The organism is Nocardioides sp. P4_G4, from assembly GCF_056401085.1.
On sequence record NZ_JBFUKA010000006.1, the window covers coordinates 1 to 57,671 of the forward strand.

51 protein-coding genes are annotated in these 57,671 nt (G+C 72.1%); 22 read left to right on the forward strand and 29 right to left on the reverse strand.

The window, feature by feature from the left end; all coding sequences use genetic code 11:
* The 7 genes from AC1DQF_RS02405 to AC1DQF_RS02435 all read left to right on the forward strand — a co-directional run.
* On the forward strand, nt 1–367 hold a 367-nt coding region (locus AC1DQF_RS02405; protein ID WP_477523613.1), incomplete at its 5' end, for a hypothetical protein.
* 53 nt (nt 368–420) lie between these two features.
* The gene (locus AC1DQF_RS02410; RefSeq protein ID WP_477523614.1) at nt 421–951 is read left to right on the forward strand and encodes a DoxX family membrane protein; all 531 of its coding nucleotides are present in this window, start codon (nt 421–423) and stop codon (nt 949–951) included.
* 20 nt (nt 952–971) lie between these two features.
* Complete coding sequence (gene aroA, locus AC1DQF_RS02415) at nt 972–2,252, forward strand: 3-phosphoshikimate 1-carboxyvinyltransferase (RefSeq protein WP_477523615.1); 1,281 nt, start codon at nt 972–974, stop codon at nt 2,250–2,252.
* Entirely contained in the window at nt 2,249–3,250 is a 1,002-nt protein-coding gene (gene rsgA, locus AC1DQF_RS02420; RefSeq protein WP_477523616.1) for a ribosome small subunit-dependent GTPase A, read from the forward strand. Before aroA ends, rsgA begins: the two co-directional genes overlap by 4 nt.
* Nucleotides 3,251–3,323: 73 nt before the next feature.
* Nucleotides 3,324–4,238 (forward strand): inositol monophosphatase family protein, encoded by a 915-nt coding sequence (locus AC1DQF_RS02425; RefSeq protein ID WP_477523617.1) that lies wholly within the window; start codon nt 3,324–3,326, stop codon nt 4,236–4,238.
* Nucleotides 4,239–4,310: 72 nt separating this feature from the next.
* Entirely contained in the window at nt 4,311–4,742 is a 432-nt protein-coding gene (locus tag AC1DQF_RS02430; protein ID WP_477523618.1) for a CBS domain-containing protein, read from the forward strand.
* Nucleotides 4,743–4,763: 21 nt separating this feature from the next.
* Entirely contained in the window at nt 4,764–5,132 is a 369-nt protein-coding gene (locus tag AC1DQF_RS02435; protein ID WP_457207441.1) for an FKBP-type peptidyl-prolyl cis-trans isomerase, read from the forward strand.
* Nucleotides 5,133–5,151: 19 nt separating this feature from the next.
* Here AC1DQF_RS02435 and AC1DQF_RS02440 read toward each other — a convergent pair whose 3' ends face one another.
* Together AC1DQF_RS02440 and AC1DQF_RS02445 are read right to left on the reverse strand one after the other, a co-directional pair.
* Nucleotides 5,152–5,421 (reverse strand): RNA-binding S4 domain-containing protein, encoded by a 270-nt coding sequence (locus AC1DQF_RS02440; RefSeq protein ID WP_477523619.1) that lies wholly within the window; start codon nt 5,419–5,421, stop codon nt 5,152–5,154.
* A gap of 4 nt (nt 5,422–5,425) precedes the next feature.
* Nucleotides 5,426–6,736: a DUF445 domain-containing protein gene (locus AC1DQF_RS02445; protein ID WP_477523620.1), complete on the reverse strand. Its 1,311-nt coding sequence runs from the start codon at nt 6,734–6,736 to the stop codon at nt 5,426–5,428.
* A 77-nt stretch (nt 6,737–6,813) separates the two neighbouring features.
* Between AC1DQF_RS02445 and AC1DQF_RS02450 the strand changes: the two genes are divergently transcribed.
* From AC1DQF_RS02450 to AC1DQF_RS02460, 3 genes are all read left to right on the forward strand, one after another.
* Nucleotides 6,814–7,209, forward strand: a complete 396-nt coding sequence (locus AC1DQF_RS02450; protein WP_477523621.1) for an FAD synthase family protein — start codon at nt 6,814–6,816, stop codon at nt 7,207–7,209.
* A gap of 111 nt (nt 7,210–7,320) precedes the next feature.
* Complete coding sequence (locus tag AC1DQF_RS02455) at nt 7,321–8,778, forward strand: MXAN_6640 family putative metalloprotease (protein ID WP_477523622.1); 1,458 nt, start codon at nt 7,321–7,323, stop codon at nt 8,776–8,778.
* A 59-nt stretch (nt 8,779–8,837) separates the two neighbouring features.
* The gene (locus AC1DQF_RS02460) at nt 8,838–10,436 is read left to right on the forward strand and encodes an MXAN_6640 family putative metalloprotease (protein ID WP_477523623.1); all 1,599 of its coding nucleotides are present in this window, start codon (nt 8,838–8,840) and stop codon (nt 10,434–10,436) included.
* 33 nt (nt 10,437–10,469) lie between these two features.
* On the opposite strand, the gene AC1DQF_RS02465 is transcribed toward AC1DQF_RS02460, so the two are convergent.
* A complete protein-coding gene (locus AC1DQF_RS02465) occupies nt 10,470–11,066 on the reverse strand; it encodes a TetR/AcrR family transcriptional regulator (protein WP_477523624.1) in 597 nt (198 codons plus the stop codon).
* A 28-nt stretch (nt 11,067–11,094) separates the two neighbouring features.
* Here AC1DQF_RS02465 and AC1DQF_RS02470 point away from each other — a divergent pair, with 28 nt between their 5' ends.
* Genes AC1DQF_RS02470 through AC1DQF_RS02490 form a run of 5 tightly spaced genes read left to right on the forward strand, consistent with a single transcriptional unit; the run spans nt 11,095 to nt 15,587 of the window.
* Nucleotides 11,095–12,345 (forward strand): acyl-CoA dehydrogenase family protein, encoded by a 1,251-nt coding sequence (locus tag AC1DQF_RS02470; RefSeq protein ID WP_477523625.1) that lies wholly within the window; start codon nt 11,095–11,097, stop codon nt 12,343–12,345.
* Nucleotides 12,342–13,103, forward strand: coding sequence for an SDR family NAD(P)-dependent oxidoreductase (locus AC1DQF_RS02475; protein ID WP_477523626.1), 762 nt, complete (start codon nt 12,342–12,344; stop codon nt 13,101–13,103). The genes AC1DQF_RS02470 and AC1DQF_RS02475 overlap by 4 nt, the downstream gene beginning before the upstream one ends.
* On the forward strand, nt 13,096–14,169 hold the full coding sequence (locus tag AC1DQF_RS02480; RefSeq protein ID WP_477523627.1) for a phosphotransferase family protein: 1,074 nt from the start codon (nt 13,096–13,098) through the stop codon (nt 14,167–14,169). Before AC1DQF_RS02475 ends, AC1DQF_RS02480 begins: the two co-directional genes overlap by 8 nt.
* A 7-nt stretch (nt 14,170–14,176) precedes the next feature.
* Nucleotides 14,177–14,833 carry a histidine phosphatase family protein gene (locus tag AC1DQF_RS02485; RefSeq protein WP_477523628.1) on the forward strand — a complete coding sequence of 219 codons (657 nt, stop codon included), beginning with the start codon at nt 14,177–14,179 and terminating at the stop codon, nt 14,831–14,833.
* A gap of 7 nt (nt 14,834–14,840) precedes the next feature.
* A complete protein-coding gene (locus AC1DQF_RS02490) occupies nt 14,841–15,587 on the forward strand; it encodes an SDR family oxidoreductase (protein ID WP_477523629.1) in 747 nt (248 codons plus the stop codon).
* Nucleotides 15,588–15,614: 27 nt separating this feature from the next.
* Here the strand turns inward: AC1DQF_RS02490 and AC1DQF_RS02495 are convergent, their stop codons facing one another.
* The 5 genes from AC1DQF_RS02495 to AC1DQF_RS02515 form a co-directional block, all read right to left on the reverse strand.
* A complete protein-coding gene (locus AC1DQF_RS02495; protein ID WP_477523630.1) occupies nt 15,615–16,454 on the reverse strand; it encodes a glycosyltransferase family 2 protein in 840 nt (279 codons plus the stop codon).
* Entirely contained in the window at nt 16,451–17,467 is a 1,017-nt protein-coding gene (locus AC1DQF_RS02500) for a glycosyltransferase (RefSeq protein ID WP_477523631.1), read from the reverse strand. Before AC1DQF_RS02500 ends, AC1DQF_RS02495 begins: the two co-directional genes overlap by 4 nt.
* Nucleotides 17,464–18,543: a glycosyltransferase gene (locus AC1DQF_RS02505; RefSeq protein ID WP_477523632.1), complete on the reverse strand. Its 1,080-nt coding sequence runs from the start codon at nt 18,541–18,543 to the stop codon at nt 17,464–17,466. Before AC1DQF_RS02505 ends, AC1DQF_RS02500 begins: the two co-directional genes overlap by 4 nt.
* On the reverse strand, nt 18,540–19,646 hold the full coding sequence (locus AC1DQF_RS02510; protein WP_477523633.1) for a glycosyltransferase family protein: 1,107 nt from the start codon (nt 19,644–19,646) through the stop codon (nt 18,540–18,542). The genes AC1DQF_RS02505 and AC1DQF_RS02510 overlap by 4 nt, the downstream gene beginning before the upstream one ends.
* Nucleotides 19,647–19,723: 77 nt before the next feature.
* The gene (locus AC1DQF_RS02515) at nt 19,724–21,844 is read right to left on the reverse strand and encodes a DEAD/DEAH box helicase (protein ID WP_477523634.1); all 2,121 of its coding nucleotides are present in this window, start codon (nt 21,842–21,844) and stop codon (nt 19,724–19,726) included.
* A 310-nt stretch (nt 21,845–22,154) separates the two neighbouring features.
* On the opposite strand from AC1DQF_RS02515, the gene AC1DQF_RS02520 reads away from it, so the two are divergent.
* On the forward strand, nt 22,155–22,967 hold the full coding sequence (locus AC1DQF_RS02520; RefSeq protein WP_477523635.1) for an MBL fold metallo-hydrolase: 813 nt from the start codon (nt 22,155–22,157) through the stop codon (nt 22,965–22,967).
* Here AC1DQF_RS02520 and AC1DQF_RS02525 read toward each other — a convergent pair.
* Nucleotides 22,964–23,893 carry an alkaline phosphatase family protein gene (locus tag AC1DQF_RS02525; protein WP_477523636.1) on the reverse strand — a complete coding sequence of 310 codons (930 nt, stop codon included), beginning with the start codon at nt 23,891–23,893 and terminating at the stop codon, nt 22,964–22,966. The genes AC1DQF_RS02520 and AC1DQF_RS02525 overlap by 4 nt on opposite strands.
* A gap of 112 nt (nt 23,894–24,005) precedes the next feature.
* Nucleotides 24,006–25,031: an NADP-dependent oxidoreductase gene (locus tag AC1DQF_RS02530; protein WP_477523637.1), complete on the reverse strand. Its 1,026-nt coding sequence runs from the start codon at nt 25,029–25,031 to the stop codon at nt 24,006–24,008.
* Nucleotides 25,032–25,099: 68 nt separating this feature from the next.
* On the opposite strand from AC1DQF_RS02530, the gene AC1DQF_RS02535 reads away from it, so the two are divergent.
* Nucleotides 25,100–25,567 carry a PPOX class F420-dependent oxidoreductase gene (locus AC1DQF_RS02535; RefSeq protein ID WP_477523638.1) on the forward strand — a complete coding sequence of 156 codons (468 nt, stop codon included), beginning with the start codon at nt 25,100–25,102 and terminating at the stop codon, nt 25,565–25,567.
* 15 nt (nt 25,568–25,582) lie between these two features.
* Here the strand turns inward: AC1DQF_RS02535 and pta are convergent, their stop codons facing one another.
* Genes pta through AC1DQF_RS02550 form a run of 3 tightly spaced genes read right to left on the reverse strand, consistent with a single transcriptional unit; the run spans nt 25,583 to nt 29,465 of the window.
* On the reverse strand, nt 25,583–27,661 hold the full coding sequence (gene pta, locus AC1DQF_RS02540) for a phosphate acetyltransferase (protein WP_477523639.1): 2,079 nt from the start codon (nt 27,659–27,661) through the stop codon (nt 25,583–25,585).
* The gene (locus AC1DQF_RS02545; protein WP_477523640.1) at nt 27,658–28,854 is read right to left on the reverse strand and encodes an acetate/propionate family kinase; all 1,197 of its coding nucleotides are present in this window, start codon (nt 28,852–28,854) and stop codon (nt 27,658–27,660) included. The genes pta and AC1DQF_RS02545 overlap by 4 nt, the downstream gene beginning before the upstream one ends.
* Nucleotides 28,855–28,874: 20 nt before the next feature.
* A complete protein-coding gene (locus AC1DQF_RS02550; RefSeq protein WP_477523641.1) occupies nt 28,875–29,465 on the reverse strand; it encodes a flavin reductase family protein in 591 nt (196 codons plus the stop codon).
* A 187-nt stretch (nt 29,466–29,652) separates the two neighbouring features.
* Here AC1DQF_RS02550 and AC1DQF_RS02555 point away from each other — a divergent pair, with 187 nt between their 5' ends.
* Both AC1DQF_RS02555 and AC1DQF_RS02560 read left to right on the forward strand, forming a co-directional pair.
* Nucleotides 29,653–31,197, forward strand: a complete 1,545-nt coding sequence (locus tag AC1DQF_RS02555) for a DUF4389 domain-containing protein (RefSeq protein ID WP_477523642.1) — start codon at nt 29,653–29,655, stop codon at nt 31,195–31,197.
* A gap of 21 nt (nt 31,198–31,218) precedes the next feature.
* Nucleotides 31,219–31,440 (forward strand): PLDc N-terminal domain-containing protein, encoded by a 222-nt coding sequence (locus AC1DQF_RS02560; protein WP_477523643.1) that lies wholly within the window; start codon nt 31,219–31,221, stop codon nt 31,438–31,440.
* A gap of 15 nt (nt 31,441–31,455) precedes the next feature.
* Here the strand turns inward: AC1DQF_RS02560 and AC1DQF_RS02565 are convergent, their stop codons facing one another.
* The 5 genes from AC1DQF_RS02565 to AC1DQF_RS02585 form a co-directional block, all read right to left on the reverse strand.
* On the reverse strand, nt 31,456–32,493 hold the full coding sequence (locus tag AC1DQF_RS02565) for an LLM class flavin-dependent oxidoreductase (protein WP_477523644.1): 1,038 nt from the start codon (nt 32,491–32,493) through the stop codon (nt 31,456–31,458).
* A 37-nt stretch (nt 32,494–32,530) separates the two neighbouring features.
* Nucleotides 32,531–33,805, reverse strand: a complete 1,275-nt coding sequence (locus AC1DQF_RS02570; protein WP_477523645.1) for an MFS transporter — start codon at nt 33,803–33,805, stop codon at nt 32,531–32,533.
* Between the two features lie 88 nt (nt 33,806–33,893).
* Nucleotides 33,894–34,550 carry a DUF2306 domain-containing protein gene (locus AC1DQF_RS02575; protein WP_477523646.1) on the reverse strand — a complete coding sequence of 219 codons (657 nt, stop codon included), beginning with the start codon at nt 34,548–34,550 and terminating at the stop codon, nt 33,894–33,896.
* Nucleotides 34,547–34,792, reverse strand: coding sequence for a hypothetical protein (locus AC1DQF_RS02580; protein ID WP_477523647.1), 246 nt, complete (start codon nt 34,790–34,792; stop codon nt 34,547–34,549). The genes AC1DQF_RS02575 and AC1DQF_RS02580 overlap by 4 nt, the downstream gene beginning before the upstream one ends.
* Before the next feature lie 84 nt (nt 34,793–34,876).
* Nucleotides 34,877–37,549, reverse strand: coding sequence for a winged helix-turn-helix domain-containing protein (locus AC1DQF_RS02585; RefSeq protein ID WP_477523648.1), 2,673 nt, complete (start codon nt 37,547–37,549; stop codon nt 34,877–34,879).
* 115 nt (nt 37,550–37,664) lie between these two features.
* On the opposite strand from AC1DQF_RS02585, the gene AC1DQF_RS02590 reads away from it, so the two are divergent.
* Nucleotides 37,665–39,860, forward strand: a complete 2,196-nt coding sequence (locus AC1DQF_RS02590; protein WP_477523649.1) for an MMPL family transporter — start codon at nt 37,665–37,667, stop codon at nt 39,858–39,860.
* Nucleotides 39,861–39,869: 9 nt separating this feature from the next.
* A complete protein-coding gene (locus tag AC1DQF_RS02595; RefSeq protein ID WP_477523650.1) occupies nt 39,870–41,435 on the forward strand; it encodes a peptide chain release factor 3 in 1,566 nt (521 codons plus the stop codon).
* Nucleotides 41,436–41,440: 5 nt separating this feature from the next.
* Here the strand turns inward: AC1DQF_RS02595 and ppk2 are convergent, their stop codons facing one another.
* The 9 genes from ppk2 to AC1DQF_RS02640 form a co-directional block, all read right to left on the reverse strand.
* A complete protein-coding gene (gene ppk2, locus AC1DQF_RS02600) occupies nt 41,441–42,334 on the reverse strand; it encodes a polyphosphate kinase 2 (RefSeq protein WP_477523651.1) in 894 nt (297 codons plus the stop codon).
* Nucleotides 42,335–42,431: 97 nt separating this feature from the next.
* Nucleotides 42,432–44,432, reverse strand: a complete 2,001-nt coding sequence (locus AC1DQF_RS02605) for an MFS transporter (protein ID WP_477523652.1) — start codon at nt 44,430–44,432, stop codon at nt 42,432–42,434.
* Between the two features lie 129 nt (nt 44,433–44,561).
* Nucleotides 44,562–46,055 carry a YfcC family protein gene (locus tag AC1DQF_RS02610; RefSeq protein ID WP_477523653.1) on the reverse strand — a complete coding sequence of 498 codons (1,494 nt, stop codon included), beginning with the start codon at nt 46,053–46,055 and terminating at the stop codon, nt 44,562–44,564.
* Nucleotides 46,055–47,626 (reverse strand): Na+/H+ antiporter NhaC family protein, encoded by a 1,572-nt coding sequence (locus AC1DQF_RS02615; protein WP_477523654.1) that lies wholly within the window; start codon nt 47,624–47,626, stop codon nt 46,055–46,057. The genes AC1DQF_RS02610 and AC1DQF_RS02615 overlap by 1 nt, the downstream gene beginning before the upstream one ends.
* Nucleotides 47,627–47,635: 9 nt before the next feature.
* Nucleotides 47,636–47,791: a hypothetical protein gene (locus AC1DQF_RS02620; protein ID WP_477523655.1), complete on the reverse strand. Its 156-nt coding sequence runs from the start codon at nt 47,789–47,791 to the stop codon at nt 47,636–47,638.
* Nucleotides 47,792–47,804: 13 nt separating this feature from the next.
* Complete coding sequence (locus tag AC1DQF_RS02625; RefSeq protein ID WP_477523656.1) at nt 47,805–49,067, reverse strand: arginine deiminase; 1,263 nt, start codon at nt 49,065–49,067, stop codon at nt 47,805–47,807.
* Nucleotides 49,068–49,106: 39 nt separating this feature from the next.
* A complete protein-coding gene (gene arcC, locus AC1DQF_RS02630; protein ID WP_477523657.1) occupies nt 49,107–50,021 on the reverse strand; it encodes a carbamate kinase in 915 nt (304 codons plus the stop codon).
* 10 nt (nt 50,022–50,031) lie between these two features.
* Nucleotides 50,032–51,033 carry an ornithine carbamoyltransferase gene (gene argF / locus AC1DQF_RS02635; RefSeq protein ID WP_477523658.1) on the reverse strand — a complete coding sequence of 334 codons (1,002 nt, stop codon included), beginning with the start codon at nt 51,031–51,033 and terminating at the stop codon, nt 50,032–50,034.
* A gap of 18 nt (nt 51,034–51,051) precedes the next feature.
* Nucleotides 51,052–53,829 carry a cation-translocating P-type ATPase gene (locus AC1DQF_RS02640; RefSeq protein ID WP_477523659.1) on the reverse strand — a complete coding sequence of 926 codons (2,778 nt, stop codon included), beginning with the start codon at nt 53,827–53,829 and terminating at the stop codon, nt 51,052–51,054.
* A gap of 113 nt (nt 53,830–53,942) precedes the next feature.
* On the opposite strand from AC1DQF_RS02640, the gene AC1DQF_RS02645 reads away from it, so the two are divergent.
* Nucleotides 53,943–56,363 carry a phosphoketolase family protein gene (locus AC1DQF_RS02645; RefSeq protein WP_477523660.1) on the forward strand — a complete coding sequence of 807 codons (2,421 nt, stop codon included), beginning with the start codon at nt 53,943–53,945 and terminating at the stop codon, nt 56,361–56,363.
* A gap of 36 nt (nt 56,364–56,399) precedes the next feature.
* Here the strand turns inward: AC1DQF_RS02645 and AC1DQF_RS02650 are convergent, their stop codons facing one another.
* Nucleotides 56,400–57,035 (reverse strand): nucleoside/nucleotide kinase family protein, encoded by a 636-nt coding sequence (locus AC1DQF_RS02650; protein WP_477523661.1) that lies wholly within the window; start codon nt 57,033–57,035, stop codon nt 56,400–56,402.
* 62 nt (nt 57,036–57,097) lie between these two features.
* Nucleotides 57,098–57,553 carry a cupin domain-containing protein gene (locus AC1DQF_RS02655; RefSeq protein WP_477523662.1) on the reverse strand — a complete coding sequence of 152 codons (456 nt, stop codon included), beginning with the start codon at nt 57,551–57,553 and terminating at the stop codon, nt 57,098–57,100.
* Nucleotides 57,554–57,671 lie beyond the last annotated feature (118 nt).

The window sequence follows — 57,671 nt, forward strand, 5'->3', positions numbered from 1 at the left end:
CCCCACGACCGACCCCACGACCGACCCGGATCCGCAGCCGTCGGTGCGCGACCTGGTCATGACCGTCAGCGCTCCGGTGGGCAACGGCGCCAGCGTCGACCTCACCGCGACCGTGGTCGGCATCCCGGCCGGCGAGTCGGCCACGCTGGTCGTCACCGGTGACCCCGTGCTCGTGCAGGTGCGCGGCGCCCAGTGCAGCCCCTGGAGCGGCGGTCGGATGACCTGCACGGTGACCGACTCGAGCCCGCTCACGGTCCACGCCGTCTCCGGCGCCCGTGGCACCTCGCGGCTCACCTTCACCGCGACCAGCGACGACGGACCGGACACCACGCCCGAGGACAACACCGTCACCGTCGTCTGGGACTGACGGGCCTCCGCCGGGGTGGAGCCGGTGTCGTCCGGGTCGTGTAGGAATGACCCATGACCGTCACCAGACTGATCGCACGCCCCATGCTGGCCTCGATGTTCGTCGTGGGCGGCATCAATGCCCTCAAGAACGCCTCGTCGCTCGGCCCGGCGGCCCAGCCCATCGCCGACAAGGTCGTCCCCCTGGCGCAGAAGGCCGTCCCCCAGGCGCCGATCCCCACCGACGCCACCACGCTGGTGCGCATCAACGCCGTCGCGCAGATCACCGCCGCCGCGGCCCTGGCCACCGGCCGCGCGCCGCGGCTGGCCTCCACGGTCCTGGCCGCCTCGCTGCTGCCGACCACGCTGGCCGGACACCGCTACTGGGAGGAGTCGGACCCGGCTGCCAAGGGCAACCAGAAGGTCCACTTCTTCAAGAACGTCTCGATGATGGGCGGCCTGCTGCTCGCCGGTGTCGACACCGAGGGCAAGCCCGGCCTCGCGTGGCGCGCCCGCCGGGCCGCCGCCGACGCCAAGCGCGAGGCCCGTCGGCTGGCCAGGGACGCCCGCCACGAGGCGCGTCTCGCCAAGGCACAGCTCACCTGAGTGATCGGTAGGGTGCGCGGGTGACCGAGACCTGGCCCGCGCCCCGCCCGAGGAGCCCGGTGGCGAGCGTGGTCTCGCTGCCGGGCAGCAAGTCGCTGACCAACCGCGCCCTGGTGCTGGCCGCGCTGGCCGACGGGCCCAGCGTCGTACGACGTCCGCTGCGCTCGCGCGACACCCTCCTGATGGCCCGGGCGCTGCGGGCCATGGGCACCGGCGTCGAGGACCGGGACGACGACTGGGTCGTCACCCCGCGGGCCATGGTCGGCGACGCGGACGTCGACTGCGGGCTGGCCGGCACCGTCATGCGCTTCGTCCCGCCCGTCGCCGGACTGGCGACCGGACGCATCGCCTTCGACGGCGACCCCCACATGCGCAACCGCCCGGTGGGCGAGGTGCTCGGCGCCCTGGCCTCGCTGGGCATCCGCGTGGAGGACGAGGGGCGCGGGGCCCTGCCCTTCACCGTGGCCGGCACGGGCGCCGTCCCGGGCGGGACGGTGGTCGTCGACGCGAGCGCCTCCTCCCAGTTCATCTCCGCGCTGCTCCTCGCCGGTGCGCGCTACGAGCGGGGCGTGGACGTGCTCCACGACGGCAAGCCCGTCCCCTCGCTCCCGCACATCGAGATGACGGTCGCCATGCTGCGCGAGCGGGGTGTCGAGGTCGACGACTCCGACGCCAACCGGTGGGCGGTCGCACCGGGCCCCGTCGCCGCGGTCGACCACGCGGTCGAGCCCGACCTCTCCAACGCCGCGCCCTTCCTCGCCCTCGCCGCCACGACGGGCGGCCGGGTCACCGTCCGCGACTGGCCGGCCCGCACCACCCAGCCGGGCGACGCGCTGCGCGACGTGCTCACCCGGATGGGCTGCACCGTGGAGGACGTCACCGGCCCGGACGGCGGCCTGCGCGTCACCGGCCCGGGCACCATCGCCGGCATCGACCTCGACATGCACGACATCGGCGAGCTCACCCCCGCCGTCGCCGCCCTCTGCGCCCTCGCCGACTCCCCCTCGCACCTGCGGGGCATCGGCCACATCCGTGGTCACGAGACCGACCGGCTCGCCGCCCTGGCCACCGAGCTCACCGCGCTCGGCGCCGACGTGACCGAGCACGCGGACGGCCTCACGATCCGGCCCTCGCAGCTGCACGGGGGGACCTTCCACACCTACGCCGACCACCGGATGGCCCACGCCGGCGTCATCATCGGCTCGGCGGTGGACGGGGTGCTGGTCGAGGACATCGCGACGACGGGCAAGACCTTCCCCGACTTCCCCGGCGCCTGGTCCAGGGCGGTGGGTCAGGCGTGAGCGGTCGCTACAGCGAGCACGACCACGAGCACTACGAGCGCCCGCGGCGTCGTACCAGGCCGCGCACCAAGGACCGCCCGACGTACGACGACGCCGTCGACGGCGTGGTCGTCACCGTCGACCGGGGCCGGTTCACCCTCCTCATCGCCGGCGCCACCGTGATGGCGATGAAGTCGCGCCCCCTCGGTCGCAAGGGCGTCGTCGTGGGCGACCGGGTGCGGGTCGTCGGCGACACCTCGGGTGTCGACGGGTCGCTGGCCCGGATCGTCGAGGTCGTCGAGCGCACCACCACGCTGCGGCGGACCGCCGACGACGACGACCCGGTCGAGCGCGTCATCGTCTCCAACGCCGACCAGCTCGTGGTCGTCACCGCCCTGGCCGATCCCGAGCCCCGCCCGCGGCTGATCGACCGGGCCCTCGTCGCGGCGTACGACGCGGGCATGTCGCCGCTGCTGTGCCTGACGAAGGCGGACCTCGCCGACCCCGAGACGCTGCTGTCGACCTACCGCTCCCTGGGCGTGCCCTGGGTGGTCACCGAGCGCGGGGGCGACCTCGAGGAGGTGCGCGCCGCGCTGGGCGGGCACACCAGCGTGCTGGTCGGGCACAGCGGCGTCGGCAAGTCGACGCTGGTCAACGCGCTGGTGCCGACGGCCCACCGCGACGTCGGCATCGTCAACGCCGTGACGGGTCGCGGCCGGCACACCTCGACGTCGGCCTACATGCTCGCGCTGCCCAGCTCGAACGACGTCGACGCGGGCTGGATCATCGACACCCCCGGCATCCGCTCCTTCGGCCTCGCGCACGTGCAGCCGCAGGACCTCATCGGGGCGTTCCCCGACCTGGAGGAGATGACCGAGGACTGCCCGCGCGGGTGCACGCACGGCACCGAGGAGCCGGAGTGCGGCCTCGACGTGGCGGTCGCGGCCGGGGAGGCCGACGTGGAGCGCGTGCAGTCGTTCCGTCGCCTGCTCGCCGCCCGGTCGCACGACGACTACTGAGCCGGGCTGCGCCGCGGACGGCGCGAACACCCGGAATGGCCCCCGCGACCGGACCAGCCCATAACCTGTGGACATGCCCCTCACCGGACCCGGCCACCTCGGCGCAGGCCACGACAGCTACCTCGACGACCTCCGGTTGGCCCACGTCCTGGCGGACGACGCGGACTCCCTGACCCAGGCCCGGTTCAAGGCGCTCGACCTGCACGTGATGAGCAAGCCCGACCTCACGCCGGTCACCGACGCCGACCAGGCGGTCGAGGAGGGCATCCGTCGCACCCTGTCGCGGGTCCGCTCGCGCGACGCCGTGGTCGGCGAGGAGCAGGGCTCGACCGGGCACAGCCAGCGGCGCTGGATCGTGGACCCGATCGACGGCACCAAGAACTTCGTCCGTGGCGTCCCCGTCTGGGCGACCCTGATCGCGCTGGCCGTCGACGACGAGGTGGTGCTCGGCGTCGTGTCGGCGCCCCAGCTGCAGCGCCGCTGGTGGGCGTCTCGCGGCCAGGGCGCGTGGACCGGTCGTTCGCTGCTCAAGGCGACGCAGTGCCAGGTCTCCGACGTACGCCGCCTCGAGGACGCCTCGCTGTCCTACAGCTCCTTGTCGGGCTGGGACGAGCGGGACCGGCTCTCCGACTTCGTCTCGCTGTCGCGTCGCTGCTGGCGCACGCGCGCGTACGGCGACTTCTGGTCCTACATGCTGCTGGCCGAGGGCGCGGTGGACATCGCCGCCGAGCCCGAGCTCGAGCTCTACGACATGGCCGCCCTCGACGTGATCGTCCGCGAGGCCGGGGGGCGCTTCACGTCCCTCGACGGCACCGACGGCCCCTTCGGCGGCAACGCCCTGGCGACGAACGGGCACCTCCACGAGGCCGCTCTCGGCTTCCTGGGCTCGCTGCCCGACGACCACGACGACCCCGACTACCGGCCCTCGCGACCGGGCTCGGTGCACGAGCTGCGGAGCCGGCAGACGCCCCCCACGGTCGTCGACTGATCTCACCCTGTCGCTCGGCCCTCCGAGTGGCTAGCGTGGTGGAGCACCAACCGCGAACGCCGGAGGTGGCCCATGCACATCCACGACATCCTCACCGCCAAGCCGAGCCCGCAGGTGGTGACGATCGGGCCCGACGCCCCGGTGCGCGACCTCGTGGCCCTGCTGGCCGAGCACAACATCGGGGCGCTGATCGTCAGCTCCGACGGCTCGGCGGTCGACGGCATCGTCAGCGAGCGCGACGTCGTACGCCGCCTCGGCACCGACACCGCCGTGCTCGACCTGCCGGTGCGCGAGATCATGACCGTCGACGTGCGGACCTGCACCGGTGACGACGACGTCACCGACCTGATGCGGACGATGACCGAGCTGCGCGTCCGGCACCTCCCGGTGGTGGCCGACGGGAGCCTGACCGGCATCATCAGCATCGGGGACGTGGTGAAGCACCGCATCGGCGAGCTCGAGTTCGAGCGCGACCAGCTCGACCACTACGTCCACCAGACCTGACACCCATTGGAAGGCAGTGACATGGACAAGCCCGACGTCGACCCGCACATGGGAGACGCCCCCGCCGAGCTCGAGGTCACCGACCTCACCGAGGGTGACGGTGCCGAGGCCACGAGTGGAGCGACCGTGTCGGTCCACTACGTCGGGGTCGCGCACTCGTCCGGCGAGGAGTTCGACGCCTCCTACAACCGCGGCACCCCGCTCCAGTTCCGCCTCGGCATCGGCCAGGTCATCCAGGGCTGGGACGAGGGCGTGCAGGGCATGAAGGTCGGCGGCCGTCGTCGCATCGTCATCCCGCCGCACCTGGGCTACGGCGACCGGGGCGCCGGTGGCGTCATCAAGCCGGGCGAGACGTTGATCTTCGTGGTGGACCTGCTCGAGGTCCGCTGAGGCATCCCTCGTGCAGCGGTCACCAGGGGACGTCGATCTCGGCGTCCCCGGTGGCCACCCGGGCCGCGGCCGGGCCCAGCGTGACGACGTCACCGGGCACGAGCTGCCGGCCCCGGCGGGTCTCCACCTCGCCGTTGACGCCCACCACACCGTCGGCCAGCAGCGGCTTGGCGTCCGAGYCGCTCTCGATGAGGTTGGCGAGCTTGAGGAACTGACCCAGGCGGATCGTCTCGTCGCGGATCGGGACGTCCACCGCGTCGTGGGCGCCGGTGCCGGTGTCTTCGCTCATGGGATCAGTGAACCAGCAGCGAGACCGCGTGGATCAGCACGCCGACGAGTCCACCCACGATGGTGCCGTTGATCCGGATGAACTGGAGGTCGCGGCCCACGTGCAGCTCGATGCGCCGGGCCGCCTCCTTGCCGTCCCAGCGCTCGATCGTGTGGGTGATGACCGTGGTGAGCTCCGCCCCGTAGCGCGAGATGCCGAAGACCACGACGTCGGCGGCGGTGCGGTCCAGCCGCTCCCGCAGCGAGTCGTCGGAGCGCAGCCGCCCTGCGAACGAGTTGAGCTCCTCGAGGAGCCGCTGGCGGACGGCGCCGTCGCGGTCGTGGACCGACGTCAGCAACGCGGACCGCATCGCCTTCCACAGCGAGATGGCGGTGGTGACGACCTGCGGGTGGTCGAGCAGCCGCTCCTTGAAGCGCTCGGCCCGGTCCTGGGTCGCGTCGTCGACCAGCAGGTCGTGGCCGAGCTGGGCGAGCATCGAGTCCAGGGCCGCGCGGGCGTGGTGGTCGGGGTTCGACCGGATGTCCTCGATCCAGCGGACGGCCTCGATGTGGAGGCGGTGGGTCAGGGCCTCGTTGAGCCGCGGGGGCGCCCACCAGGGGGCGCGCTCGCTGAGCACCTCGATGAACGTGTCGGGGTTGTGGACCAGCCACCGGTGCAGCTCGTCGAGGCCGAGGTCGACCACGCCGTGGTGCAGGTCGTCGCGCACCATCTCCGAGACCAGGCTGCCCAGCAGCGGGGCGAGCGGCTCCTCGCGGAAGCGGGGCACGAAGGCGTTGGTCACCAGGTCGGCGATGTGCTCGTCGCGGATCTTCCCCAGGGCGATGGCCGCGACGTCGGCCACCTCGTCGACCACGCGGCGGGCGTTGGCCGGGTCGGAGAGCCAGTCGCCGACGCGGGCGGAGATCGTCGCGGCGTCCACGCGCTCGCGGATGATGTCCTCCTGGAGGAAGTTCTCCCCCACGAACTCCTCGAGTCCCTTGCCGAGCTCGTCCTTGCGCTTGGGGATCAGGGCGGTGTGCGGGATGGGCAGCCCCATCGGGTGCTTGAACAGCGCCGTCACGGCGAACCAGTCGGCGATGGCACCGACCATCGAGGCCTCTGCCCCGGCGTTGACGAAGCCCCAGAAGCTCTCGCGGCCCAGCGTCGCGACGTACACGACGGCGGCGAAGACCAGCAGCGACACCGCGACGGTGCGCATCCGGCGCAGCCCGCGACGGCGCGCCTCGTCAGAGCCCGGGTCGGGCGTGATCAGCGGGACCGACGGGGAGGACACCGGAGGGGACACCGGGTCCGTGGGTGGGGACTGCGCAGCCATGGGCCCGATCCTCCCCCGCGGCACCACACCGGCGCACCCCGGCGTCCACCCCGAAGGGCGACGGATAGATTGCGCCCATGTCTCGCACGGTCATCACCTTCGGCACGTTCGACGTGTTCCACGTCGGGCACCTGCGCGTGCTGGAGCGTGCCGCGGCCCTCGGCGACCGCCTCGTGGTCGGGGTGTCCGCCGACGCCCTCAACATGCGCAAGAAGGGCCGGGCGCCGGTCTTCAGCGAGCGCGAGCGGATCGAGATCGTGTCCGCGTTGCGGTTCGTCGACGAGGTCTTCGTCGAGGAGAGCCTGGAGCTCAAGCGCGACTACGTCCTCCGGCACGCGGCCGACGTGCTGGTGATGGGCGACGACTGGGCGGGCCGCTTCGACGAGCTCTGCGACGTGTGCGAGGTCGTCTACCTCCCCCGGACGCCGGCGATCTCCACGACCGCCATCATCGAGCACATCGCCGATCTCTGACCCGGCGGCGCCCGCGGGGCCGACGGCCGGCCCCGACGACCGGCTCCGAGGACAGGGGGTACGACGCCTCGGGTATGTAGCCTGTCGGGACGCCATCCCCGGAAGGACTCCGTGACCGACAACCCGGTGCGCACCCTCGCCACCCTCGCCCTCGCGGCCTGCCTCGCCCTCGGTCTCGTGACCCCGGCCGACGCCGCGCCGACCGCGCCCACCGCGTCCGGTGTCCTGAACGCCCCGACCCTCGGGGACGGCGCCCCCGACACGCTCGAGCTGCGGGACCAGTTCTTCGGCGCGGCCACGGCCGGCGCGCGCACCTCCTCCGCCCGGGCCGCCCTCCCCCGCCCCGACTGGGACCCCTCCCTGCCCCAGGGCCGGGCGTGCACCGACCTGGTCTGCCTGCACTACGTCGGGGCCTCGGGCGACGCCCCGCCGATGGCCAGCAGCACCGGTGGCACCCCGGACTGGGTGACCCTGACCCTCACCACCGCCGACGCGACGTTCGCCCGGATGACCCAGCTCGGCTGGCCGCTGCCGCCGAGCGACCGCGGCGCGGGGGGCACCCCCCAGTTCGACATCTACCTGCAGGACCTCGGCCGACGGGGCCTCTACGGCTACTGCGCCCCGGAGCAGATCGTGCCCGGCGAGCGCAACGTCGCGTCGTCGTACTGCGTGCTCGACAACGACTTCGCCGAGTTCCCGCTGCCCCCGACGCCCAGCATGCGGGTGACGGTCGCCCACGAGCTCTTCCACGCCGTGCAGTTCGGGCTCGACGCGCGCGACGACGGCTGGTTCCTCGAGGCCACCGCGACCTGGATGGAGGAGCAGGTCACCGACGACGTCAACGACAACCGTCAGTACCTGCGCCACGGCCAGCTCGGCGACCCCGGCACCCCGCTCGACACGTTCGACTCCGGCCTGGGCTCCTACGGCAACTGGATCTTCTTCCAGCGCCTCAGCCAGCACTTCGGCACCGGGGCGGTGCGCCAGGTCTGGGCGCGCGCCGACGGGCACGTGGGTCGGCGCAACGACTTCTCCGTGCGGGCCATCAAGCGGTACGTCGAGTCCCGCGGCGTCTCGTGGCCCCGGTTCTACGCCGGGTTCGTCGCCGCCAACCGCACGGCCCGCTCGTCGTACGACGAGGGGTCGGCCTACCGACCGGCCGCGCCGCAGGCCAGGGTCCGGCTCGGCCGCGGCCGCAGCACCTGGTCGCGCGAGGTCACCCTGGACCACCTCACGGGGCACGTGGTCTCGCTCCGCCCCGGGCCGGGCCTCCGGCACGGCCGCCTGCGCCTCACCGTGGACGCGGGCCGTCAGGCCACGGCCCCCGCCGCGCACGTGGTGCTCATCGGTCGCCACGGCGTCATCGCTCGCAGCCCGATCCGGCTCGACCGTCGCGGCCACGGCTCCCGGGTCGTGAAGTTCCACCGCCCGCGGGTGCGCCGCGTCGAGCTGGTGCTGGCCAACGCGTCGACCCGCTACACCTGCAACCGCGGCACCCAGTTCGCCTGCCACGGCAGGTCCGGCGATGATCGCCGGGGCTTCCGGGTCACGGCCCGGGTCCTGCGATGACCGTGCGGCCACGCTCCGCACCGACACACCGGCCCCGCGGGGCCACGAAGGGAATCCACGTGCGCTCCATCCTCGTCCTGCTGTCCTTCCTCACCAGCACGGCCACCGCGCTCGCGCTGGTGCCCGCCGCGCCGGCCGGCGCTGCGGGCGCCGGCCACGGGGCGGACCGCGGTGGGGACCGGGTGGCGGTCGCGCGTCCTCCGCTCCCGCGGACCGCGCCCGTGGCGCTCGCCCCGAAGGCCTCGCCGCGGGCCGCGCTCGACCTGGCCGGCCGGGTCCTGACCGGTGACGCCCGCACCGGCGACCCGTCGGCCACCGTCGCGCTGCGGGACCTGTGGCTGGCCCGCCCCGACCTCACCGGCGCCGACGCCATGGAGGCCGAGGCACTGCTCGCCCGCCCGACCGACGGTCCGAACGACCCCTTCGGGAACGGCTACACCGTGCCCTCGACGCAGACCTGCGGCGCCCACGTGTGCGTCCACTACGTCACCTCGACGGCCGACGCCGCGCCCAGCACCGACTGGGTCGGCCTCACCCTGGCCACCCTGGAGAACACCTACGCCCGCGAGGTCGACGACCTCGGCTACCGCGCCCCGCTGGCTGACGGCAGCGTCGGTGGCGACGACAAGCTCGACGTCTACCTGAAGGACCTCGGCACCGGCCTCTACGGCTACTGCGCGGCGGAGTACCGCAAGAAGGGCCGCACCGCGAGCGGCTTCTGCGTGCTCGACAACGACTACGCACCCGCCCAGTTCCCCTCCGGCACCTCGCCCCAGAACAACCTCACCGTCACGGCCGCGCACGAGTTCTTCCACGCCGTCCAGTACGCCTACGACTTCAGGGAGGACCCCTGGATGATGGAGTCCACGGCCACCTGGATGGAGGAGCGGGTCGCCGACGACATCGACGACAACCGCCAGTACCTCCAGTACAGCCAGCTCAAGTCGCCGTTCGTTCCGCTCGACGCGTTCAGCTCGACGTACGGCTTCCAGTACGGCAACTGGATCTTCTGGGAGTACCTCAGCCAGGCCTACTCCCAGGGCATCGTCAAGAAGGCCTGGAAGGCCGCCGGCAGCCTCAGGAAGGACGGCGGGCGCTACTCGGTCCAGGCACTGCAGTCGGTGCTGCGCCGCAAGGGCGGGCTGACCGACGTGTACGCCGACTTCGCGGCCGCCAACACGATGCCCGGCCTGGTCTACGAGGAGGGTGCGGCGTACGGCGACACCCCGCCCCTCGCCGAGGCCACCCTCACCCGGACGGCGCGCTCCTGGAAGAAGGCGGCCCGGATCGACCACCTCGCCGGCGACTCGGTGCGCCTGCACCCGGGACCCGACCTGGCCGCGAAGAAGTGGCACCTGCGGGTCCGGGTCGACGCCCCCTCCCGACGGTCCTCCCCCGCCGCGACGCTCCTGGTCCACAGGACCGACGGCACCATCACGAAGAGGCGCATCCACCTCGACGGACGCGGGAACGGCACCACCACCGTGCCCTTCAGCGCGGCGACGGTGGGCACCGTGACCGTGTCGCTGGCCAACGTCTCGACCCGGTTCGACTGTGGCCGGGAGACGACGCAGGCCTGCGCCGGCGTGGCCCGTGACGACAACCAGAAGTTCACCGTGACGACGAAGGCCGTGAAGAAGGCCACGCGCCGCCACTGAGGGCCATCACGCGCCCCGGGGGCCGCGGCGTCGTCAGGCGCCCTGGGCACACAGCGCCGTCAGGGCGCGCTCGCAGTGCGCGACCAGTGCCTCGAGGGTGTGCGCCCGGTCCTCGGGACGGCCCGCGCTCCACGTGAGCGCCCGGTCCTCGACGTAGGCCCACCAGGCATGCACGACCTCGCGCAGGGCCGGGTCGAGGTCGAGGGCCGCGAGCACCCTGTCGGTGGAGACCGAGCGCACGCTCTCGTGCACCTGGGCCAGCCGCGGGTCGGCCACCCCGCTGCCGTGCACCAGCGTCAGGTAGAACGCCCGGCGCCGGTCGATCTGCTGGACCATCGCCGTGATCATGGTGCGCACCTGGACGGGTCCCGCGTCGCCCTCCGACGGCGCGGTGTTGCGCAGGATCCGGCGCCCGGCCGCGGCGATGCAGGCGAGGTAGAAGTCGGTCTTCGTCGGGAAGTAGTGGAACAGCAGGCCACGTGAGATGCCCGCCTCCGCGGCGACCTGGTCCATCGACAGGTCCTGGATCGGGGTGTCGATGATCTGCGACAGCCCGATGCCCACCAGCTGGCGGCGCCGGTCGTCGGCGCTGAGCCGGCGGCGTACGGGATCGGACACACTATTGAGCATTGCTCAACAGTGTGCGTAGGGTCAACCCATGGACTTCTCCCTCTCCCCCCGTGCCGCCGACCTCCTCACGCGGGTGCGCGACTTCGTCGCCACCGAGGTCGAGCCGATCGAGGCCGACGTGCACGCCGGCATCACCCAGCGCCGGGAGAGCGGCGGCGACCACTGGACGCCGGACCCCCGGATCAAGGAGCTCCAGGCCAAGGCCCGCGCGCAGGGCCTGTGGAACCTCTTCCTCCCCCTCGAGCACGCCGGGCGGTACGCCGCCGACTTCGGCACCGACGGCGGCCAGGGGCTGAGCAACGTCGACTACGCGCCCCTCGCCGAGGCGATGGGCAGCTCGTTCCTGGCCCCGCTGGTCTTCAACTGCAACGCCCCCGACACCGGCAACATGGAGGTGCTGCTCCGCTACGGCACCGACGAGCAGCGGGCCACCTGGCTCGAGCCGCTGCTGCGGGGCGAGATCCGCAGCGCGTTCTGCATGACCGAGCCCGACGTCGCCTCCTCCGACGCGACCACCATGGCCGCGACCGCGGTCGTCGACGGCGACGAGGTCGTCATCAACGGCCGCAAGTGGTTCTCCACCGGCGTGGGCAACCCCGACTGCAAGATCCTGGTCTTCATGGGGCTCACCAACCCCGACGCCGACCGTCACTCGCGCCACACCATGGTGCTGGTCCCCCGCGACGCCCCCGGCGTGAAGGTCGAGCGGATGCTCACCACGATGGGCTACTACGACGAGCCGCTCGGTCACGGCGACGTGACCTTCGACGACGTCCGCGTGCCGCTGGGCAACATCCTGCTCGGCGAGGGACGCGCCTTCGAGATCGCCCAGGGCCGGCTCGGACCGGGTCGCGTCCACCACTGCATGCGCGCGATCGGGCTGGCCGAGAAGGCCCTCGAGCTCGCCTGCCGGCGGGCCTCCTCGCGCGTCGCCTTCGGCAAGCCGCTGGCCGGCCTGGGCGGCAACCGCGAGCGCATCGCCGAGGCCCGGATCGCCATCAACCGCTCCCGGATGCTCGTCCTGCACGCCGCCTGGCTGCTCGACCAGGGCCTGTCGGCCGAGGCGATCTCCGCGGTCAGCGAGATCAAGGTCGAGGTGCCGCGGATGGCGCTCGACGTCATCGACATGGCCATCCAGCTTCACGGCGGCGCCGGCATGACCGACGACTTCCCGCTCGCGGCGGCGTACGTCGGGGCGCGCACGCTGCGCCTCGCCGACGGGCCCGACGAGGTCCACCGCAACGTGGTGGCCAAGATCGAGCTGGGCAAGTACCGGTGAACCGTGTCCTGGTCACCGGGGCCGCGTCCGGCCTCGGCGCCGCCCTCGTGACCGCCTTCCGGGCCCGCGGCGACGAGGTGCTCGCCACCGACCGCGTCGCGGCCGAGGGCATCGACCTCGTCCTCGACATCACCTCCGGCGACGACTGGGCCTCCGCCGTGGCGGCCGTCGAGCAGCGCTGGGGCGGGCTCGACGTGCTGGTCAACAACGCCGGCGTGGCCGGCGGCGGCCGGATCGACCGCTCCACGATCGAGGAGTGGCGCCGGATCACCGAGGTCAACCTGTTCGGCATCGTCCGCGGCGTCCAGGCGTTCACCCCGATGCTCAAGGCGCAGGGGTCCGGGCACATCGTCAACGTGGCCTCGCTCGCCGGCCTCGTGCACCCGGCCGGGATGGGCTCCTACAACGCGACCAAGGCCGCCGTGGTCGCCTTCACCGAGACGTGCGGCCACGAGCTGGCCGGCTCCGGGATCCGCGCGAGCGCCGTGTGCCCGTCGTACTTCCGGACCAACCTGATGAGCTCGATGCAGGGCAGCGACACCGCCCTCGGCGAGATCGTCCGGGGACTCGTCGAGCGCTCCCCCGTCACGGCCGACCAGGTCGCGGAGGCGGTCCTGGCCGGGATGGACGCCGGCGACGACGTCATCGTCCCCGACGAGGCCGCCCGCCAGGCCTACGGCCTCAAGTGGGCCGACCGACCGGCGTACGACCAGGTGATGCGCGCCCAGGCGGCCAAGCTGGCGGCCACCGATGGCTGACCCGGTCGCCGGCGCGAAGCTGGTCCGCGACGAGGACGCCTTTGACGTGGGGGCGGTCGCCGCCTGGCTGCGCACCCACGCCGCCGACGCCACCGGCCTCGGCGGCACCCCCGAGGTGCGCCAGTTCTCCGGCGGAGCCTCCAACCTCACCTACCTGCTCCGCTACCCGGCGCGGGACCTGGTCCTGCGCCGCGCGCCGGCCGGCACCAAGGCCCGGGGCGCGCACGACATGCACCGCGAGTTCGCCATCCAGACCGCTCTCGCGCCGGTCTTCGCCTACGTCGCGCCGATGGTCGCCTTCTGCGACGACCCGTCGGTCATCGGTGCCGACTTCTACGCGATGGAGCGCATCGACGGGGTGATCCCCCGCAGCGAGTGGCCGCGCGACGTACCCCTGTCCTCCGAGCAGGCGCGGGAGCTGTGCCTGCGGGCCGTCGACGTGCTCGTCGAGCTGCACAGCGTCGACGCCGACGCGGCCGGCCTCACCGACCTCGGCAAGGGCACCGGCTACGTACGACGGCAGGTGGAGGGCTGGTCGGTGCGCTACCGCAACGCCCGCACCGACGACGTGCCCGACTACGAGGACGTGATGGCGTGGCTGGCCGAGCACCAGCCCGAGGACGTCGCGACCTGCGTCATCCACAACGACTACAAGCTCGACAACCTCGTCCTGTCCGCCGACGACGTCACCCGCGTCGTCGGCGTGCTCGACTGGGAGATGGCCACGCTCGGCGACCCGCTGATGGACCTGGCCGGCTCGATGGCCTACTGGGTCGAGGCGGACGACGACGACGGTTGGCAGATGATGCGGCGGGTGCCCACGCACCTGCCCGGGATGCTGACCCGCGACGAGTTCGTGGCGCGCTACTGCGATCGGATGGGGCTGTCGGTCACCCCCGAGCAGTGGTGCTTCTACGAGGTCTTCGGCCTGTTCCGGCTGGCCGTGATCGCCCAGCAGATCTACTACCGCTACGTCGCCGGTCAGACCACCAACGAGGTCTACGGGCTCTTCGGCGACGCGGTGCGGATGGTCGGCACCCGGGTCGACGGGCTGATGCGCCGGTGAGCGCGCGGTGAGCCAGGTCCTGCTGGTCCGACACGGCCAGGCGTCCTGGGGGGCCGACGACTACGACGTCCTCTCCGGGCGCGGGGTCGAGCAGTCCGCCGTCCTCGGCGCCGCCCTCGCGGCCCGCGGCGTCGAGCCCACCGTCCTGGTCGCCGGCGCGATGCGGCGCCACCACCAGACCGCCACCGCGGCCCTCGAGGCCGCCGGCTGGAAGCCCGAGGTGGTCACCGACGAGGGGTGGAACGAGTTCGACCACCTCCAGGTGCTCTCCCGCCACCCCGCGCCCGAGGGGGTGGACGTGATGTCGAGCCCGGGTCTGTTCCAGAGCTGGTTCGCCGAGGCCACCGGCCGATGGACCGGCGGCGCGCACGACGCCGACTACACCGAGTCCTTCGCCTCCTTCACCGACCGCGTGGAGGGCGCGTTGGCGCGTGCCGCGGCATCGGTGGCCGACGGCGGCACCGCGGTCGTCTTCACCAGCGGCGGCCCGATGGGCTGGGCGGCCGCCTCGGCGCTCGGCGGCGACGCCGCGCTCTGGCTGCGCCTCAACGCGGTCACCGTCAACACCGGCGTCACCAAGCTGGTCAGCGGCAGTCGTGGCATCACCCTGCTCACCGTCAACGAGCACTCGCACCTCGCCCCCGACGCCGTCACCTACCGATAGGAACCCCATGTCGACCGTCCTCATCACCGGCGCCTCCTCGGGCCTCGGCGCCGAGATGGCCCGCCAGTTCGCCGCCCTCGGGCACGACCTGGCGCTGTGCGCGCGGCGTACGGACCGGCTCGAGACGCTGCGCGACGAGATCGCCGCCGCCCATCCCGGCGTACGCGTGGAGCTCCGCGCGCTCGACGTCACCGACCACGACGCCGTGTTCCGCGTGTTCGGCGAGTTCCGCGACGCCTTCGGCACGCTGGACCGGGTGGTGGTCAACGCCGGCCTCGGCAAGGGCCAGCCCCTGGGCACCGGGCGCTTCGACGCCAACCGGGAGACCGCGACGACCAACGTCCTCGGGGCGCTCGCGCAGACCGAGGCCGCCGCGGAGATCTTCCGCGCCCAGGACGCCGGCCACCTGGTGATGATCTCCTCCATCTCCGCCATGCGCGGGATGCCCGGCAACATCACGACGTACGCCGCGTCCAAGGCCGCGGTCGCCCACCTGGCCGAGGGCTTCCGCGCCGACGTCATGGGCACCCCGATCAAGGTGACGGTGCTCTACCCCGGCTTCATCGTCTCGGAGATGTCGGCCACCTCGAAGGCCACGCCGATGGTCGCCTCCACCGAGCGCGGCGTGCGGTCGATGGTCGCGGCCATCGAGAAGGAGAAGGCGTCCGCGAGGGTCCCCGGCTGGCCGTGGGAGCCCGTGGGGTTCGCGCTCAAGCACCTGCCGCTCCCCCTCGCCCGCCGGCTGATGGGCTGACTGGCTGGCCCGGCCCGGAGAGCTGGCTCAGGCGCGGGTCGCGACCCGTCCCGACGACGTCAGCCGCCACTCCCCGTCCTCGCGCTCGACGAGCCCCATCCGCTCGAACTCGAGCAGCCACCCCTCCATCGGCCACCGTCCCCAGCGCCGTCGGAACAGCGCTCCGTTGTGCAGGATGTCGGCGAGGTGCTGCACCGGCGGGGACGACGTCGGGTGGTGCTGGTGGTAGGCGCGCGCGCTGCCGAGCCATCCCATCGTGAGACCGGCGGCGGTGGCCGAGGCGGCGAAGTCGGTGTCCTCGGCGCCGTAGCCGACGTAGCTCTCGCAGAACCCGCCGGTACGCCGCCAGCCATCGGCGTGCACCGCGAAGGACAACGACCAGAAGAGGTCCGGGTCGCCCCCGAGGCTGCGCTCGCCGGGGGCCGGGGCGGGCCGTGACGGGTGCGGGGCGTCCAGGGCGTCGAGCCCGTCGAGCGGATAGCCGTGCTCCCCCGGCGGCTGCAGGTAGGTGACGGGCCCGGACCACAGGACGTCGCGGCACTCGCGGGCCGCGTCGGCGTACGCCTGGACGAGCGAGGGACCGGCCAGGCAGTCCACGTCGAGGAAGACGAGCACGTCCGCCCCCAGGGACAGCGCCCGGGAGGCGGCCGCGTTGCGGGACGCGGCCAGCGGCAGCATCCCCGTCTGGACGTGGACCTCGACGACGTCGGGCGTGGGCGGGGCGGCCGGGTGCCACCCCACCACCGAGCGGTCCCCCATGGCGCTCACGACGTAGTGGTCGGGCGCACCACCTCGGGCGAGGCTGGCGTGCTGGGCCCGCAGGTGGGCCCCCCGGCCGTGGACGATGGTGAGGACGGCGACGGTCACGACCCCGCCTCCGTCCCGGACTCGGCCGCCACGGCGTGCACGACCCCGACGAAGCGGTGCACGGCGCGTCCGTCGCACCACGAGGCCCACCGCTCGCCGTCGAGCCGCGCGGCCAGGTCGAGCCGCGCACCCCAGCCTCCGTCGGGCCAACGCTCGTGCACGACCACAGGCCAGCCACCCCGGGCCAGCACCCCGGCCGTCGTGCGCTGCTCGTCGTGCGGGCGCTCCTGCGGGACGACCACGGCCGGCCGACGGGCCGTCGCGACCTCGGCGAGGGCGTTCTGGCCCGCGTGGGTGACGACCACGTCGGCGTCGCGCAGTGCCGCCGTCGGGTCGTCCACCCACGTCCCCGAGGGCCCCCCGAGCACCTGCCAGTCCCAGCCGGGCGCGGACGCCCGGGCCTGCTCGAGCGCCTCGGCCGTGGGGCCGCCGCCCCCCGAGCCGTTGAGCACGACCACACGTCGTACGCCGTCGTCGCGCCGACGCCCGGCCAGCTCGTCGCCACCGAAGCGCGACAGCGCCCCCAAGCAGCGCAGCCGGGCCGCGTCGGCGGGGGCGAGCCCGCGGACCATGCCCCGTGCGGACTCGGGCCAGAAGGACACGAGCTCGCTGGAGAGCCCGAACCCCGCACGGTGGGGGGCGTCGCCACGATCCCCCGGCAGGACCACGGACACCACGGGCACCCCGTGCAGGCGGGCGAGCATCGCCACCTCCACCGAGACGTCCGAGACCAGCACCGACGGCCGGTGCTCGGCGATCCACGCCGACACGGTCGCCATCCGGCACCGCAGGCCGTCGTCGTCGAGGGGCGCCCAGTGCAGCTGCCCCCGCGCGGAGGCCTCACGCGGACCCGGACCGGCGTCGTCGCGGGCCAGCTGCACCCACTCCCCCGTCCACTCCCCGGGTCGGGGCAGCGAGGAGAGCCCGACGACGGGCAGGCGGCACGCGGCCGCCAGCACCAGCGCCCGGTGGAGGTGACCGTGGCCGTGGTGGTGGACGTAGTAGGCGATCACGCGACCACCCGCGGCCGCTCGAGCGCCTGGGCGTAGACCTGCTCGTAGGCGTCCACCATCCGCTCCAGCGAGCAGTGCTCGACCGCCGTACGCCGCACCACGTCCCGGTCGAGCCGGGCCGCGGCCACCATGGCGTCGGCCAGTGCCCCGGGATCGTGCGGGTCGGCGAGCACCCCACCGCCCGGCACGACCACCTCGCGCATCGCGCCGCGGTCGAGGGCCGCCACGGGGGTCCCGCAGGCCATCGCCTCGGCGGCCACGAGACCGTAGGGCTCGTCCCAGTCCGGGGTCACCACGGCGACCCGCGCCGCGCCGACGAGCTCGCACAGTGCCCGCTGGTCGAGGTGCCCGACGTGGCGCACGTCGTCGCCCAGCCGCGGTCGGACCTCGCGCTCGACGTACTCCTCGTCCAGCACCGGGCCCGCGAGCAGCAGCGGCATCCCAGCCCGTCGGGCGGCGTCGATGGCCAGGTGCGGTGCCTTCTCGGGGACCATGCGCCCGCTCCAGACGGCCGGCCCGCCCCCGGGTCCCGGCACCCACCGGTCGGTGTCGACGCCGTTGAGGATCGCCCGGCTCGCGACCGCGTCCTGCCAGGCGTCGGCCGTGCACTGGCTGACCGAGACGAAGACGGCGCGCGGCGAGACGTGGGCCAGCGCCGACCGCAACCACGGGGTCGGCGGCGTGTGCAACGACGTCACCATGGGGATCTGCAGCACGTCGGCCATGGCGACCGGGAGGTGGTGGATGCTGTTGTTGTGGATGACGTCGAAGCGCTCGTGCCCCCGACGCATCAGGTCGAGCATCAGGCCCTGGTAGGCGTGGTGCTCCTGCATCCACCAGTGCGGCGGGTTCGACGTGTCCGACCGCTCTCCCACGCCGGGCTCCAGCTGCTCCACCGCCAGCTCCTCGACGCCCAGCGCCGGGTCCGAGCCGGGTGCAGCGAACAGCGTGACCTCGTGGCCGCGCTCCGACAACCGCCGCGCCAGGGCGTGGGTGTGGGCCTCGAGGCCCCCGGCGAAGGGCTCGCGGATGGGGAACCTGCTGGACCCGATGATGCAGATCCGCAGCGGCCTCACGCCAGCAACCTTCGGTAGAGGTCGAGGTGGGCCGCCGCGACGCCCGCACGCTGGTCGCGGCGCGCGTCGAGGTCGGCCGGCGGGGGCGGGTCGGTGCGCGCAGTGCGGAGGGCCGCGGCCAGGGAGTCGGCGTCGTACCGGTGCTCGTCCATGCGGTAGGTGAGGATCGGTCCCTGGTCGGCGTAGAAGCCGCAGTCGGGCGCCACGACGGTGGTCCCCAGGTCCCGACAGGCCTCCAGCCACCCGGAGTGGGTGCCGAAGCGGTAGGGCAGCACGGACACGTCGAGGCCGGCGAGGTAGTCCCAGAGCTCGTCGTCCGACAGGTAGTCGTGGACCTGCAGCTCCAGGTCGCCACGCTGCTGCGCCTCCTCGATGTACGCCGCCAGCGCCGCGTCTCGTCGCGACCCACCCTCGTCGAGGACGTCGCGGTGCCCGTTGACCAGCAGCCGGGCGTCGGGCACGGCCCGCACCTGCTCGACCAGGGTCGGCAGGATCGCGAGCGGGTCCATGCTGGCCCGCAGGCTCTTGACGTGCAGTCCCACGGTCCACGGGCCACCGGCCGGCCGCTCCCGCAGGGTGCGGGCCGTGTCGAGGTCCACGACGTGGGGGTGCGGCAGCACGAGCGCCTCGACACCCCACCGACGGGCGATCTGCGCCGCGGCCCCGGCCGTCAGCGTGATGACCGCATCGGCCGCGGGCACCAGCACGTCGAGCTGCGCATCGTGCTCGCGCCGGTCCGCGTGGTGGGGGTTGCGCAGGTCGTGCACCGTGACGACGAGCGGGATCCCCCGACGACGCAGCACCCCCACCAGCTCGCGCAGCTCGTCGGGCGTGCACGTGTCGAAGCCGAACTGGACGTGGAACACGTCGATGTCCGCGGTAGCGGCCCAGTCGGGCCGCAGCATCACGGGTGGCCACCAGCGCTGCTGGGCGGAGCGGCGCGGGTCGTCGGGGTCCGGGTCGCGCAGTCGCTCGACCGCGTCCACGCCGTCGACGGGCGACAGGTGCCGGACGTAGACATGACCGGAGGGCACGCTCGCGATCCGCAGCGTCCCGCTGCCGGACCGGGCGTCCCTCCCCAGGGCCTCCCTCGTGATGCTCACGCCAGGTGTCGTACCCCGTGGGACAGGACCATGCCCCGGCTCCACCCCTAGGGGGCAGCGCCGGCGCGGGCGACCGGTCAGCGGTGGCGGTCCTCCAGGGCCTCGTCGAGCAGGCGGACCAGGGCCTCGAGCTGGACGTCCACCGACGACGCGATCTCGTCGGCCCCGTCGAGGGCACGAGCGGCCAGGCCGGCCTTGCTGTCGATCAGCTCGGCGATCTTGGAGTCGATCGTCTGCGCGGCGATGATGCGCCACGCGGTGACCGGCTCGGACTGACCGATGCGGTGGATGCGGTCGATCGCCTGGGTCTGCTCGGCGTCGGTCCAGGAGAGCTCAGCCAGCACCATGTTGGAGGCGACCTGCAGGTTGAGGCCGACACCCGCAGCGGAGAGCGAGCAGACGATGATCGAGGTCTCGGGGTCCTTCGTGAAGGACTCCAGGGCCGCGGCGCGGGCCTTGGCCGTCTGGTCGCCGCGGATCGACACGTAGCTGATGCCGCGACGGGCGAAGCTCTCCTCCGCCTCGTCCATCACGTCCACGTGCTTGGCGAAGAAGACGACCTTGCCGACGCTGCGGGCCAGCTGGGCGGTGTAGTCGGCGGCGAGCCCGGCCTTGGCGCGACCGATGCGGCGCATCATGGAGAAGACGTTCTCGCCGTCCTTGGCGGCCTCCATGTCCTCGCGCTCCCACTTGGCCACCCGGCGTACGAGGTCGCGGTCGATGCCGTCGAACTCCGGCCCGGACGTGCGCGCCTCGAGCGCCGCGTCGTAGCGGGAGACGAGTCGGCGGGCCAGCTCACGCTCGGCCTCGCGGATGGAGCGGCCCTCGGCGCCCTCGAGCTCGACCGGCAGGTCGGCCACCCGGCGGGCGGGGATGTCGGCGGCGACGTCGATCTTCTTGCGGCGCACGATGCCCATCTCGACGACCGAGCGGCGGGCGTTGGGGTAGAAGCCCGGCTCCCCCGGCATGAGACCGGTGTCCTCGAGCTTGTTCATCAGCTCGGCGAGCGGCTTCTGGTCGTCGATCCAGCCCAGGAACTGCCAGATCGCGCGGAAGTCCTCGATGTCGTTGATCAGCGGGGTGCCGGTCAGGGCCATCAGCAGCGGGCGGGCGACCCGGGCGCGCAGGCGCTGGGACAGCTCGAGCACGTGCTGGCTGCGCTGCGAGGACTTGTTCTTGATGAAGTGGGCCTCGTCGACGACCATGCCGCGGAACCCGTGGTCGCCGAGCCAGCCGACGTGCCGGTCGAGGACCTCGTAGTTGACGATCACGATGTCGGCGAAGCCGTCGACGGTCTCGCCGTCGCCGTGGATGACGGTGACGGTGCGGTGCGGGGTCCACAGGCTCACCTCGTGGGCCCAGTTGGCCTTGACGACGTTGGGCACCACGCACAGCAGCGGGTAGGCGTCGGCGGCCTGGGCGGCCATCAGGGCCTGGGCCGTCTTGCCGAGGCCGGGCTCGTCGGCGAGCAGGAACGTGCGGTGTCCCTGGGCGGCGGAGGCGACCAGCTGCTTCTGGTGGGGCATCAGGGCCACGCCCGGCGTGCGGGCCGCGTCGGGGGCCGGGAGCGTCATGCAGGCGGAGGCTCCGCCGCCGACGTACTCGAAGGACTTGAACAGCGGCTCGAGGAGCTCCCAGTTGGCCAACCGGCGCGCCTGCGGGCGGCTCAGGTCGGCGGCCGAGAAGTCCGGCACGAGGAACGGGTTGGCGAGCTGGCGGGCGACGACCGACTGGGGGACGACGCGGCGCGGCGACGAGCTCGCGGCGGTGTCCGGCTTGGGGGGCTCGACGTCCGCGGGGGCGTCGATGCCGGCCTGCTTGAGCATCTGCCGGCGCAGCGCACGCGCGCCCTCGGAGATCTCGGCGTCCTCGGCCAGCAGCTGCAGCAGCGAGGTGTCGCGCGCGGCGGTCTTGGCCAGGATGGTGGCGATGCCGTCGAGGCGCTTGAGCTGCTCGCCCCGACGTCCCTCGGCGACCTCGGTGTCGGCGTTGATCCGCGAGCGTTCCTCGCGCACCAGCAGCGCGACCACCTGGAAGGTCGCCCGGCCGTGGGGCATCACCTTGCCGCGTTCGGCGGCCTGCTCGACCTCGCGCACGGCGCGGGCGAGCACCGGGATGATGCCCTCGTTGTCCAGTCGCTTGACCTTGGTGTTGCCACCTCGGCGCTGCGCGGTCTGGCGTCGGCCTCGCTGAGCCACTCACGTCCTCCTCGGATGCCCGACGCGCCTACGCCGGACAACGTCGCCGCACACGTTCTTCCCCGGTACGACGCTGTCTCCCCCGGGGCCGTGCGGCGGTGACAGAACGTCACGAGCCGCACGCGAATGCCGGGGCCTCTGCCACCCGGATCTGGCTCGACCGGGGGGCGAAGTGGCCCCATGTTACCTCCGTCCCGCGCGAAAGCGTGCACCGGCGGGTCCCGCCCGGCTGGGTAAAGATTGGCTCGAGCGGTCCAGTCAGGCGCGCGGTGCGCTGGCGCGCCACGGTGACGGGCCCGATCCTTGCCGGATGAAGGTCCACCACCTCAACTGCGGCACCATGCGTCCGCGTCTCACGCCGGACCTGGTCTGCCACGTCCTGCTGGTCGAGACCCCCACCGGGCTGGTCCTGGTCGACTCCGGGTTCGGCCTCGAGGACGTCCGCGACCCCGCGACCCGCCTGGGACCCGCCCGTCGCCTGACGCGGCCGGTGCTCGACCCCGCCGAGACCGCGCTCCGCCAGGTGGAGGGGCTGGGGTTCTCGGCGCGTGACGTCACCTCGATCGTGCTCACGCACTTCGACGCCGACCACGTCGGCGGGCTCGCCGACTTCCCGGGCGCCGCGGTGCACCTGACGTCCAACGAGCTCGGGGCCGCGGTCTCGCCCCGGACCCGCATCGAGCGCAACCGCTACCGGGCGGCCCAGCGGGCCCACGCCCCGACGCTCATCGAGCACTCCCCCGCCTCGGGCGACCAGTGGTGGGGCTTCACCGCGGTGGAGCTCGAGGGCGTCGCCCCCGGCATCGTGCTGATCGCCCTCCCGGGCCACACCCGGGGGCACGCCGCGGTCGCCGTCGACGCCGGGGACCACTGGGTGCTCCACGCCGGGGACGCGTTCTACCACCACGGCCAGGTCGACGGGTCGGGCTCCGCGCCGGCCACGCTGCGCAGGATGGAGCGGACCGTCGCCCACGACCGGGACCTGGTGCAGGCCAACCACGAGCGGCTCTCCCGGCTGTACGGCGGGCGCGAGCCCGGGGTCCTCCTGGTCAACTCCCACGACCCGCTGCTGCTGGAGCAGGCCCAGCGGACCGGCGGCGGACGGCACGCGCGGCGCACCTAGCCGGGAGACAGCGGGAGGCCGAACGCCCGGGCCATGTCCGGTGCGGTCGCGGCCTGCCGCAGGGGCGGCACACCCAGCACCTCGTCGTAGAGGCGCGCGAGGCTGTAGTGGGTCAGCGGGGTGTCGACGACGTGCCCCTGCTGGCTGGGGTGCACCACGGTGGTCAGCACGAGATTGTCCTGGTGACGGTCGTCCTCGTCGGCCGTGAGCACGATCGCCAGGCGACCTGACGCGAAGTCCGGCCCGGCCATCACCGCCCCCACCTGGTCGGCGACCCAGGCGTCGGCGCCGCCGAGGTCGCATCCCTCGTCGTGGGCGTCGTGGCACAGGTCGGGCACGACGAGCCCGGCGTTCGGCAGGTCGCCCGACGCCGCGTCGTCGGCGAGCTCGTCCAGCGGCACGTCGTAGCGCTCGCACTCCGTCCGCTCGTCGACGAAGTAGGCCCACGGGTTGTGCTTCACCGCGTAGCGCTCGCCGCCGGTCTCGAGGGCGCAGGTGCCCGGCATCCCCTCGGCGTACACCTTCGCGGTCAGGCCGGCCCCGATCGCCTGGCCGAAGACCGAGGAGCCGTGGAGCACGTGCGCGACGGGGAAGTTGTCGTCGGAGATCCCGAAGGTGTCCCCGCCGGCCATCGCGAGGTAGTTGGGCAGGGACGGGTGGGTGAGTGCGTGGTACCGGGTCGCGTAGCCGTACTCCTCGGCCAGCCCGAAGGCCTCGGGCATCTGGGCGCGCATCTCGTCCAGGGAGTGGTTCTCCACGACGAACACGAGGAGCTTGGTCACCGGCTGGCGCGGGTCCGCACTCGGCCGGGCGGCGGGCGCGCTGGGATCCGACGGCTCCGTCGCGGCTCCCTGGCACCCGGCCAGGAGGCCGGCGCCGAGCAGGACGGCGACGAGGGCCGCGAGCCGGGTGCAACGAGATCTCATGTCGACTCCTCGGCCGGACGGTGGATCACACCCCATCCTGCTCCCTGAGTGGTCGGCCGACCCCTCGCAGCGATCTCTTTCCCCAACTCTCGGAGGTCCCGGCCGGCGCGGCTCACCCCTCGGGGGCGACCCGCACCAGCAGCTTGCCCACGTTGCGCCCGACGAGCAGGCCGCGGAACGCCTCCGGGGCGGCCTCGAGGCCGTCGACGACGTCCTCGCGGTAGCGCACCGACCCGTCGGCGACCCACCCGCTCATCTCCCGCAGGAAGTCCTCGTGGTGCTCGGCGACGAACTCGTCCTGGATGAAGCCGCGCACGGTGAGGCTCAGCGCCAGCACCTTGCCCATGAACGCCGGCAGCTGGTCCGGACCCTCGGGCGCGCTCGTGGCGTTGTAGCCCGCGACGAGCCCGCAGACCGGGATCYGGGCGAAGCGGTTGAGGCGGCGGGTGACCGCCGCGGCGACGTCGCCGCCGACGTTCTCGAAGTAGACGTCGATGCCGTCAGGGGTCGCGGCGGCCAGGTCGTCGGCGAAGGTCGGCGAGCGGTGGTCGACCGCGGCGTCGAAGCCGTAGTCCTCGAGGAGGATGCGGCACTTCTCCGCCCCGCCGGCGATGCCCACCGCACGGGCGCCCTTGACCTTGGCGATCTGGCCGACGGCCGAGCCGACCGGGCCGGCGGCCGCGGCGGTGACCACGGTCTCGCCCGCCTGCGGACGGCCCAGCACCAGCAGCCCGGCGTACGCCGTGAAGCCGGGCATGCCGAGCACGCCCAGCGCGGTGCTGACCGGCGCGGCGTCGGGGTCGATGCGGCGGGTGTGTCGGGCGTCGACCACGGCGTGGGTCTGCCAGCCGGCGAAGGCCAGCACGACGTCGCCCACCGCGCGGGACTCGGCGCGCGACTCGACGACCTCGCACACCGTGCCGCCGAGCATCACGTCGCCGACCTCGAGCGGTGCGGCGTACGACTTGGCGGCACTCATCCGGCCCCGCATGTAGGGGTCCAGGGASAGGTAGAGGGTGCGGAGCAGCACCTGGCCCTCGGCGAGCACGGGCAGCTCCTCGGTGGTGACCTCGAAGTCGGTGTCGGCCGGCTCGCCGACGGGTCGGGCGGCCATGCGGATCTGGGTCGATGTGGTCATGGACCCATTCAAGCCCCGGGGTGGGCGTGCCACGATCGGGGGGTCCGGTCGCCGACCCAGGAGGAACCATGGCCCCCAAGATCGCCACCAACACCCGCGTGGAGCGCGCCGAGATGCTCGACTTCGTCCGACCCCGGCACCGAATGGTCCTCATCACCCGGCGCAGCGACGGCAGCCCCCAGGCCTCCCCGGTCACCGGCGGCGTCGACGACTCCGGACGCCTCGTGATCTCCAGCTACCCCCAGCGCGCCAAGACCCGCAACGCCCGCACCCGCCCCGAGGTGAGCGTCGTGGTCGTCTCCGACGAGTGGGACGACCCGTGGGTGCAGGTGGACGGCACCGCCGAGGTCATCGACGCCGTCGACGACGTCGAGCCGTTCGTGGAGTACTTCCGCAACATCGCCGGCGAGCACTCGGACTGGGACGAGTACCGCCGGGCCATGCGCGACCAGGGCAAGTCGCTGATCCGGATCACCCCCGACCACTGGGGACCGGTCGCCACCGGGGGCTTCCCGCCGGAGTCGGCGCGGGATTGACCCCGGCCCGGCGCCTCAGGTGACCGGCATCCCCTGGATGGCGGTGATCGCGATGGTGTAGACGATGTCCTCCACCAGCGCGCCGCGCGAGAGGTCGTTGACGGGCTTGGCCAGCCCCTGGAGCATCGGCCCGATCGAGATCACGTCGGCGCTGCGCTGCACGGCCTTGTACGTCGTGTTGCCGGTGTTGAGGTCCGGGAAGACGAAGACGTTGGCCCGCCCCGCCACCGGGCTGTCGGGGGCCTTGCTGCGCGCCACCGAGGCGATGGCGGCGGCGTCGTACTGCAACGGGCCGTCGACGAGCAGGCCGGGCTCGCGCTCGCGCACCATGCGCGTCGCCTCGGTGACCTTGACGACGTCCGCACCTGCCCCGGACGTGCCGGTGCTGAAGCTGATCATCGCCACGCGCGGCTCGATGCCGAACCGACGGGCCGAGGCCGCGCTCTGCACGGCGATGTCGGCGAGCTGCTGCGCGTCCGGGTCCGGGTTGACCGCACAGTCGCCGTAGATCACCACCTCGTCGGGCAGGCACATGAAGAACACGGACGAGACGAGCCGCGCGCCCGGCGCCGGGCCGAGGAGCTGGAGGGCGGGACGCAGCGTCGCGGCGGTGGTGTGCACGGCGCCGGCGACCATGCCGTCCACCTCGTCGAGGCGCAGCATCATGGTCCCGAGCGTGATGGTGTCGTCGAGCTGGTTGCGGGCGATGTCGGGGGTCATCCCCTTGTGGCGACGGGCCTCGACGAGCGCGTCGACGTACCGCTCGCTCACGGCCGCCGGGTCGACGACCTCGACGCCGGGGGGCAGCTCGAGGCCCTGGGCCTCGGCCTGTGCGGCCACCTCGTCGGGGGCGCCGAGCAGCACGCACCGGGCGATCCCCATGTGGTGGGCGGTCACCGCCGCCCGGATCGTGCGGGGCTCGGTGCCCTCGGGCAGCACGATCCTGCGGTCGGCCTCGCGGGCCGCGGTCGCGAGCCGGCGTCGGAAGGCCGGGGGGCTCAGCCGCGGAACGTGGTCGCGAGTGGGCAGCGTGGCCAGCCAGTCGGGGTCGAGCGCGTCGGCCACCGCCGTCATCACCAGCCCGGCACGCTCGCTGTCGTCGACCGGCACCTCGGGGTCCATGTCGTGCACGGTGGTGGCGGTCTCGTAGCTGTTGCGCTCGGTCAGCAGGACGGGCAACCCGGTGGCAGCGGCCCCCCGGCACAGCTCCCACACCCGCGGGTCCGGCTCCACGCCCAGGGTGAGCAGCAGCCCGGCGAAGCGGATGCCGTTCATCGCGGCCAGGCAGGCGGACAGGATGATCTCGTCGCGGTCACCCGGCACGATGAGCAGCAGCCCCTCGCGCAGCAGGGGCAGGATCCCCGGCACCGCCTGGGCGCCGACGATGACGTGCTTGACCCGGCGGTCCTGCTCCCCGGCGTTGAGCACCCGCACGTCGAGGCCGCGGACCGCGTCGGAGACCCGCGGCCACCCGAGCTCGGGCCGGACGGGCACCGCCCCGACGAGCGCGAGGTCACGGCGGCCCAGGAGCCCCCGGATCTCGGTGTTCCGCGCGGGCGTCAGGTCGGGGACCCGGTTGACCACGGCGCCCACCACCCGTCGGCGCTCGCCGCCTTGGTAGGTGCGCGCGGTGATCTCCATCGTCTCGGCGAGGTGCTCGAGGTCCTCGCTGCTCTCGGGCGCTCCCACGAGCAGGACGTCGGCGTCCAGCGCCTTGGCCAGCGCGACGTTGGTGCGCCCGGCATAGACCAGGCCCGAGCCGGGGACGAGGCCCTCGACCACCACGACGTCGTGCTCGGCCACCAGCGGCTCCGCGGCCGCGACCACGTCCTCCAGCAGCGAGTCCAGCTCGTTGCGCGAGAGCGCCTGCTCCACGCGGGCGGCCGAGATCGGCTCCGGGGGGTGGAGCGTGGACGTGAGCCGGACCAGGGCGGTGGAACGGTCCTCGTCGGCGCCGCGGGCGCGGGGCTGGGCCAGCGGCTTGTAGAAGCCGACCGACACCCCCTGCCGCTCCAGGGCGTGCACCAGCCCGAGGCAGGTGGCCGTGAGACCGACCCCGTGGCTGGTGGGGGCCACTAGCAGCGTGCGGGTCATCGAGCCACCTCCCGGGCCAGCTCCGCGGTGTCGCGGGCGATGAGCAGCTCCTCGTCGGTGGGTACGACGATCGCGACGCGGTCGCCGTCCCGGCTCACGCGTCCGCCGGTCCCCCGGCCGTGGTCGGCGTTGGCGGCCGGGTCCTCGTGCAGCCCCAGCACGCCGAGGTGGGACAGGATGCGGCGGCGTACCTCCGCGGAGTGCTCGCCGATGCCGCCGGTGAAGACCACGGCGTCGAGCCCGCCGAGCGCCACGGCCAGGGCGCCGACGGACTTGGCCGCCCGGTAGGCGAACACGTCGAGCGCGAGCGCGGCGTCCTGCGAGCCCTGCGCGGCGGCGTCGCACACGGTGCGCATGTCGTTGCTGAGGCCCGACAGGGCCAGCAGCCCGCTGCGGGTGTTGAGCGCGTCGACCACCCCCTCCACGTCGAGGTCGAGGCGCCGGGCCACGTAGCCGAGCAGCCCCGGGTCGACGTCGCCGCTCCGGGTCCCCATCACGAGCCCCTCGAGCGGGGTCAGCCCCATCGTGGTGTCGACCGACTCCCCGCCGCGGACGGCGGCCGCGCTGCATCCGTTGCCGAGGTGCAGGACCACGAGGCGGAGGTCCTCGAAGGGTCGGTCGAGCACCTCGGCCGACTGCGCGCTGACGAAGCGGTGGCTCGTGCCGTGGAAGCCGTAGCGCCGCACGTCGTGGTCGTCGTACCACTCCTGCGGGACGGCGTAGCGGTAGGCGACCGGCGGCATCGTCTGGTGGAACGCCGTGTCGAAGACCGCGACCTGGGCAAGGCCGGGCAGCGCGTCACGGGCGGTCTCGATGCCGAGCAGGTTGGCGGGCATGTGCAGCGGCGCGAGGTCGACGAGCGAGCGGAGGTCGGCCAGGACCTCGTCGTCGACCCCGACGGATGCGCTGAAGCGGCTGCCACCGTGCACGACCCGGTGCCCCACCCCCACCAGCCCGGCACGCTCCTCGTCGGTGAGCGAGGCGACCAGGTGGGTGAGCGCTCCTCGGGACGACGGGTCGGCCGGGACGCTCGTCTGCTCGACGTCGCCACGGCGGAGGTGCACCGTCGCCTCGCTGCTCCCGACGCGCTCGGCGAGGCCGGTCAGCCGGCGCTCGCCGGAGGCGGGGTCCACGAGCGCCAGCTTGACCGATGAGCTGCCGCAGTTGAGGACCAGCACCCACTCCGCGCTCATGCCGGCCAACGTACCGCCCGTCAGCGCGGGCGGGTCAGCCTGACGACCTCCGGAGGCAGCCCCCACTCGTCGCGGCCGAGCCGGGAGACCGGCTCCAGGTGCTCCATCGAGGGGTGGCCTTCGACGAGCACCTCGGTACGGACGGTGGTGGCCACGACGCGGCCGAGCACCAGGGTGGAGTCACCGAGCTCGAGGGTCGAGTGCAGCGTGCACTCGAGCGAGGCCGGCGACGCGACGACCCGGCGTGGGGCCACGAGCAGGCTGGGCTCGGTCTCGATGCCGAGGGCCTGGGCCTCGTCGATGCCGGGCTCGAAGCCCGCCGAGGAGTCGTTGACCTGGTCCATCAGCGGGCGCGAGGCCACGTTGACCACGAACTCCCCCGTGGCCCGCACGTTGGCGAGCGTGTCCTTGTCGCCCACCGAGGTGAACTGCACGATCGGCGGGTTGGCGCACGACACGGTGAAGAAGGAGTGCGGGGCCAGGTTGCCGACACCGTCCGCGGACAGGCTCGACACCCAGGCGATCGGTCGCGGCACGACCAGTGCGGTCAGGAGGCGGTAGACGTTCACGTCCGGGTCGTCGGAGCGGAAGACGGTACGGCGAGGGTCCATGTCCCCAGTCTCCCGGCAGGCCCTCGAGCCGGTGGCGCCGCCCTGACCGCGTCAGCGGCGCGCCCGGCGCTCCGGCAGGGGCAGGCGCCCCTCGCGGGGGTGACCTTGTGCCCTGACGGCTCCGCCGTGACGGGCGCACGGTGGGACTGGAGACGCCTGCAGTCCCACTCGCCCCCGGAGGCCGCTCATGAGCTCGACCACCTACCCCACCAGCCATCCGCCCAGCTACCCCGTCCGCGTCGACGCCCAGCTCGACGACCACCTCAGCCGGTGGCTGTGGCTGGTGAAGTGGCTGCTCGCGATCCCGCACTTCATCGTCCTGGCGCTGCTGTGGGTCGCCTTCGCGGTGCTGTCGGTGGTCGCCTTCTTCGCCATCCTCATCACCGGGCGCTACCCACGCTCGATCTTCGACTTCAACGTCGGGGTGCTCCGCTGGAGCTGGCGGGTCTCCTACTACACCTACGGCGGGCTGGGGACCGACCGCTACCCGCCCTTCACCCTCGAGGAGCGTCCCGACTACCCCGCCCACCTGGAGGTCGCCTACCCCGACCACCTGTCGCGGGGACTGGTGCTCGTGAAGTGGTGGCTGCTCGCCATCCCCCACTACCTCGTGCTCGCCCTCTTCCTCGGCGGCGGCGCGTACGCCGCCTCCAGCGACGACGTCTCGCAGGGCTGGAACGGCGGGCTGATCGGGCTGTTGGTCTGCTTCGCCGGCGTGCTGCTCCTCTTCACCGGGCGCTACCCGCGCACCATCTTCGACCTGGTCCTGGGGCTCAACCGCTGGGTGCTGCGGGTCGCCGCGTACGCCGGCCTGATGACCGACGTCTACCCGCCGTTCCGCCTCGACATGGGCGGCGAGGACCCGGGCACCGGGGTGCTGGCGCTCGACTCGGCGCGGCCGCCCGCCCAGGGCCCACCGCCCGCCCCGAGTCCGTACGGCGCGTCGCCGTTCACAGACCAGCCCTACGCGGAGCAGCCACCGCCCGCCCAGGGCCCGCCGCCCGCCCAGGGTCCACCGCCGGCTCCGAGTCCGTACGGCGCGACGCCGCCGGCCCAGCGGTGGGGCCCCGGCCGCATCCTCGGGGTGGTCCTCGGGTCCCTGATGGCGTTGGGGGCGCTGGGCCTGCTGGCCGGGGGCGCGGCCCTCAAGATCGGCGACACCGTCCTGCGTGACGACAACGGCTACCTGATGAGCGACTCCTCGACCTTCACCTCCCCCGGAGTCGCGGTCACCTCGCGCGCCATCCACCTCGACGACGGCTCGGTGGACCTCGACCTCGCCAGCCGCTGGCTGGGTACGGTCCGGGTCGTGGCGAGCCCCGGGGTGCCGGCCGACGTGTTCGTCGGCATCGCGCCGACCGGAGCCACGGACGCATGGCTGGGCGGGGTCGCCCACTCGACCGTCACCGACCCCGGCGGCGACAACCGCGGCCCCGACACGGTGTTCGTCGAGGGCAGCACCCCGCTCCTGCCTCCCGGCGACCAGAGCTTCTGGGTGGCCTCCGCCACGGGCCCGGGGTCCCAGGTCCTGACGTGGGAGCCGCAGGACGGTGACTGGACGGTGGTCGTCATGAGCGCCGACGGCACCGCACCCGTCCGGGCGCGGGTCGCCGTCGGCGCCGAGGTGCCGGTCCTCGACGACGTCGCCAACGGGCTGCTCATCACCGGAGCGCTGCTGCTGCCGCTCTCCGCGCTGGTCCTGTGGCTGGCCGTGCGCCGCCGCTCCGCATGAGGGAGGGTTTAGGTTCTTTCCATGGCGCAGAAGAAGAAGTGGGCCGACCTGAGCCCGACCCAGCAGCGGATCATCGTGGTCTCCGGCATCGTCGAGGTCGTCCTGACGGCCTACTGCCTGCGCGACCTCAGGCGGCGCCCAGCAGACCAGGTCCGCGGCCCCAAGGCGCTGTGGGCCCCCGCCATGTCGATCCAGCCGTTCGGACCGCTGGCCTACCTGACGCTGGGACGTCGTCCGGCCTGAGCGGTCGGAGGAGGCTCAGCGCCAGCCGAGCCCCGGCGCCACGTCGGTGAGCAGCGACTCCAGCAGGTGCGCGTTGTAGTCGACGCCGAGCTGGTTGGGGACGGTCAGCAGCAGCGTGTCTGCCGCGGCGATCGCCTCGTCCTGGGCGAGCTCCTCGACCAGGACGTCCGGCTCGGCGGCGTAGGTCCGTCCGAAGACGGCCCGCAGGTTGGCCTCGATGTTGCCGATCTGGTCGGTGCTCCTGCCCTCGTGGCCGAAGTAGGCCCGGTCCATGTCCGTGGTGATCGGCATGATCGACCGGCTCACCGACACGCGCGGCTCGACGTCGTGGCCGGCCTCGGCCCAGGCCTCGCGGAAGGCGTCGATCTGCCTGCGCTGCTGGACGTGGAACGGCTCGCCCGTCTCGTCGGCCTTGAGCGTCGAGCTCATCAGGTGCATGCCCTGGCCGGCGGCCCACCGCGCGGTCGCGTCCGACGACGCGCCCCACCAGATGCGCTGACGCAACCCCTCCGAGTGCGGCTCGGGCCGCAGCAGGCCTGGAGGGTTCGGGAACATCGGGCGCGGGTTGGGCTGGGCGAAGCCCTGACCCCTCAGCACGTCGAGGAACACCTCGGTGTGCCGGCGCGCCATGTCGGCCTCGGTCTCGCCGTCCTCGGGCGCGTAGCCGAAATAGCGCCACCCCTCGATCACCTGCTCCGGTGATCCCCGGCTGATGCCGAGCTGGAGCCGTCCCCCGGAGATCAGGTCGGCGGCCCCTGCGTCCTCGACCATGTAGAGCGGGTTCTCGTAGCGCATGTCGATGACGCCCGTGCCGATCTCGATCCTGCTGGTCCGCGCGCCGACGGCGGCCAGCAGCGGGAACGGGGAGGCGAGCTGGTTCGCGAAGTGGTGCACGCGGTAGTAGGCGCCGTCGACGCCGAGCTCCTCGGCCGCCACGGCCAGCTCGATCGACTGCAGGAGGGTGTCGGAGGCGCTGCGCACCTGCGAGTGGGGCGAGTCGGTCCAGTGGCCGAAGTTCAGGAACCCGATCTTCTTCATGACTGGTTCAACCATCAACCAGCGTGGGCATTCCCCGTCCCGACCCGATGCCCTACCGGACCGTCCGGATCGGGAGGACGGCCAGGGCTCCCACGACGGCGCAGCCGGCCGCGACGGCGTACAGCACCGCGTAGCTCCCGCCGCCGGCCGCGAGCACGGCCGAGGCCACCGCCGGCGCGAAGGCGAAGGGCAGTGCGCCGGCGATGTTGAGGACGCCGAGGTCCTTGGCAGCGGAACCACCGTCGGGGAGCACGTCGACGACCAGCGCCAGGTCGACGGCCATGTACATGCCGAAGCCCGTGCCGCCGACCGCCATGCCGACCAGGTAGCCGTCCACGTCGTCGGCCCCGGCGACGAGGAGCAGTGCGACGGCGTACGTCACCGCGGCCGCCACCACGAACACCTTGCGCCGTCCCGTGCGGTCGGAAAGCCTGCCGGCGAGCGGCGAGACGACCACGACGGCCACCGACTGGACGAGCGTGCCGAGGAAGATCTGGTGCGGCACGTCGCCCTCGGCGCTCCCGATCTCGTCCAGGAGGTAGTAGGCCTGATAGGTGACCAGGAAGGCGAACGCGGTCACGAAGGAGAACCTCGACGCGAATGCCCACGCGAAGTCCGGGTTGCGCCGCGGATCGACGTAGAACGAGCGAGCCATCTCCCTGATCGACCACGCCGCCCGCCCGGCGGCGTCGAGCGTGCGGTCGCGCAGCCTGGTCAGGAACACGAGCACGCAGGCGCCACCCACCGCGCAGGGCACCAGGAACATGGCCGACATCGTGTGGTCGAACGCCTGCACCAGGTAGGTGCCGCCCACCGAGGCCACGGGCACGCAGACTCCGAGGACGCCCGACACCGCCCCGCGCTGGATCGCCGGCACCTGGTCGTGCAGCACGGCGGTGTTGGCCGCGAGCAGGGCGTTGAAGAAGACCTGGGAGAGGCACCAGCCGAGCAGGACCACCGGGATGCTCGGAGCCACCGCGACGATGACGGTGCCGACCGTCCCGCCGACCAGCCCGGCCAGCATCCAGGGTCGACGCATCCCGAGGCGTGAGGTGGTCCGGTCGCTCAACCGGCCGAAGAAGGGGTTGCTGACCAACGCCAGGAGGGAACCGACCCCGGTGACGAGGGCCAGGCTCGCGGGGGCCCGGTCGAGGCCGACCAGGGAGTTGACCTTCAGCGCCAGCGAGACCAGCAGCGGCGCGATGAGCGCCAGGGTGACGCCACCCATGGAGAACGCGTACAGGGTGACGAATCCTCGACCCACCGGGACGCGGTCGGCGCCGGGCGGCGTGGAGGCGGCCCAGACGCTGACGTGCGGAAGGCGCACGGGGTCCCCCGTCCCTGGCCCGGCGCCGGGTCGGCAGCCAGTCCCAGCATCCACCCGGAACCACCGTCAGGGAACTCTGTCAACCCGGTCAGCTCCTCCGCGGGGAGCGGCGCACGACCCACTCGGCCACGGCGATGTTGATGACCCACGCCGCCCCCTTGGCCAGGTCGCCCCGCACCTGGCCGGTCCCGAACAGCGCGGCGCCGACGCCCTCGGTGAAGGCCTGCGTCCCGGCCGCCAGGCCGATGGCGTAGGCGCGGATCATCCACGCGCGGTGCGCGGGGACGTCCCGGCGGCGGATCGCGGCACACCCCAGGACGAGGCAGGCGGCCATCGCGGAGGCGAAGGTCAGTCGCAGCCAGAAGAGCAGGTGGCCCGTACCGGGCTTCGGGGCGTAGCCAACGGTCAGCCAGAGCGCGGAGCCGGCGACGAGCAGGCCCGCGACGGCGAGGACGCGTCCGGAGCGGCGGTGCCAGCTGCCGCGGCGCAGTCGCGGCACGAACYGCAGGGCACCCACGACGGCGTACGTCGCCGCGCCGACGATGTGCAGCACCAGGGCCAGCGGGAACCCGCCGAACCGGTCGTCCGCCGGCATCACGTCGGGCCCACCCGCGAGCTGCACGAGTCGGAGGGTCCCGGCGGCGACCGGGATCGCGCTCAGCGCGACGAGGGCGGAGGGCACCGGCCAGCCCGACCGGCCTGCCCGCTCGGAGGACGGCGACGACGTCGGCTGCAGGGTGGTCATCGTGGTCCCCCGGGCTCGCACGGGGTGACCGAGACCAGCGGGACACCGAGGTCGCGCAGCCTGGCCAGGAGGCCGTGGAGGGCCGCCTGGTCGGCGACGCTGCCCCGCAGGACCGTGGTGCCGTCGGCCCTCGCGGTYAGGGTCATCCCGTCGAACCAGGCCTCCCAGCGCCGGTCGAGCCGACCCTGGAGGTGGATCTCGTACCAGCCGGGTTCGTCCTGGCCACCGACCGATGTGTTCATGCCCAGGACGCTAGGCCTGGAGCCGATGGCTGCACGTCACACCATGTGGTGAGCGGGGTGGTGATCTTCGCCCTGCGGCACGGCTCAGCGGTGACCGGCGAGCAGGTCCAGCCGGTGCGCCTCGCGGACGGCGGCGCGCCGGCTGTTGACGCCGAGCTTGGCGTAGATGTGCTTGGTGTGCGTGCGGACCGTGTTGAGCGAGACCACCAGCTGGCGCGCGATGCCCGGGCCGTCCAGGTCGCTGGCCAGCAGCCGGAGCACGTCGAGCTCGCGGTCGCTCAGCGGGTCGACGAGGGGCTGCGGCGTCGGAAGGGGTCGGGCGTGCGCGGGCCGTACGGAGTCCCTCGCGGCGTCCAGGACGCGGCGCAGGTGGGCCCAGTCGGGTCGGGTGCGGACGAGCCTCTCCAGCAGCCTGACCATCGGCTCCCCCTCGGCGACGAAGACCCTGGTCCAGCCGTCGGGCTCCGCCAGCACGAGGCCCCGCTCGAGCGGGCCGACGTCCCCCCGCTCGAGTGCCTGCAGCACGAGGACCTCGATCTGGGTGCCGACCCGGCCCCCGTCCTCGGCCGCGGACAGCAGCCGGTCGAGCAGGTCCGAAGCTCGGGCCGACCGCTGCGCCAGCAGGATCCTCGCCAGCGTCACGTGCTCGTACTCGTGCACGTAGGTCAGCTCGTCGTCGGGCGCGAGGTGGTGCCGGACGGCCCAGGCACCGGCCCCGGTCAGGTCACCCTGCGTCGCCAGCAGTCGTGCGCGCACGGCGTGCACCGGCCGTACGTCGGGTGAGTAGTCGCCGACGTACACCCGCTCGGCCTCGTCGAGGAGGGCCAGGGCGACGTCCGGGCGGCCCTCGGCCGCCCGCAGCCCGGCCATCGCGACCCGCCAGCGGTAGGGGTTCTGCGCCAGCGCGCCGGCGTCGCCCAGGTCCTCGGCGGCGCGCAGGTGGGCGGCCGCGGCCACCATGTCGTCGCGCTCCCAGGCGACCCGGGCCAGCCCCACCAGCATGTCCGCCCGGCCCCGAGGGCCGGGTGCCTCGGGAGCGGCCAGGTCGAGGGCGTCCTCGAAGACGCGTTGTGCCTCCCCCAGCCGCCCCTGGGTCATCGCCAGGTCGGCCAGCGCGATGGAGCAGCCGAGCACGTCGGCGACATGACCGGCCCTCCGCAGCCCTTCCAGCGCGGCCGCGTAGCCGCGCCGGGCGGTGTCGAGGTCCCCGGTGGTCCAGGAGGCGAGGCCGGACAGGGCGGAGGCGGCCGCGCGGACCAGGTCGTCGTCCCCGACCGCGGCCCCGAGCGCACGACCGGCGTGGTCGATGGTCCCGGCGGGGTCCCCCGCGTTGAGGGCGAGGGCGGCCCGGTACATCTCGATCCGGGCCGGGAGCCGCCCCCACTCGTCCCGGTCGAGGACGACGAGCTGGTCGCCCTCGAGCGTGAGCTGTCGCTCGATGTCCACCAGCCGTTCCTCGACGCCGACGAACCGGTTGCTGGACATGAGGCCACCGATCAGGCCCATGGCCAGGACCGGACGGTTGCGCAGCACCGTGGCCGGCAGGTCGTCGACCCAGCCCCGGATGACGACCTCCCGCCGGTCCCGGGCCAGCTCCGGGACGGCCAGCTCGACCAGGTCGGCCGCCCGGTCCACGTCCCCCGCGGCGAGGGCGTGACGCACCGCCGGGACGGGCCGTCCGGCCGCGTCGTACCAGTCGCTGGCCCGGCGGTGGAGCCCGGCGACGCGCCCGGGGTGCTCGACGAGCAGGTGGGCGCGCAGGACGTCGGCAAAGAGGTGGTGGTAGCGGTACCACTGGCGCCGGTCGTCGAGGGGCACCACGAACAGGTTGCGTCGCTCGAGCAGGTCGAGCACCTGCGCGCTCCCGGTGGTCCCGGTGACGGCGTCGCAGAGCGGTCCGGTGAGCTGGTCGAGGATCGCGGTGTCCAGGAGGAACCCGCGGACGTCGGCGGACTGGCGGTCGAGGACCTCCTCGACGAGGTAGTCGACGACGTACCGGTCGTCCCCCGCGAAGCCGGCGATGAACGACGACGCGTCGCCACGGCCCCGCAGCGAGAGCGCGGCGAGCTGGAGCGAGGCGATCCACCCCTCGGTACGGGCCCCGAGGGCGGCGACGTCGGCCGCGTCCAGGTCGAGACCGGTGGCCGTGGCCAGGTAGCGCGCCGTCTCGTCCTCGGTGAACCGGAGGTCGGCCGCGCGGACCTCGGTCAGCTCCCCCCGGGAACGCAACCGGGCCAGGGGCAGCGCGGGGTCCGCGCGGGTGCCGATGACCAGGCTCACCTGGGGCGGGAGCCGCTCGAGCAGCAGCGCCATGCCGGGCTGCACGGCGGGCGCCTCGGCGAGGTGGTAGTCGTCGAGGACGAGGGTCAGGTCGCCGGGAAGGACGCTCAGCTCGTTGAGGACGGCGGTCAGCACGGTCTCGATCGGCTGCCCGGACTCGAGCAGCGCCAGACCGGCGCCGGCGGAGCCGGGCGCGGCGCGTTCGAGCGCCGTCAGCACGTAGCTCCAGAAGACCTCGGCCCGGGAGTCGGACCCGTCCAGGGACACCCAGGCGATCCGTGGCGGGGACCCCGCGCCGTCGGCCTGCCTCGCCAGCCAGGTCGCCAGCAGGGTCGTCTTCCCGAATCCGGCCGGCGCCGACACCAGCGTCAACCGGGTCCGGCCCGCGAGGGCGCCCTGCTCCAGCCGGGGACGGGCCACGAGGTCGGGGCGAGCCTGCGGGAGGAAGAACTTGGTCTCGACGAGGGCGACGGCCACGGGGCCATCATCCTCCCGCTCACCACGTGTGGTGACGACCGCTCACCACATCACTGCCTAGCTTCACGACTCCAGGGCCCACCACCGGGACCCCACTCCCGAGAGGCAGACCACCATGAACAGGTTCACCCGAGCTGTCGCCATGGCGAGCGCGAGGCACCCCTGGCGCACCATGACCGGCTGGATGCTCGTCCTCGCCACCGTCCTGCTCCTCGCCGCCACCGGCGGGGGCACCTTCGTCGACGACTTCTCCGCGCGGGGCAGCGAGAGCGAGCGCGCCTCGGCGCTGCTCGCCGACGAGTTCCCCGACGCGGCGCTGGGCTCTGCGCTCGTCGTCCTCGCTGCCGACGAGGGCGCCACCCTCGAGTCCCAGCGTGCCGGCGTCGACTCGGTGCTGGCCGACGTCTCCGGGCTCGACCACGTCGCCACGGTGACCGACCCGTTCACGACGGGCACCGTGTCGCCCGACGGGCGCATCGGGTACGCCCGCATCACCCTCGACGTGCCCGAGCGGGAGATGGGCAAGCCGGCGTTCACCAGCCTGGCCGACTCCGTCTCGGCCATGGGCGAGCCGGGCGTCCGGGTCGAGCTCGGCGGCGACGCCGTCTTCCTCAACGCCGCGGCCAACAGCTCGGGGCACGTCGGGATCGGCCTGCTGGTGGCCCTGATGGTGCTGCTCCTGGTCTTCGGGACCTTCGTGGCGGCCGTCCTGCCGATCGGGATCGCCCTCATCGCCGTCGGCGCCGGCGTCGGGGGCATCGGCATCCTGGCCGCCGTCATCGACGTGTCACCGTCGGCCATCCCCGTCGCCGGGCTGGTCGGCCTCGGCGTGGGCATCGACTACGCCCTGTTCGTCGTGTCCCGGTACCGCGAGAGCCGGGCCAAGGGAGTCGACAACCAGCGCGCCCTCGCCCATGCCATGGGCTCCTCCGGCACGGCGGTCGTGTTCGCCGGGGGCACCGTCGTCATCGCCACGGCCTCGCTGGCCACCATCGGGCTCGGCGTGCTGACCTCGATCGGGCTGGCCACCTCCCTCATGGTGCTCCTCGCCGTGGCCGCCGCCATCACCCTCCTCCCCGCCCTCCTGGCCCTGCTGGGCGACCGCATCGACAAGGGCCGCATCGGGCGTCGCCGCGCCTCCGCCACGCCCGCCGAGGACACCGCATGGTGGCGCTTCGGCCACCGGGTCTCGGCTCGCCCCTGGCCCTACCTGCTGGCCTCCACCGCAGCCCTGCTGGCGATCGCGGCCCCCGCGTTCTGGATGCAGACCGGCTTCCCCGCGGCCGGCGACGCCCCCGCCGAGACGACCCACCGACAGGCGTACGACCTCCTGGCGGAGGGCTTCGGCATCGGCGTCAACGCACCGCTCCTGGTCATCACCGACCTCGGCGAGAGCGGTGCCGGGGCGGCCGACCTCCCCGCGGTCGCCGCGGAGATCGCCGCCGTTCCCGGGATCGCCTCGGTCGGCGAGCCGCTCGTCTCCCCGCAGGGCGACACCGTGGTCATGACCGCGACCCCGACCACCGGTCCGGCCGACGCCGACACCTCGGCGACGATCCAGCGGGTCCGCGACGTCGTCCCGGACAACGTCTACGTCTCGGGGATCACGGCCACGACCGACGACCTCAACGACCAGCTCAACGCCAAGCTGCCGATCTTCATCGGCACGGTGATCGGGGTGTCGTTCCTGCTCCTGATGCTGGTCTTCCGCTCGATCGCGGTGCCCCTCAAGGCGGCCGTGATGAACCTGCTGTCCATCGCCGGGGCGTACGGCGTCCTGGTCGCGGTCTTCCAGTGGGGCTGGGGCGCCGAGCTCCTGGGCCTGGCCGGGCCGACGCCGATCACCTCGGTCATCGTGGTGATCATGTTCCCGATCCTGTTCGGGCTCTCCATGGACTACGAGGTGTTCCTGCTCTCCCGGATCCGCGAGGAGTACGACCGCACCGGCGACAACGCCGAGTCGGTCGCCCGCGGTCTTGCCGGCACCGGACGGGTGATCACGTCCGCCGCCCTCATCATGGTCGCGGTCTTCCTCAGCTTCGTCGCCAGCCCGGTGCCGTCGCTGAAGATGCTCGGCCTGGGGCTGGCCACCGCGATCCTCATCGACGCCACCGTGGTCCGCATGGTCYTGGTGCCGGCGACCATGTCCCTGCTGGGCAGGGCCAACTGGTGGCTGCCGGCGTGGCTGGACCGGATCCTGCCCGTCATCGCCCTTGAGGGCGGCGTCGAGCCGCACGCCCTGCCCCAGCCGGCGGCGTACGACGAGGAGACCACCGCCGCGGAAGCACGGGTCCAAGCCTCGTCCCGGTAGATTTGGCCGGTGCCCGACTCCCGCCCCCGCCGTACGTTCGCCGTCATCAGCCACCCCGACGCGGGCAAGTCGACCCTCACCGAGGCGCTCGCCCTGCACGCGCGGGTGATCACCGAGGCGGGGGCCGTCCACGGCAAGGGCGACCGCCGCGCCACCGTGTCCGACTGGATGGCGATGGAGAAGGCGCGCGGCATCTCGATCACCTCCGCCGCGCTGCAGTTCGTCTACCGCGACCACGTGATCAACCTCGTCGACACCCCCGGCCACAGCGACTTCTCCGAGGACACCTACCGGGTGCTGTCGGCGGTCGACTCGGCGGTGATGCTGGTCGACGCGGGCAAGGGGCTCGAGCCGCAGACGCTCAAGCTGTTCAAGGTCTGCGCCCTGCGTGGCATCCCGGTGATCACGGTCATCAACAAGTGGGACCGGCCCGGCCTGTCGGCACTGGAGCTGATGGACCTGATCCAGGAGAAGATCAAGCTCCGCCCCACTCCTCTGACCTGGCCGGTCGGCGAGGCCGGCGACTTCCGCGGCGTCCTGGACCGGCGTACGGGTGACTTCGTGAAGTACACCCGCACCGCCGGCGGGGCCACGCGGGCCCCGGAGCAGCGGTTGGGCCCCGACCAGGTGGCCGAGACCGACGCGCAGGTGTGGGCCGACGCGGTCGAGGAGCACGAGCTGCTCACCCTCGACGACGCCGACCACGACCAGGAGCGCTTCCTGGCCGGCGAGACGACACCCGTCATGTTCGCCTCGGCCCTGCAGAACTTCGGCGTCGCGCAGCTGCTGGACCTGCTGCTCGACCTGGCCCCGGAGCCCAGCGCGACCCCCGGGGTCGACGGGTCGGTCCGCGAGGTCGCCGACGAGTTCAGCGCCTTCGTCTTCAAGGTGCAGTCCGGGATGAACAGCGCCCACCGCGACCGGCTCGCGTACGCGCGCGTCGTCTCAGGCACCTTCGAGCGCGGCATGGTCGTCACCCACGCCGGCACCGGTCGCCCCTTCGCGACGAAGTTCGCGCAGGCGGTCTTCGGCCGGGAGACGACCTCGGTGGAGAGCGCCGAGCCCGGCGACATCATCGGCCTGGTCAACGCGCAGGCCCTGCGGGTCGGCGACACGGTGTACGTCGGCGACCCGATCGAGTACCCGCCGGTGCCGACCTTCGCCCCCGAGCACTTCGTGAGCGCCAGCGCCGGCGACATCGGCCGCTACAAGCAGTTCCGCCGGGGCATCGAGCAGCTCGACCAGGAGGGCGTGGTGCAGGTGCTGCGGTCCGACCTGCGCGGCGACCAGAGCCCCGTCCTCGCCGCCGTCGGCCCCATGCAGTTCGAGGTCGTCGAGGACCGGATGACCAACGAGTTCAACGCCCCGATCCGGTTCACCCGGCTGGACTACCAGCTCGCCCGGCGCACCGACAGTGCCGGCGCCTCGGCGCTGGCCGGGATGCGGGGTGTCGAGGTCCTCCGGCGCAGCGACGGCACCTACCTGGCGCTCTTCGTGGACCAGTGGCGGGCCAAGGTCACCGAGCGCGACAACCCGGACGTCATGCTCGAGGCCCTGCCGGCCGGCGGGAGCTGACCGGGTCAGTCGCCGACGGCGTCCCGGCCCCGCTGCACGATGGCGGGGTCGGGAGCGAAGACCACGGTGGGGTCCTTGCCCTCGTAGTCGACATGGTGCAGGAAGAGCCTCAGCGCGTTGATCCGGGCCCGCTTCTTGTCGTTGCTCTTCACCGTGTACCAGGGCGTGTGGTCGGTGTCGGTGCGGAGGAACATCTCCTCCTTGGCCTGGGTGTAGGCCTCCCACTTGTCGAGGCTCTCGATGTCCATGGGTGAGAGCTTCCACCGCCGCACCGGGTCGATCTGTCGCACCGCGAACCGGGTCCGCTGCTCCTGCTGTGTCACCGAGAACCACAGCTTGGTCACCTCGATGCCGTCGTCGTGGAGCATGCGCTCGAAGGCCGGAGCCTGTGACATGAAGGTGCCGTACTCCTCGTCGGTGCAGAAGCCCATGACGCGCTCCACGCCGGCGCGGTTGTACCAGGAGCGGTCGAACATCACGATCTCCCCGAACGTCGGCAGGTGCGCGACGTACCGCTGGAGGTACCACTGGCCCAGCTCGGTCGAGCTCGGCTTGGTCAGCGCCACCACGCGCGCCCCCCGCGGGTTGAGGTGCTCGGTGAACCGCTTGATGGTGCCGCCCTTGCCGGCCGCGTCCCGCCCCTCGAACACGACCACGTGTCGGCGCCGGTTGTCCTGGGTCCAGTACTGGAACTTCAACAGCTCGATCTGCAGCAGGTACTTCTCGACCTCGTAGGAGTTGCGGCTCATCAGTTCGTCGTAGGGGTAGTCGTCGCGCCACGTGTCGACCGCGCTGCCGTCGGGACGGATCAGGAGCGGATCCCCGCCGTGGTCGTCACGGACGGTGTACCCCTCCTGCACCAGGGAGTCGATGTACTCGCGGAGCGGCATCTGCTGCATGACTGAGTGTGGCGCACCCACCGCGTGGCGTCCACGACGAGATCCCAGAGCGACGAGCTCGGGTCAGGACACGTCGAACGCGTCGACGTCGAGGTCGTCAGGACCCGACCTCGCTCACCTCGGAGACCTCGGGCATGACGACGTTGAACCGTCGCCGCTGGGCGCTGATCACCACGTCCTCGGACTCCGCCGTCCCGGTGCGCGGGTCGAGGGCGGTCAGGACGTAGCGCCCGAGGGGTGGCAGGCCCAGCTCGTAGTGGCCCTCCTCGTCGGTGCGGGTCGCGCCGACGGACTCCCCCGCCGCATCGGTGAGGACCACGAGCGCGTCGTCCACCGGCCAGCCGCCGCGGGAGACCACGCCGGCCACCGTGAGCCGCTGGTCGATCCGCAGGACGGACGGCGAGTCCGGGGAGAGCTGTCGGAGCTCCGAGCGCGCCGCCCAGCCCTCGGCGCCGTAGACCACGAGGTACTCCCCCGCCCCGGGCAGCACGAGGGACCAGCGGCCGTCGTTGTCGGCCCGCGCCCAGTCGGCCTGGCGGCCGGTCCGCTCCAGCACCGACACCACGGCGAGCCTGGCCGGGCTTCCATCGGGCTTCTGGACCCGGCCGCGGACCACCACCTCGGTCCCGGCGTCCCCTCGCCGTACGGCGTCGGCGCGCAACGTCTCCGGCTGCCGACCGGGCCGGACGGCAGGCGTCGAGGCGAGGGCGGGCGCGGGACGGGCGGGGATGAACAGGGCCACTCCCGCTCCGAGCAGGGCGGCACCCGCGGCCAGCCAGGCGGTGGCGTGCACGGCGCCCAGGGACGGGTAGGCGATGTCGCCGACCACCATGGTCCCCGCGGTGAGCACCGCGGCGACCGTCGCCGAGCACGTCGAGGTGCCGATGGAGCGGACCACGGCGTTGAGCCCGTTGGCCGCAGCGGTCTCGGTGATCGGCACCGACTGCATGATCAGCACCGGCATCGCCGAGAAGGCGATCGCGACTCCGACCGAGACGACGGCCACCGCGACACTGACCTGGAACACGCTGCCGTCGAGGAGCACGCGCAGGACGTAGCCCAGGCCGGTCACCAGCAGCCCCGCGACCAGCGTCGTACGGGCGCCGAAGCGGCGGGTGATGGAGGCGGAGAACGGCGACATGACGATCATCAGCACACCGCCGGGCAGCATGGCCAGGCCCGCCTCGGTGACGCTCAGGCCGAAGCCGACCCCGCTGTCGACAGGGAGCTGGAGCTGCTGCACCGCGACCAGCAGGTTGGAGAACATGGCGAAACCGGCGAGCAGGGAGGCGATGTTGGTGAGCAGCACCGGCCGTCGCGCCGAGGTGCGCAGGTCGACCAGGGGTTGGCCGGTGCGCAGCTCCCAGGGCGCCCACATCGCGAAGACGAGGGCGGAGACGAGGAAGGACAGCAGCGTCCACTGCGAGGTCCAGCCCCAGTGGCCGCCCTTGGAGATGGCCAGCAGGAGCGAGGTGAGGGCGATCGACATCAGGATCGCACCCACCCAGTCGAAGCGGGCCGGGGTGCGCACGGTGGACTCGGGCACGACCGTGAGCACCAGCACCAGCATCACCACCGACATGGCGACGCTGCCCCAGAAGACGGCCTGCCAGCCGAACGACTCGTAGATGACCCCCGACAGCGGGAGCCCGACCGCGCCACCGATGCCGAGCGTGGTGCTCATCAGGGCGACGGCGCTGCCGATCCGCTCCGGAGGGAGCTCGTCGCGCATGGTGGAGATGCCGATCGGGATCAGCGCGGGCGCGAAGCCCTGGAGCGCGCGGGCGACGATGAGGACCTGCAGCGAGTCGCTCGCGGCACCCAGCAGCGACCCGGCCAGCAGCAGCACGAGCGAGACGACGATCATCCGGCGCTTGCCGTACATGTCGGCGAGGCGGGACAGGATCGGGGTGGCCACCGCGGCGGTGAGCAGGGTGACGGTGACCAGCCAGGAGGCGTTGTCGGCGGTGGTGTCCAGCAGCCGGGGGAAGTCGGGCAGCAGCGGGACGACGAGGGTCTGCATCAGCGAGACGGAGGTGCCGCACAGGGCGAGCACCAGCACGATCGGACCGGCGCGTCGCGACTCCTCGGGGGTCATGACCTGGGGGGTTGCGGTCGCCGTCACCGGACCGCCCGGCAGTCGGGTGCCATGCGCCGCAGACTACGCGGATCGTCGTGCGGGCGACGGTGGCCGGCACGAACCGCAATGACGTCCCGCCGGCCGGCGTCAGGTGACCAGCGCTGCCGCGCCGAGAACGACGATCACCAGCCCGGCCAACATGGCCAGCAGCGGCCACACCCATCGCAGGTAGGTGCCGTAGGGCACCCTGGCGATCGCCAGGCCACCCATCACCACCGCCGACGTCGGGATGAAGAGGTTCATCAGCCCGGAGGCGCTCTGGAACGCGGTCACGACCAGCTCGGCCGGAACGCCGACGAAGTCGGCGAGCGGCGCCATGATCGGCATCGAGACGGTGGCGAGCCCCGATGAGGACGGGATGAGGAAGGACAGCGGCATGAAGAGCAGGAACACCACGACCGCGAACCCGACCTCACCGACCCCGTCGACGGCGATCTCGGCCCAGTGCAGAACCGTGTCGGTGATCCCGCCGTTGTTCATGACCACCGTGATGCCACGGGCGATCCCGATGATGAGGGCGACCCCCAGGAGGTCCCTGGCGCCGTCGACGAACGCGTCGGTCAGCTCACCCTCGCCCAGCCGGCCGATGAGGCCGATGATGACCGAGAACAGGATGAACAGCGCCGTCATCTCGGGGAACCACCACCACAGCGTCGGCAGCCCGATACCCATGTCCTCCCACGGGATGACGCCGTACATCATGATCCCGAAGGCGAGTCCGAACGTCACGAGGATCGCCTTCTGCTGGCCTGACATGACCACGGTGGTGGCCTCCTGGTCGACGGCGAAGTGTGCCTGGTTCGACTCCTTCATGTCGTGGACCACGGACGTGGTCGGGTCCTTCTTGACCCGGTCGGCGTACCGCAGCACGAAGAAGATGCCCAGACCCAGGCCCAGCACCAGGATGATGAGTCGCGACAACAGCCCGTCGCTGATGGAGACCCCGGCGAACCCGGACGCGATGCCGGTGGCGAACGGGTTGATGGTCGAGCCGAGCGTCCCGATCCCACACCCGAGCAGCACGACCGCGGCGCCGGTGAGCGCGTCGTACCCGGCCGCGATCATGACGGCGATGACCAGGCTGTAGAACGCCAGGCTCTCCTCGGCCATGCCGTAGGTGGACCCGCCGAGCGCGAAGACCATCATCAGGATCGGGATCATCCAGCGCTCGCGGCCCTTGAGTCGCGCCACCAGGCCACTGATGCCGGTCTGGATTGCGCCGGTGCGCATGGTCACCCCGAGGAAGCCGCCGATGACGATGATGAAGAGGGCGACGTCGATGGCGCCGAACAGGGCACCGGTGTTGTAGTAGCTGATGCTCCCGTCGGCGGCCTCGATGCCGTACAGGCCGTTGATGGGCGCGGTCAGGGAGTCGATGAGAACACGCTGCGGATTGCCGTCGACCTCCTTGTAGGTGCCCGGGAGGGGGGCGCCCTCCTTGTCGAGCTGGTACTGCCCCGCGGGGATGAGCCACGTCGCCAACGCCATGAGGACGATCAGGGCGAAGAGGATCGTGTACGCCGAGGGGAGGGTGAACCCGTGCTTCCGCTCGGCGGGGCTCGTCGTGCTCTGGTCGCTCATCAAGAGCTCCTGTCCCCGGGCGGCTGCCCGGTGTCGGGTGGGACGACGGGGATCTGCTCGGTGTCTCCCCAGGACTTCTCGGCCCCGGGGACCTTGAAGCCGATGTAGCCGTAGAGGATGTCGAGCAGCGGACTGAGCAGGTTGAAGAAGCAGAACGGGAAGTAGGCGGCGGTCGAGACCCCCAGGACGCCGGAGATGTAGGCGCCACAGGTGTTCCACGGCACCAGGACCGACGTCACGGTTCCGGAGTCCTCCACGGCCCGGGACAGCACCTGCGGAGCCAGGTCCCGCCGAGCGAACTCGTTGCGGAACATGCGTGCCGGGAGGACGACGGCGACGTACTGGTCACCGGCGATGACGTTCAGGCCGATGCCGCTGCCGTTGACCGCGAGGATCAGCGAACCCCGTCGCCCCGCACGCGAGACGATCGGCATGAGCAGCCGTTGCAGGAAGCCCGCGTGCTCCATCACGGCGGCGAAGGAGAGCGCGCCGAGGACGAGCCAGATGGTCGTCAGCAGGCCCGCCATGCCGCCGCCCGAGAACAGGTCGTCGATGGCCGGGGAGCCGGAGTTGCTGACGAACCCGGTGGCCATGGCTTCGAAGATCGCGTGGACGGCGGTGGAGAACGGCCCCAGGCCGGGGTCGTCGACGAACGCCTTGACCGCGTCCCACTGGGTGAACTGCGCCAGGATGCCGGCGAACAGTGCGGACCCGAGGATGGACAGGAAGGGCGGGAACTTCAGGATCGCGAAGACCACCAGCAGCAGGAGCGGGAGGAGGTTCACCGCCGAGATGTCGAACGCCGTTCCCAGCGCCTCTCGGGCTGCGTCGGTGCTGATGGCACCTTCGGGTTCGGCGTTGAGGCCGAGCACCGTGAAGATCACCAGGCTGATGCCCAGCGCCGGACCGGCGGTCCAGAACATGTTCCGCACATGCTCACCGACGGTCAGTCCACCGCCGACGAGCTGCGGGACCAGGATCGTGGTCTCGGACAGCGGGGTCATCTTGTCGCCGAAGTAGGCGCCGCAGATGACGGCTCCGGCGGCCATCGCCTCGGACAGGCCCATCACGTTGGCCATCCCCACGAACGCCACGCCGAGGGTGCCGGCGGTGGTCCACGAGCTGCCGGTGACCATGCCGACCAGGGCGCACACCACGGCTGCGGTCACGAAGAACCACGTCGGGCTGACTATCCGGATGCCGTAGTCGACGATGGTGGGGATGGTGCCGGCCATGTTCCAGGTGCCGATCAGGGAGCCGACGGCCAGCAGGATGAAGATCGCTCCGACGGCAGAGGTCACGCCTCCCACGGCGGCCTCGGCCACGCCGGCGACGGTGTACCCGTTCTTGAACGCCATCAGGCTGGCGAACGCGGCACTGATCAGCAGCGCCACCTGGAGCGGGCCGTTCGTCGCGTCGATGCCGAAGACGATGATGGTCAGGGCCAGCAGGCAGATCAGCACCACGATCGGCAGGACCGCGTCGAGCATCGTCGGGGGGCGGGGAACCCGTCCCCCCGGCGTCGGCGCACCGRTGCCGGCCGGCATCGGCGCCTCGGGAGCGGCCGGCATGCGTCGCTCCTAGGCCCGCGCCGTCAGGGAGGTGCTGTGCACCGCGCCGAGCGAGCCGACGTACTGGCCGTGGTGGTGCTCGTTCCCGCGCGCCCACACGAGCATGCCGACCACGCAGGCCAGCAGCACGACGACGAAGAACCACCGCGGCATCTCTGAGAACATGGGACTTGTCCCGTCACACCGGGTCGCGGGTGAGCGGGCAGGTCATGCAGTGTCCACCGCCGCGGCCCTTGCCGAGCTCGAACCCCTCGATCGTGATCACCTCGACGCCGGCCTCGCGCATCTTCGCGATCGTGTAGGTGTTGCGTTCGTAGGCCACGACGACCCCGGGCTCCAGTGCGACCACGTTGTTGCCGTCGTCCCACTGCTCGCGCTCCTGCTGGTAGGCGTCACCACCTGTCTCCACCACGTGCATGCGGGGGACGCCCATCGTGTCGGCCACCGCACCGAGGAAGGACTTCTCCTCGGTGACGTGGAAGCGCTTCCCGTTGCTGCCCGGCCGGAGGCTGATGGCCCGGACGCCGTCGACGACCTTCGGGTACGCCGTGACCTTGTCGCGGTCCAGCATGGTGAACACCGTGTCCAGGTGCATGTGGGCCCGGTCCTTGGTCATGACCACCGCGATCACTCGCTCCGCAGCACCCTTCTCGAACAGGGCGGCTGCGACCTGCTCGATCATCCGGGCCTGGGAACGTTCGCTCATCCCGATGAGGACCGTCCCGTTGCCGATCGGCTGGACGTCGCCGCCCTCGAGGGAGGACCGCCCGAAGTCGTGCGAGTCGAAGCGGCCGTCCTCACGCAGGTGCGGGTACCAGTACTCGAAGTCCGCGTCGGCGAACATCGGGTGGTAGCGGTAGATGGCCACCATGTTGTAGGCCTCGAGCCGCCGGGCCGGCCAGAACATCGGGTTGATCGTGACTCCCCCGAAGATCCAGCACGAGGAATCCCGGGTGAAGAGGGTGTTGGGCAGCGGCGGCAGCACGAACATGCTCGGGTCGTCCAGGGCAGCGGCCGGGAGGGAGCTGCCCCGGTTGCGGGCGACATCGAGTCCCGACTCCGCGACGGTCAGACCGCCGATCAGGTGGGTGGCCAGCACCTCGGGCGTCATGTCGGCGAGGGCAGCTCGGATCTCGTCCACGAGCGACAGGCCTACGGTGTACTCCGACGCGGCTACCTCGATCAGGCGCTGACGGCCCTCGGCACTGGCCTCGAGCGCTTCGGCGAGGAGTGTCTGGAGGACGAAGACCTCCACACCCCGCTCGCGCATCCGGGCCACGAACTGATCGTGCTCGTACTGCGCGCGCTCCACCCACAGCACGTCATCGAACAGCAGCCCGTCGTGGTTGGTCGGCGTCAGCCGTTGCAGGCTGAGCTCCGGCCGATGGACCATCACCTGTCGAAGGCGTCCGACCTCCGAGTGGACTCCGAACGTTGTCATCTTCTTCTCCCATCCGTGCCTGGTGAGACCGTCCGCGGCTCAGCCGGCGACCACTTGGGTGCCGGCAGTCCCTTCGACGATCTGTTCGATCTCCGTCAGGCCGCCGATGGCGGCCCGCTTGCCTGTGGCCTCGACGAACCGGGCGGCCGCGTCGACCTTGGGACCCATCGAACCGGCTGCGAACGGTTGTCCACGCAGCTCCTGCGGGGTCACCCGGTCGAGGTGGCGCTGCTCCGGCGTCCCCCAGTCGGCGTACACGCCGTCGACGTCGGTCACCATCACGAACAGGTCGGCCTCCACCTCACGGGCGAGCAGCTGGCTGGCGAGATCCTTGTCGATGACGGCCTCGACCCCGACGAGCCTGTTCTCCGCGGCGGGCAGGAACATGGTCGGCACACCCCCGCCGCCGGCACAGATCACCACCGCTCCGTTCTCCAGGAGCCAGCGGATCGGCCGGATCTCGAAGATGCGGCGCGGCTCGGGAGAAGGAACGACACGCCGCCAGGCCTCCCCGTCCTGCTTGAACGTCCACGCCTTCTCGGCGACCAGCTGGTCGGCCTGCTGCTTGTCGTAGATCGGTCCGACGAACTTGGTGGGGTCGGCGAACGCGGGATCGGCCGGGTCGACCTCGACCATCGTCAGGATGGTCGCGAGCGGGGCGTCGACCGGCATCTGGTTGCCGAGCTCCTGCTCCAGGACGTAGCCGATCATCCCCTCGGACTGGGCACCCAGGACGTCCAGCGGATACGGCTCCACCTCGGCGTACGACGCGGCCTGCAGGGCCAGCAGCCCGACCTGGGGACCGTTCCCGTGCGACAGCACCAGCTCGTGCCGGCTGGCGATCGCCGCGAGCGCCGGCGCCGCCACCCGCACGTTGTCCCGCTGCCGCTCCGCCGTCATCGGCTCGCCACGCTTCAGCAGGGCATTTCCCCCGAGTGCCACGACAACGCGCACGACGACCGCCTCAGGACCCGAGGGTGGCGACCATGACGGCCTTGATGGTGTGCAGCCGGTTCTCGGCCTGGTCGAAGACGATGGAGTGCTCGGACTCGAACACCTCGTCGGTGACCTCGAGTCCGTCGAGGCCGTAGGTCTGGAAGATCTCCTCCCCCACCTTGGTGTCCCGGTTGTGGAACGCCGGCAGGCAGTGCAGGAACTTGACCTTGCGGTTCCCGGTGCGCTCGACGACGTCGGCGTTCACCTGGTAGGGCCCGAGCAGCTCGATCCGCTCCTTCCACACGCTCTTCTCCTCGCCCATGGAGACCCAGACGTCGGTGTAGAGGAAGTCGACGCCGGAGACGCCCTCGTCCACATCGGCGGTGAGGGTGAGCCGGGCGCCGGTGGACTCCGCGATCTCCCGGCAGGTCTTGACCAGGTCGTCGGACGGCCACAGGTGCTGGGGCGCGCAGAGACGGACGTCCATGCCGAGCTTGCAGCCGCCGACCATCAGCGAGTTGCCCATGTTGTTGCGGGCGTCGCCGAGGTAGCAGTAGGCGATGTCGGTGAGGCTCTTGTCGCTGTGCTCGCTCATGGTGAGCATGTCGGCGAGGATCTGGGTGGGGTGGAACTCGTCGGTCAGCCCGTTCCACACCGGCACCCCGGCAAATTCGGCCAGGATCTCCACGTCCTTCTGGGAGAAGCCCCGGTACTCGATGCCGTCGAAGGTGCGTCCCAGCACGCGCGCGGTGTCCTTCATGGACTCCTTGTGACCGATCTGGGAGCCTCCGGGGTCGAGGTAGGTGGTGTGCGCTCCCTGGTCCTTGGCCGCCACCTCGAAGGCGGTCCGGGTGCGCGTCGAGGTCTTCTGGAAGATGAGGGCGATGTCCTTGCCCTCCAGACGAGGCGTCTCGTAGCCGCCGTACTTGGCTGCCTTCAGGTCCGCGGCGAGCTTGAGGAGGAAACGCAGCTCGTCGGGGGTGAAGTCGAGCTCCTTGAGGAAGCTGCGGTTGCGTAGGTTGAACGACATGTGACTCCTCTATTCCGGTCAGACGGTTTGGGGAACCGTCACGGGTGTCGGTGTCGGCGCGACCGGCGCCGTGTGCGGGTCGCCCTCGCGACGGCGAAGCAGGAACTTGATGGCCTCCTCGACGACCAGCAGGCTCGCGGCGATGGCGAGACAGATGCCCCACTGCGCGCCGTCGAGCTCGGTGGTGCCGAAGATCTTCTTCAGGAGGTCGATGGTGGTGATGGCGACGATCGCGAGGACCGCGATGCCGTACCGGCGGAGCTGGGCCACGCCGGGCAGTGCGTCCCTGTCGAAGATGGTGCCGAGCTGGTCCCGCGACAGGAGACCGGCCACCACGTGGAAGATCGACAGCGTGGTGAGCAGCATCGTGGCAGCGACCAGGGTGCCGTCCAGGTCGTCGCCGATCTGGTAGGCCACGAGCGAGCCGGCCGTCATGATCGCGCCCTGGATGCACAGTCGGACCCAGTTCGCGCGGGACAGGACGGGTGCCGCGACCGGGCGGGGCGGCCGGGCCATCAGGCCCTTCGTGGCCTGGTCGAACCCGAGAGCGATGGCGATGGGGATGTCGACCACCATGTTGAGCCACAGGATCTGCAGCGGGTTCAGCGGCACGCCCCCGGCGACGTCCAGGAGGCCGGCGACGAGGAATATCGCGATGTAGGCGACCAGCGTGGACATCTGGAAGCGGAGGTACTTCACGAGGTTGTCGTAGAGGGTGCGCCCGTAGGACACAGCGCCCACGATCGTGGCGAAGTTGTCGTCGGTCAGGATCATCACCGCGGCCTCCTTGGAGACCTCCGTGCCCGTGATGCCCATGGCGACGCCGATGTCGGCGGCCTTGAGCGCGGGAGCGTCGTTGACACCGTCGCCCGTCATCGCGACCACGTTGCCCGAGCGCTTGAGCAGCTGGACCAGCCGGATCTTGTCCTCGGGGGCCACTCGTGCGACGACGCCGATGTCGTCGAGCTGGCCGAGCAGCTCGTCGTCGCTCATGGCCGAGAACTCGGTCCCGGTGAGCGCGCGGCCCTGGATGCCGAGCTCTCCGGCGATCGCGGCGGCCGTGACCGCATGGTCACCGGTGATCATCCGGACCCGGATCCCGGCAGAGTGGCACTCCGCGATCGCTGCCTTCGCCTCCGGCCGTGGCGGGTCGACGATGCCCACCATCGCCAGCAGGGTGAGGTCGGTGACCAGGTCGATCAGGGTGCCGCCCTCTCCGGACCGGGCCCGATCGAACGTGGCGTGGTCGAAGTCCCGCTGGGCCACCACCATGACGCGTTCACCGGAGTTGGCCATCCGGTCGTTTGCCTCGATCGCAAGGTGGCGGTTCTCGTCGGTGACGGGCACGAGGGCGCCATCCGGGGAGCGGTAGCTCCCGCCGCGCGAGATCAGCACGTCCGGTGCACCCTTGACGTAGCAGCGCACGACCGGCCGACCGTCGGCACCGGTCATCTCGTGGAAGGTGGCCATGAACTTGTACTCGGAGTCGAACGGGACCTCGTCCACCCGCGGGAAGTCCCGCTTCGTGGCGTCGAGGTCCAGCCCGCCCTTCGCGCCCAGCACGATGAGAGCGCCTTCGGTGGGGTCGCCGATCAGGCCCTCCCCGTCCAGGACAGCGTCCGCGCACAGGACCATCGGCAGCAGGTAGGGGTCCAGATCGATCCGGGCGCCGCCGACGTGCTTGATCTCGCCCTCTGTTCCGTAGCCCTCGCCCGACACCGTGTAGTTGTTGAGACCGGGGATCGCCATCTCCCGTGCGGTCATCTTGTTCAGGGTCAGGGTGCCGGTCTTGTCCGAGCAGATCGCCGAGGTGGACCCCAGCGTCTCGACGGCCGGCAGCCGCTTCACGATTGCGCCGCGCTGGGCTATCTCGCGCGTCCCCATGGACAGCAGGGCAGTGACCACGGCGGGCAGGCCGGTCGGGATCGCCGCGACGGCCAGGGCGACACCGGTGATGAACAGCGTGTCGAACGACTCCCCCCTCACCAGTCCGAGCACGACCACGAACACCAGGGCCACGCCCGCGATGAGCGCGATGATCTTCGAGAGTCCGTCGAGCTGCTTCTGCAACGGGGTCTTGTCGGTCTCGGTGTTGGCGAGCAGGTCGGCGATGTGCCCGATCTCGGTGTTCATGCCGGTCGCGGTCACCAGGATCTCGCCACGCCCGCGTGTGACCGAGGTGTTCATGTAGGCGATGCAGGTGCGGTCCCCCAACGGCACGTCGTCGCCCGGCACGGGGTCGGTGGACTTGCCGACCGGCAGGCTCTCACCGGTCAGGGCGGCCTCCTCGATCTCCAGGGTGGCCGCCAGGGTGATCCGACCGTCGGCCGGCACCCGGTTGCCGGCCTCGACCAGCACCATGTCGCCCGGGACCAGCTGCTCCGCGTCGATCTCGACCGCCTGGCCGTCGCGGCGTACTCGCGCGACCGTCTTCATCATCTGTGACAGCGCCGCGACGCTCTCCTCGGCCTTGGCCTCCTGCCGCAACCCGATCACCGCGTTGAACAGCGTCAGCCCGGCCAGGACCAGCGAGGTGCCGACGTCACCGGTCACCACGAGGTTCACCGCGGCAGCCACCAGCAGCACGATCTGCATGAAGTCCTGGTACTGCCGGAGGAAGGCTCGGAAACCCGACTCCTTCTTGCCGCCGGTCAACCGGTTCGCACCCTGCGACTCCAGCCGCCGCTGCGCCTCGTCGGCACTCAAGCCTTGCCCCGGGTCCACGTCGAGCCCCGCGGCCACCTCCCGGGCATCCATTCCTGCCGGGGAAGCCGGACGTGCTGCCAACTGCGACATGGGCGCCTCCTTCGCGCTCGCCGGACACGCCCACCATCGCGAACTGCGCCCGGACGGGGCTCATCCACAGCGGGTGAAACGGGAGCCGGGGTCGTCTGCGTAACGTCGCTCCCATGACTCGCAGCGACCTCGATCCGCCCGGGGCGGAGCTCCTGGACCGGCTGTCCCACCCCAGCGCCGACGACGTGGCTGCGGTCGACGCGTGGTGGCGGGCGAACAACTACCTCACCGTCGGCCAGATCTACCTGATGGCCAACCCACTCCTGCGGGAGCCCCTGCACTCCGACCACATCAAGCCCCGGCTGCTCGGCCACTGGGGCACCAGCCCGGGTCTGTCGTTCATCTACGCGCACGCGTCCCGACTGATCCGGGAGACCGGGCAGGAGATGGTGTACCTGGCCGGTCCCGGGCACGGTGGTCCGGCGCTCGTCGCCGCCGGATATCTGGAGGGCACCTATTCCGAGGTCTACCCCGAGGTCCGGCAGGACACCAGCGGGATGGCCCGGCTGTTCCGTCAGTTCTCGGCTCCCGGAGGCATCCCGAGCCACGTCTCGGTGACGACCCCCGGCTCGATCCACGAGGGGGGCGAGCTGGGCTACGTCCTGGTGCACGCCTTCGGCGCCGTGATGGACAACCCGGACCTGATCGCGCTGGCGGTCGTCGGCGACGGCGAGGCCGAGACCGGCCCGCTCGAGGGCTCCTGGAAGGGCGTGTCGTTCCTCAACCCGGCGCGCGACGGCGCGGTGCTCCCGATCCTCCACCTGAACGGCGCCAAGATCGCCGGCCCGACCGTGCTCGGCCGCAAGGACCCCGCCGAGGTGCGCTCGCTCTTCGAGGGCCACGGCTACGAGGTCATCGAGGTCGAGGGTGAGGACGTGCCCGGGATGCACGTGCGGTTCGCGGAGGCGCTCACCCGGGCCTGGTCCGGGATCCGAGCGATCCAGTCCGCCGCACGCAGTGGGGACTGGGACGGTGTCCGTCCGCGGTGGCCGATGATCGTGCTGCGCAGCCCCAAGGGCTGGACGGGTCCGGACGTCGTCGACGGCGTCCAGGTGCGCGGGACCTGGCGTGCGCACCAGGTGCCGCTGTCGGGGGTCAAGGGCGACCCGGCGCACCTGCAGGTGCTCGACGACTGGTTGCGCTCCTACCGGCCCGAGGACCTCTTCGACGAGGACGGAGCGCCATCGGAGCTGGTCCGCCGGGCCAACCCGGACGGCGAGCTGCGGATGAGCGCCACGCCCCACGCGAACGGCGGCCTCCTGACCCGCGACCTGGTGATGCCGGACTTCCGTGACTACGCGGTCGAGGTGCCCCGACCGGCCGCCCTGCGGAGCGAGTCGACCCGAGCGCTGGGCGCGATGATGCGCGACGTCTATGCGGCCAACCCCGATCGGTTCAGGCTGTTCTGCCCCGACGAGACGAACAGCAACCGGCTCGGGGCCGTCTTCGAGGTATCCGACCGAGCGTTCGCCGAACGGGTCACGCCCGAGGACGTGGCCCTGTCGCGCGACGGCCGGGTCATGGAGGTGCTCTCCGAGCACAACTGCCACGGCTGGCTCGAGGGCTACACCCTCACCGGTCGCCACGGCTGGTTCGCCACCTACGAGGCCTTCGCGATGGTGAGCGCCTCCCAGACGATCCAGCACAGCAAGTGGCTCCAGGAGGCCGACGAGCTCCCCTGGCGGGCGAAGGTGCCGAGCCTCAACGTCCTGCTCACCTCGACGGCCTGGCGCAACGACCACAACGGGTTCAGCCACCAGGGGCCGGGCCTGATCCAGAACGTGATCACCACCCGCGGCAACATCGGCCGCGTCTACCTGCCGCCCGACGCCAACTGCCTGCTCTCGGTGGCCGACCACTGCTTCCGCTCCCGGTCGTACGTCAACCTCGTCGTCATCGACAAGCAGCCCCAGCTCCAGTGGCTCACCATCGACGAGGCGGTCGAGCACTGCGCCCGGGGCGCGGGTGTCTGGGCCTGGGCGGGCACCGATGACGGCAGCGCCGACCCCGACATCGTGCTGGCCTGCGCCGGCGACGTGGTGACGATGGAGACGGTGGCGGCCGCCGCCATCCTGCGAGAGCACCTGCCGCTCTTCCGGACCCGCGTGGTCAACGTGGTCGACCTGATGACCCTGCCACGCCCCAAGGACCATCCGCACGGCATGGACGAGACGCTCTTCGACGAGCTGTTCACCGATCACGTGGACGTGGTCTTTGCCTTCCACGGCTACCCGGGCGCGATCCACCAGCTCGTGCACGGCCGACCCGACGCCGACCGGTTCAGGGTGCGCGGCTTCATCGAGGAGGGGACCACGACCACGCCGTTCGACATGGTGGTGCGCAACCGGGCCTCGCGCTACCACCTGGTGATGGACGCGCTGAACAACGCGCGCCGCACCCCGCCCGGAGCCAGTGACCTCATGGCGTGGTGCGAGGCCAGGCTGGCCGAGCACGCGACGTACATCGTCGAGAACCTGCAGGACCTGCCCGACGTCCGCGACTGGGTTCTCGGGGACTGGGCCGAAGAAGGCTGATGCCCCCTCACGGTCTCGGTCTCGAGCGCCTCCGGGCTAGAAGGTCGCAATCACCCGGTCCGCAAGGTCGCGCGTCGACGCGACCAGCCGGGCGTTCGGTTGGTCCACGTCGTCGACCCATGCCGCGGCTACCTCGGGTGACTTGCCGAAGGCGACGTGTCGTTCCACCAGGTGCCGGGTACGACGCGTCTCATCGGCCTCGCAGAACCACACGGCGTCGAGCACGGCCCGGAGCAGCGACCACGGCACGGCGTCGACGAGCAGGTAGTTGCCCTCCGAGACGACCAGTCGGGTGCTCGGCAACACCTCGATGGCGCCCGCCAGCGGTTGTTCGAGACCACGCTCGAACTGGGGCGCGTAGACGGGGTGGTCCGGCACGCTGCCCAGCAGCCGAAGCATCATCAGGTAGCCCCACCCGTCGAACGTCTCGGGCGCGCCCTTGCGGCCCAGCATGCCGTGGGCGGCCAGGGTCACGTCCGCCAGGTGGTAGCCGTCCATGGGGAGGTGGACGGCAAAGCCGGGCTCCTCGGCGTTCAGGGCAGCGACCAGACCCGCGGCCAGCGTCGTCTTGCCGGCCCCGGGCACTCCGGTGATGCCCAGCAGCGCTCGCCGGTTCGATCCGACGAGCGCACGCGCGGCACCCACCAGGTCGGACCGGGACTCTCGCAGCACAGCGACACAGTGGCACGAACGAGCAACGACTCGTCGGTGGGCCCGGCTCGCGCCGGTGGGAGTCAGGCCTGGAGAGGCGGCCCGTCGACAGGATGTACGCCGTGTCGCACGCTGATGTCGAGCAGGACGTCCGGGTCGGGCGGGCCGACCAGGGAGGCGAAGTAGGAGGCCTGCTCGGCGAACATCACCGCCAGCCCCAGCGAGTTGAAGACGCCGACGGTGCGGACCACTTCCCGGCCGAGGTTCGCGAACACGTGTGGGATGCCGCGGGGCAGCCAGACGAGGCTCTCGGGTCCGGCTTCGTAGCGGTGGTCGCCGACCTCGACGGTGAGGGTGCCGGCGATGACGTAGATGCCCTCGTCCTCGTGGGTGTGGACGTGTCGTCCGGGTCCGGGAGTGCCCGGAGGGATGCGCGCGTCGCCGAACCCGATGCCGGCACTCGCGCTGCCGTCGGTGAGGACGCGCCAGGGTCGTGTCCGATCCTCGGGTGGGCCGATGAGAAAGGGGCCGAGCGTCATGACTTCTCCTCGCGACCTGTCGCTGGGTGGGTGTGAGCGGTTCAGTCCACTGGAGCAGGGCTGGCTCCACCCTGTCCAGAGGGCTGGGTGACCTCGGCCGGCACCGACGAGCACGCCG

What these genes read in the sequence shown, in the direction of transcription:
- AC1DQF_RS02445 (WP_477523620.1), bottom strand. Translation starts at nt 6,736, where the DNA reads ATGGCTGCGCAGTCCCCACCCACGGACCCGGTGTCCCCTCCGGTGTCC.
- AC1DQF_RS02625 (WP_477523656.1), bottom strand. Translation starts at nt 49,067, where the DNA reads ATGACAACGTTCGGAGTCCACTCGGAGGTCGGACGCCTTCGACAGGTG.
- AC1DQF_RS02520 (WP_477523635.1), top strand. Translation starts at nt 22,155, where the DNA reads ATGAAGGTCCACCACCTCAACTGCGGCACCATGCGTCCGCGTCTCACG.
- AC1DQF_RS02550 (WP_477523641.1), bottom strand. Translation starts at nt 29,465, where the DNA reads ATGGACCCTCGCCGTACCGTCTTCCGCTCCGACGACCCGGACGTGAAC.
- AC1DQF_RS02645 (WP_477523660.1), top strand. Translation starts at nt 53,943, where the DNA reads ATGACTCGCAGCGACCTCGATCCGCCCGGGGCGGAGCTCCTGGACCGG.
- AC1DQF_RS02555 (WP_477523642.1), top strand. Translation starts at nt 29,653, where the DNA reads ATGAGCTCGACCACCTACCCCACCAGCCATCCGCCCAGCTACCCCGTC.
- AC1DQF_RS02465 (WP_477523624.1), bottom strand. Translation starts at nt 11,066, where the DNA reads ATGCTCAATAGTGTGTCCGATCCCGTACGCCGCCGGCTCAGCGCCGAC.
- AC1DQF_RS02435 (WP_457207441.1), top strand. Translation starts at nt 4,764, where the DNA reads ATGGACAAGCCCGACGTCGACCCGCACATGGGAGACGCCCCCGCCGAG.
- AC1DQF_RS02610 (WP_477523653.1), bottom strand. Translation starts at nt 46,055, where the DNA reads ATGAGCGACCAGAGCACGACGAGCCCCGCCGAGCGGAAGCACGGGTTC.
- pta (WP_477523639.1), bottom strand. Translation starts at nt 27,661, where the DNA reads ATGACCCGCACGCTGCTAGTGGCCCCCACCAGCCACGGGGTCGGTCTC.
- argF (WP_477523658.1), bottom strand. Translation starts at nt 51,033, where the DNA reads ATGTCGTTCAACCTACGCAACCGCAGCTTCCTCAAGGAGCTCGACTTC.
- AC1DQF_RS02545 (WP_477523640.1), bottom strand. Translation starts at nt 28,854, where the DNA reads ATGAGCGCGGAGTGGGTGCTGGTCCTCAACTGCGGCAGCTCATCGGTC.
- AC1DQF_RS02450 (WP_477523621.1), top strand. Translation starts at nt 6,814, where the DNA reads ATGTCTCGCACGGTCATCACCTTCGGCACGTTCGACGTGTTCCACGTC.
- AC1DQF_RS02535 (WP_477523638.1), top strand. Translation starts at nt 25,100, where the DNA reads ATGGCCCCCAAGATCGCCACCAACACCCGCGTGGAGCGCGCCGAGATG.
- AC1DQF_RS02410 (WP_477523614.1), top strand. Translation starts at nt 421, where the DNA reads ATGACCGTCACCAGACTGATCGCACGCCCCATGCTGGCCTCGATGTTC.
- AC1DQF_RS02565 (WP_477523644.1), bottom strand. Translation starts at nt 32,493, where the DNA reads ATGGTTGAACCAGTCATGAAGAAGATCGGGTTCCTGAACTTCGGCCAC.
- AC1DQF_RS02640 (WP_477523659.1), bottom strand. Translation starts at nt 53,829, where the DNA reads ATGTCGCAGTTGGCAGCACGTCCGGCTTCCCCGGCAGGAATGGATGCC.
- AC1DQF_RS02560 (WP_477523643.1), top strand. Translation starts at nt 31,219, where the DNA reads ATGGCGCAGAAGAAGAAGTGGGCCGACCTGAGCCCGACCCAGCAGCGG.
- AC1DQF_RS02425 (WP_477523617.1), top strand. Translation starts at nt 3,324, where the DNA reads ATGCCCCTCACCGGACCCGGCCACCTCGGCGCAGGCCACGACAGCTAC.
- AC1DQF_RS02480 (WP_477523627.1), top strand. Translation starts at nt 13,096, where the DNA reads ATGGCTGACCCGGTCGCCGGCGCGAAGCTGGTCCGCGACGAGGACGCC.
- AC1DQF_RS02620 (WP_477523655.1), bottom strand. Translation starts at nt 47,791, where the DNA reads ATGTTCTCAGAGATGCCGCGGTGGTTCTTCGTCGTCGTGCTGCTGGCC.
- AC1DQF_RS02605 (WP_477523652.1), bottom strand. Translation starts at nt 44,432, where the DNA reads ATGACCCCCGAGGAGTCGCGACGCGCCGGTCCGATCGTGCTGGTGCTC.
- AC1DQF_RS02490 (WP_477523629.1), top strand. Translation starts at nt 14,841, where the DNA reads ATGTCGACCGTCCTCATCACCGGCGCCTCCTCGGGCCTCGGCGCCGAG.
- AC1DQF_RS02655 (WP_477523662.1), bottom strand. Translation starts at nt 57,553, where the DNA reads ATGACGCTCGGCCCCTTTCTCATCGGCCCACCCGAGGATCGGACACGA.
- AC1DQF_RS02470 (WP_477523625.1), top strand. Translation starts at nt 11,095, where the DNA reads ATGGACTTCTCCCTCTCCCCCCGTGCCGCCGACCTCCTCACGCGGGTG.
- AC1DQF_RS02430 (WP_477523618.1), top strand. Translation starts at nt 4,311, where the DNA reads ATGCACATCCACGACATCCTCACCGCCAAGCCGAGCCCGCAGGTGGTG.
- ppk2 (WP_477523651.1), bottom strand. Translation starts at nt 42,334, where the DNA reads ATGCAGCAGATGCCGCTCCGCGAGTACATCGACTCCCTGGTGCAGGAG.
- AC1DQF_RS02525 (WP_477523636.1), bottom strand. Translation starts at nt 23,893, where the DNA reads ATGAGATCTCGTTGCACCCGGCTCGCGGCCCTCGTCGCCGTCCTGCTC.